Origin of the sequence: Microcoleus sp. T3_A4 (assembly GCF_036700465.1) — a bacterium.
Lineage (GTDB): Bacteria > Cyanobacteriota > Cyanobacteriia > Cyanobacteriales > Microcoleaceae > Microcoleus.
The window spans coordinates 1-56657 of sequence record NZ_JAUBOY010000029.1; the positions used below are offsets into that span (position 1 = coordinate 1).

Annotated in this window: 57 protein-coding genes (1 of these 57 running past the window's edge); 24 read left to right on the forward strand and 33 right to left on the reverse strand. The window is 45.9% G+C overall.

What is annotated here, in order from left to right; translation table 11 throughout:
• Positions 1–410 (forward strand): transposase (locus QUA07_RS17230; protein WP_445305897.1); only part of this gene is annotated, 410 nt, incomplete at its 5' end.
• 182 nt (positions 411–592) lie between these two features.
• Here QUA07_RS17230 and QUA07_RS17235 read toward each other — a convergent pair.
• From QUA07_RS17235 to QUA07_RS17275, 9 genes are all read right to left on the reverse strand, one after another.
• Positions 593–1543: a F0F1 ATP synthase subunit gamma gene (locus QUA07_RS17235; protein WP_006631110.1), complete on the reverse strand. Its 951-nt coding sequence runs from the start codon at positions 1541–1543 to the stop codon at positions 593–595.
• 131 nt (positions 1544–1674) lie between these two features.
• Positions 1675–3192 (reverse strand): F0F1 ATP synthase subunit alpha, encoded by a 1518-nt coding sequence (gene atpA / locus QUA07_RS17240; protein WP_333162173.1) that lies wholly within the window; start codon positions 3190–3192, stop codon positions 1675–1677.
• 118 nt (positions 3193–3310) lie between these two features.
• Entirely contained in the window at positions 3311–3856 is a 546-nt protein-coding gene (gene atpH, locus QUA07_RS17245; protein ID WP_333327144.1) for an ATP synthase F1 subunit delta, read from the reverse strand.
• Between the two features lie 3 nt (positions 3857–3859).
• Positions 3860–4387: a F0F1 ATP synthase subunit B gene (locus tag QUA07_RS17250; RefSeq protein ID WP_190740265.1), complete on the reverse strand. Its 528-nt coding sequence runs from the start codon at positions 4385–4387 to the stop codon at positions 3860–3862.
• Between the two features lie 87 nt (positions 4388–4474).
• Positions 4475–4960 carry a F0F1 ATP synthase subunit B' gene (locus QUA07_RS17255; RefSeq protein ID WP_006631106.1) on the reverse strand — a complete coding sequence of 162 codons (486 nt, stop codon included), beginning with the start codon at positions 4958–4960 and terminating at the stop codon, positions 4475–4477.
• 97 nt (positions 4961–5057) lie between these two features.
• On the reverse strand, positions 5058–5303 hold the full coding sequence (gene atpE / locus QUA07_RS17260; RefSeq protein ID WP_006631105.1) for an ATP synthase F0 subunit C: 246 nt from the start codon (positions 5301–5303) through the stop codon (positions 5058–5060).
• 128 nt (positions 5304–5431) lie between these two features.
• Positions 5432–6190 (reverse strand): F0F1 ATP synthase subunit A, encoded by a 759-nt coding sequence (gene atpB, locus QUA07_RS17265; RefSeq protein WP_333071398.1) that lies wholly within the window; start codon positions 6188–6190, stop codon positions 5432–5434.
• Positions 6191–6245: 55 nt separating this feature from the next.
• On the reverse strand, positions 6246–6707 hold the full coding sequence (locus QUA07_RS17270; RefSeq protein WP_006631103.1) for an ATP synthase subunit I: 462 nt from the start codon (positions 6705–6707) through the stop codon (positions 6246–6248).
• A 329-nt stretch (positions 6708–7036) separates the two neighbouring features.
• The gene (locus QUA07_RS17275; protein ID WP_333327147.1) at positions 7037–7486 is read right to left on the reverse strand and encodes a nitrate reductase associated protein; all 450 of its coding nucleotides are present in this window, start codon (positions 7484–7486) and stop codon (positions 7037–7039) included.
• Between the two features lie 186 nt (positions 7487–7672).
• Between QUA07_RS17275 and moaA the strand changes: the two genes are divergently transcribed.
• The 3 genes from moaA (at position 7673) to QUA07_RS17290 (ending at position 9394) form a co-directional block, all read left to right on the forward strand.
• Positions 7673–8662 (forward strand): GTP 3',8-cyclase MoaA, encoded by a 990-nt coding sequence (gene moaA, locus QUA07_RS17280; protein ID WP_333327149.1) that lies wholly within the window; start codon positions 7673–7675, stop codon positions 8660–8662.
• Positions 8663–8750: 88 nt separating this feature from the next.
• On the forward strand, positions 8751–9101 hold the full coding sequence (locus QUA07_RS17285; protein ID WP_333327151.1) for a type II toxin-antitoxin system RelE/ParE family toxin: 351 nt from the start codon (positions 8751–8753) through the stop codon (positions 9099–9101).
• Positions 9098–9394: an XRE family transcriptional regulator gene (locus QUA07_RS17290; RefSeq protein WP_333327153.1), complete on the forward strand. Its 297-nt coding sequence runs from the start codon at positions 9098–9100 to the stop codon at positions 9392–9394. The genes QUA07_RS17285 and QUA07_RS17290 overlap by 4 nt, the downstream gene beginning before the upstream one ends.
• Before the next feature lie 26 nt (positions 9395–9420).
• Here the strand turns inward: QUA07_RS17290 and QUA07_RS17295 are convergent, their stop codons facing one another.
• Positions 9421–10020 carry a Uma2 family endonuclease gene (locus QUA07_RS17295; protein WP_333327155.1) on the reverse strand — a complete coding sequence of 200 codons (600 nt, stop codon included), beginning with the start codon at positions 10018–10020 and terminating at the stop codon, positions 9421–9423.
• A gap of 66 nt (positions 10021–10086) precedes the next feature.
• Here QUA07_RS17295 and QUA07_RS17300 point away from each other — a divergent pair, with 66 nt between their 5' ends.
• Both QUA07_RS17300 and QUA07_RS17305 read left to right on the forward strand, forming a co-directional pair.
• Complete coding sequence (locus tag QUA07_RS17300; protein WP_333327156.1) at positions 10087–10272, forward strand: hypothetical protein; 186 nt, start codon at positions 10087–10089, stop codon at positions 10270–10272.
• A 69-nt stretch (positions 10273–10341) separates the two neighbouring features.
• The gene (locus QUA07_RS17305) at positions 10342–11766 is read left to right on the forward strand and encodes a hypothetical protein (protein ID WP_333327158.1); all 1425 of its coding nucleotides are present in this window, start codon (positions 10342–10344) and stop codon (positions 11764–11766) included.
• Between the two features lie 138 nt (positions 11767–11904).
• On the opposite strand, the gene QUA07_RS17310 is transcribed toward QUA07_RS17305, so the two are convergent.
• The 3 genes from QUA07_RS17310 to QUA07_RS17320 all read right to left on the reverse strand — a co-directional run bounded on the left by QUA07_RS17310 (position 11905) and on the right by QUA07_RS17320 (position 13387).
• Positions 11905–12480, reverse strand: a complete 576-nt coding sequence (locus QUA07_RS17310) for a hypothetical protein (protein WP_333327160.1) — start codon at positions 12478–12480, stop codon at positions 11905–11907.
• Between the two features lie 391 nt (positions 12481–12871).
• Positions 12872–13117 carry a hypothetical protein gene (locus tag QUA07_RS17315; RefSeq protein WP_333327162.1) on the reverse strand — a complete coding sequence of 82 codons (246 nt, stop codon included), beginning with the start codon at positions 13115–13117 and terminating at the stop codon, positions 12872–12874.
• A gap of 138 nt (positions 13118–13255) precedes the next feature.
• Positions 13256–13387, reverse strand: a complete 132-nt coding sequence (locus QUA07_RS17320) for a hypothetical protein (protein ID WP_333170347.1) — start codon at positions 13385–13387, stop codon at positions 13256–13258.
• Between the two features lie 240 nt (positions 13388–13627).
• Between QUA07_RS17320 and QUA07_RS17325 the strand changes: the two genes are divergently transcribed.
• Positions 13628–13909: a hypothetical protein gene (locus QUA07_RS17325; RefSeq protein ID WP_333327165.1), complete on the forward strand. Its 282-nt coding sequence runs from the start codon at positions 13628–13630 to the stop codon at positions 13907–13909.
• A gap of 206 nt (positions 13910–14115) precedes the next feature.
• Here QUA07_RS17325 and QUA07_RS17330 read toward each other — a convergent pair whose 3' ends face one another.
• Positions 14116–15300, reverse strand: a complete 1185-nt coding sequence (locus tag QUA07_RS17330) for a class I SAM-dependent methyltransferase (RefSeq protein WP_333327167.1) — start codon at positions 15298–15300, stop codon at positions 14116–14118.
• A 60-nt stretch (positions 15301–15360) separates the two neighbouring features.
• Complete coding sequence (locus QUA07_RS17335; RefSeq protein WP_333327168.1) at positions 15361–15516, reverse strand: hypothetical protein; 156 nt, start codon at positions 15514–15516, stop codon at positions 15361–15363.
• 467 nt (positions 15517–15983) lie between these two features.
• Here QUA07_RS17335 and QUA07_RS17340 point away from each other — a divergent pair, with 467 nt between their 5' ends.
• The 4 genes from QUA07_RS17340 to QUA07_RS17355 all read left to right on the forward strand — a co-directional run bounded on the left by QUA07_RS17340 (position 15984) and on the right by QUA07_RS17355 (position 22725).
• Positions 15984–18755, forward strand: a complete 2772-nt coding sequence (locus tag QUA07_RS17340; protein WP_333327170.1) for a phycobilisome rod-core linker polypeptide — start codon at positions 15984–15986, stop codon at positions 18753–18755.
• 913 nt (positions 18756–19668) lie between these two features.
• Complete coding sequence (locus QUA07_RS17345; protein WP_333327172.1) at positions 19669–21033, forward strand: P-loop NTPase fold protein; 1365 nt, start codon at positions 19669–19671, stop codon at positions 21031–21033.
• 175 nt (positions 21034–21208) lie between these two features.
• Positions 21209–22186, forward strand: a complete 978-nt coding sequence (locus QUA07_RS17350; RefSeq protein ID WP_333327174.1) for a shikimate dehydrogenase — start codon at positions 21209–21211, stop codon at positions 22184–22186.
• Between the two features lie 107 nt (positions 22187–22293).
• Positions 22294–22725, forward strand: coding sequence for a hypothetical protein (locus QUA07_RS17355; RefSeq protein ID WP_333083661.1), 432 nt, complete (start codon positions 22294–22296; stop codon positions 22723–22725).
• Between the two features lie 259 nt (positions 22726–22984).
• On the opposite strand, the gene QUA07_RS17360 is transcribed toward QUA07_RS17355, so the two are convergent.
• The 3 genes from QUA07_RS17360 to QUA07_RS17370 form a co-directional block, all read right to left on the reverse strand.
• Positions 22985–23272: a YggT family protein gene (locus tag QUA07_RS17360; RefSeq protein WP_333042371.1), complete on the reverse strand. Its 288-nt coding sequence runs from the start codon at positions 23270–23272 to the stop codon at positions 22985–22987.
• Positions 23273–23503: 231 nt separating this feature from the next.
• Entirely contained in the window at positions 23504–23827 is a 324-nt protein-coding gene (locus QUA07_RS17365) for a hypothetical protein (RefSeq protein WP_333042370.1), read from the reverse strand.
• Positions 23828–24028: 201 nt separating this feature from the next.
• Positions 24029–24403, reverse strand: a complete 375-nt coding sequence (locus QUA07_RS17370) for a YkgJ family cysteine cluster protein (RefSeq protein WP_333042368.1) — start codon at positions 24401–24403, stop codon at positions 24029–24031.
• 350 nt (positions 24404–24753) lie between these two features.
• Between QUA07_RS17370 and psb30 the strand changes: the two genes are divergently transcribed.
• A complete protein-coding gene (gene psb30, locus QUA07_RS17375; RefSeq protein WP_333054512.1) occupies positions 24754–24894 on the forward strand; it encodes a photosystem II reaction center protein Ycf12/Psb30 in 141 nt (46 codons plus the stop codon).
• A gap of 121 nt (positions 24895–25015) precedes the next feature.
• Here the strand turns inward: psb30 and recJ are convergent, their stop codons facing one another.
• Positions 25016–27097, reverse strand: coding sequence for a single-stranded-DNA-specific exonuclease RecJ (gene recJ, locus QUA07_RS17380; protein WP_333327178.1), 2082 nt, complete (start codon positions 27095–27097; stop codon positions 25016–25018).
• A gap of 356 nt (positions 27098–27453) precedes the next feature.
• Here recJ and QUA07_RS17385 point away from each other — a divergent pair, with 356 nt between their 5' ends.
• Complete coding sequence (locus QUA07_RS17385; RefSeq protein ID WP_333327180.1) at positions 27454–28359, forward strand: bestrophin family ion channel; 906 nt, start codon at positions 27454–27456, stop codon at positions 28357–28359.
• A 66-nt stretch (positions 28360–28425) separates the two neighbouring features.
• On the opposite strand, the gene lnt is transcribed toward QUA07_RS17385, so the two are convergent.
• From lnt to QUA07_RS17400, 3 genes are all read right to left on the reverse strand, one after another.
• The gene (gene lnt, locus QUA07_RS17390) at positions 28426–30180 is read right to left on the reverse strand and encodes an apolipoprotein N-acyltransferase (RefSeq protein ID WP_445305898.1); all 1755 of its coding nucleotides are present in this window, start codon (positions 30178–30180) and stop codon (positions 28426–28428) included.
• Between the two features lie 188 nt (positions 30181–30368).
• On the reverse strand, positions 30369–31451 hold the full coding sequence (gene psbA / locus QUA07_RS17395) for a photosystem II q(b) protein (RefSeq protein WP_333327182.1): 1083 nt from the start codon (positions 31449–31451) through the stop codon (positions 30369–30371).
• Between the two features lie 545 nt (positions 31452–31996).
• The gene (locus QUA07_RS17400; protein ID WP_333071428.1) at positions 31997–32344 is read right to left on the reverse strand and encodes a histidine triad nucleotide-binding protein; all 348 of its coding nucleotides are present in this window, start codon (positions 32342–32344) and stop codon (positions 31997–31999) included.
• 206 nt (positions 32345–32550) lie between these two features.
• On the opposite strand from QUA07_RS17400, the gene QUA07_RS17405 reads away from it, so the two are divergent.
• From QUA07_RS17405 to QUA07_RS17415, 3 genes are all read left to right on the forward strand, one after another.
• Positions 32551–34080, forward strand: a complete 1530-nt coding sequence (locus QUA07_RS17405; RefSeq protein ID WP_333327184.1) for a YifB family Mg chelatase-like AAA ATPase — start codon at positions 32551–32553, stop codon at positions 34078–34080.
• 206 nt (positions 34081–34286) lie between these two features.
• The gene (locus QUA07_RS17410) at positions 34287–34433 is read left to right on the forward strand and encodes a hypothetical protein (RefSeq protein WP_333327186.1); all 147 of its coding nucleotides are present in this window, start codon (positions 34287–34289) and stop codon (positions 34431–34433) included.
• 452 nt (positions 34434–34885) lie between these two features.
• Positions 34886–36271: a hypothetical protein gene (locus tag QUA07_RS17415; protein WP_333327188.1), complete on the forward strand. Its 1386-nt coding sequence runs from the start codon at positions 34886–34888 to the stop codon at positions 36269–36271.
• A gap of 430 nt (positions 36272–36701) precedes the next feature.
• On the opposite strand, the gene QUA07_RS17420 is transcribed toward QUA07_RS17415, so the two are convergent.
• Together QUA07_RS17420 and QUA07_RS17425 are read right to left on the reverse strand one after the other, a co-directional pair.
• Positions 36702–37538 (reverse strand): hypothetical protein, encoded by an 837-nt coding sequence (locus QUA07_RS17420; RefSeq protein WP_333327190.1) that lies wholly within the window; start codon positions 37536–37538, stop codon positions 36702–36704.
• A 590-nt stretch (positions 37539–38128) separates the two neighbouring features.
• Positions 38129–38527 carry a DUF4342 domain-containing protein gene (locus QUA07_RS17425; protein WP_015175606.1) on the reverse strand — a complete coding sequence of 133 codons (399 nt, stop codon included), beginning with the start codon at positions 38525–38527 and terminating at the stop codon, positions 38129–38131.
• A gap of 398 nt (positions 38528–38925) precedes the next feature.
• On the opposite strand from QUA07_RS17425, the gene QUA07_RS17430 reads away from it, so the two are divergent.
• Positions 38926–39051, forward strand: a complete 126-nt coding sequence (locus QUA07_RS17430) for a hypothetical protein (RefSeq protein ID WP_333169341.1) — start codon at positions 38926–38928, stop codon at positions 39049–39051.
• 164 nt (positions 39052–39215) lie between these two features.
• Here QUA07_RS17430 and QUA07_RS17435 read toward each other — a convergent pair whose 3' ends face one another.
• Positions 39216–39401 (reverse strand): hypothetical protein, encoded by a 186-nt coding sequence (locus QUA07_RS17435; RefSeq protein ID WP_333327192.1) that lies wholly within the window; start codon positions 39399–39401, stop codon positions 39216–39218.
• A 555-nt stretch (positions 39402–39956) separates the two neighbouring features.
• On the opposite strand from QUA07_RS17435, the gene QUA07_RS17440 reads away from it, so the two are divergent.
• A complete protein-coding gene (locus tag QUA07_RS17440) occupies positions 39957–41441 on the forward strand; it encodes an ATP-binding protein (protein ID WP_333327194.1) in 1485 nt (494 codons plus the stop codon).
• 307 nt (positions 41442–41748) lie between these two features.
• Here QUA07_RS17440 and QUA07_RS17445 read toward each other — a convergent pair whose 3' ends face one another.
• From QUA07_RS17445 to QUA07_RS17460, 4 genes are all read right to left on the reverse strand, one after another.
• Positions 41749–42129: a hypothetical protein gene (locus QUA07_RS17445; protein ID WP_333327196.1), complete on the reverse strand. Its 381-nt coding sequence runs from the start codon at positions 42127–42129 to the stop codon at positions 41749–41751.
• A gap of 116 nt (positions 42130–42245) precedes the next feature.
• Positions 42246–43214, reverse strand: a complete 969-nt coding sequence (gene secF / locus QUA07_RS17450) for a protein translocase subunit SecF (protein ID WP_333327198.1) — start codon at positions 43212–43214, stop codon at positions 42246–42248.
• Between the two features lie 195 nt (positions 43215–43409).
• Positions 43410–44807 (reverse strand): protein translocase subunit SecD, encoded by a 1398-nt coding sequence (secD, locus tag QUA07_RS17455; RefSeq protein WP_333327200.1) that lies wholly within the window; start codon positions 44805–44807, stop codon positions 43410–43412.
• Between the two features lie 151 nt (positions 44808–44958).
• Positions 44959–45942: an alpha-ketoacid dehydrogenase subunit beta gene (locus tag QUA07_RS17460; protein WP_333327202.1), complete on the reverse strand. Its 984-nt coding sequence runs from the start codon at positions 45940–45942 to the stop codon at positions 44959–44961.
• Positions 45943–46136: 194 nt separating this feature from the next.
• Between QUA07_RS17460 and QUA07_RS17465 the strand changes: the two genes are divergently transcribed.
• Entirely contained in the window at positions 46137–46709 is a 573-nt protein-coding gene (locus tag QUA07_RS17465; RefSeq protein WP_333327204.1) for a Uma2 family endonuclease, read from the forward strand.
• 102 nt (positions 46710–46811) lie between these two features.
• Here the strand turns inward: QUA07_RS17465 and QUA07_RS17470 are convergent, their stop codons facing one another.
• Positions 46812–48185: an NACHT domain-containing protein gene (locus tag QUA07_RS17470; RefSeq protein ID WP_333327206.1), complete on the reverse strand. Its 1374-nt coding sequence runs from the start codon at positions 48183–48185 to the stop codon at positions 46812–46814.
• Positions 48186–48430: 245 nt separating this feature from the next.
• Here QUA07_RS17470 and QUA07_RS17475 point away from each other — a divergent pair, with 245 nt between their 5' ends.
• Positions 48431–49270 (forward strand): SH3 domain-containing protein, encoded by an 840-nt coding sequence (locus QUA07_RS17475; RefSeq protein ID WP_333327209.1) that lies wholly within the window; start codon positions 48431–48433, stop codon positions 49268–49270.
• 73 nt (positions 49271–49343) lie between these two features.
• On the opposite strand, the gene QUA07_RS17480 is transcribed toward QUA07_RS17475, so the two are convergent.
• Positions 49344–50069 carry a M15 family metallopeptidase gene (locus QUA07_RS17480; protein WP_333327211.1) on the reverse strand — a complete coding sequence of 242 codons (726 nt, stop codon included), beginning with the start codon at positions 50067–50069 and terminating at the stop codon, positions 49344–49346.
• A 300-nt stretch (positions 50070–50369) separates the two neighbouring features.
• Positions 50370–51665, reverse strand: a complete 1296-nt coding sequence (purB, locus tag QUA07_RS17485) for an adenylosuccinate lyase (RefSeq protein WP_333327296.1) — start codon at positions 51663–51665, stop codon at positions 50370–50372.
• 148 nt (positions 51666–51813) lie between these two features.
• Between purB and QUA07_RS17490 the strand changes: the two genes are divergently transcribed.
• Positions 51814–52062 (forward strand): helix-turn-helix transcriptional regulator, encoded by a 249-nt coding sequence (locus QUA07_RS17490; protein ID WP_333295673.1) that lies wholly within the window; start codon positions 51814–51816, stop codon positions 52060–52062.
• Positions 52059–52790 carry a restriction endonuclease gene (locus tag QUA07_RS17495; RefSeq protein ID WP_333327213.1) on the forward strand — a complete coding sequence of 244 codons (732 nt, stop codon included), beginning with the start codon at positions 52059–52061 and terminating at the stop codon, positions 52788–52790. Before QUA07_RS17490 ends, QUA07_RS17495 begins: the two co-directional genes overlap by 4 nt.
• Here QUA07_RS17495 and QUA07_RS17500 read toward each other — a convergent pair.
• The gene (locus QUA07_RS17500; RefSeq protein WP_333327215.1) at positions 52753–53946 is read right to left on the reverse strand and encodes a DNA cytosine methyltransferase; all 1194 of its coding nucleotides are present in this window, start codon (positions 53944–53946) and stop codon (positions 52753–52755) included. The two genes, QUA07_RS17495 and QUA07_RS17500, sit on opposite strands and share 38 nt — an antisense overlap.
• 350 nt (positions 53947–54296) lie before the next feature.
• Here QUA07_RS17500 and QUA07_RS17505 point away from each other — a divergent pair, with 350 nt between their 5' ends.
• Together QUA07_RS17505 and QUA07_RS17510 are read left to right on the forward strand one after the other, a co-directional pair.
• The gene (locus QUA07_RS17505) at positions 54297–55901 is read left to right on the forward strand and encodes a metallophosphoesterase (RefSeq protein ID WP_333327217.1); all 1605 of its coding nucleotides are present in this window, start codon (positions 54297–54299) and stop codon (positions 55899–55901) included.
• A gap of 145 nt (positions 55902–56046) precedes the next feature.
• Positions 56047–56657, forward strand: the 5' portion of a protein-coding gene (locus tag QUA07_RS17510; protein ID WP_333327221.1) for a DUF3891 family protein. It continues 118 nt past the right edge of the window; the window shows 611 of its 729 coding nt (coding positions 1–611); the start codon lies at positions 56047–56049; the stop codon falls past the right edge of the window.

Sequence of the window (56657 nt, forward strand, 5' to 3'; positions counted from 1 at the left end):
GGGGCGCAAAAGTCACAGTTATCGGAGCAATTAGCTTAAAAAAAGTAGTAGGATTAATGACGCTCAACGGGTCAATGGATGGCAGAGCTTTTGAAGTCTTTATTGAACATTTTTTAGTGCCCAACTTATGGGAGGGTGCAGTAGTTGTTATGGATAATCTACCTGCTCACAAGTTGGGCACTATTGAACCATTGATACAAGCCGCTGGTGCTAGTTTACTGAACTTATCACCCTATTCTCCCGATTTCAATCCTATAGAATTATGGTGGTCCCAACTGAAAGCTTTTTTACGTCAGTTCTCACCAAGCACCACCAAGATGGTTGATATTTTGCTGGCTACTGCCCTTGATTTGGTCAATCCTAAGCACTTTAAAAACTGGTTTACAAGCTGCTGTTACTGTACTTCATAAACCTGGAATCTGCTGTAAGTCATTTAGGTATGATTTACGCTCATAAACCCGGTTTCTGCAAAAAATCTTGAGTTTGGCTTTGTTAGTACATTGTGGTCAATTGTAACAACTTTATAAATAAAAAAAAGCGCCTGAGTTCCCTCAGACGCCTACCCTAAAATCAACAAATTGTCAACCCTAACCTAACCATTCAAAGCCTCAGCACCGCCGCAAACTTCCAGGATTTCCTGAGTAATTGCTGCTTGCCGCGCCTTGTTATAAGTCAGCGTCAAACTACCAATCAAATCGCTAGCATTCTCACTAGCATTGTTCATCGCAGTCATCCGCGCCGCCAACTCGCTAGCAGCAGACTCTTGCAAAGCCCGCAGCAATTGGTTGTTCAAATACAAGGGCAAAAGAGCCTCCAGAATTTGCGCCGGATCTTGCTCGAAAATCATGTCCCTGGGCAAACTCTTCGTAGGTGAAGCAACCTTCTCGCGCGATACTTGAAACTGTCCGCCTTGCGATGTCAAGCGGAAGATTTCATCATCGGGAGTTTCCAAACCTTGGGGGTCGAGGGGCAGCAAGGTTTGAATTACCGGACGCGAACTAATTAGCGACACAAACTTGGTGTAAATTAGCTCAACTCTGTCCACAGTTCCCGACAGGAACAAAGAAAGCAATTCGTCAGCAATTTGTGCCGCTTCCGGTGCTGTGGGAATTTGTTCTAAGTTAGCGTAAGTAGCATCGATCGGCTGTTCGCGGCGCTGGAAATACTGAGTAGCTTTGCGTCCTACCAACACGTATTTGTAGTCTAAGCCTTCAGCTTTGATTTCCTTAGCGCGATTTTCGGCGTATCTGATGATGTTGCTGTTGTAGCCGCCGCACAAACCCCGATCGCCCGAAACTACCAACAGTCCCACCGATCGCACTTCGCGTTTTTTCAGCAGCGGCAAATCCAGGTTTTCAAACTGCAAGCGTTCCGCCAAACCATACAATACCTCTGCCAGTCGATCGGCAAAAGGCCGAGTAGCAGTCACCTGTTCTTGAGCGCGGCGCACCTTTGCAGCGGCCACCAAGCGCATTGCTTCTGTAATCTTTTTAGTGTTCTTGACCGACTTAATGCGATCGCGAATAGTTTTCAGATTTGCCATAACTTTCTCCTTACATCCTTGCCCGCATCTTCTTAATTAAAACCGCAGATTAACGCAGAGTAACGCAGATTAACTTCAGATTATCTACGTTAATCCGCGTTCATCTGCGGTTCAAAATTCCTACTTGTCTACTACGCAGAAACTAGAAAACTTTGCTTGTATTCAGTGATGCCTTCTTTCAGCAGCTTTTCAGCTTCATCAGTCAAGGCCTTTCCGCCTTGAACAATTTCGCCGTACTTCGGCTTGCTAGTCCGCAAATAGTCGCGCAAACCAACAGTAAACTTGGTGACTTTTTCCACAGGAATGTCATCCATATAGCCGTTAATACCGGCATAGATTACAGCCACTTGTTCGTTCATCGGCAGAGGCGAACTTTGCGGCTGTTTCAACAGTTCCCGCAAGCGCTGACCGCGCGACAATTGATTCTGAGTAGCTTTATCCAAGTCAGAAGCAAACTGAGAAAATGCTGCCAGTTCTTCAAACTGTGCCAATTCCAATTTCACCTTACCGGCTACTTTTTTCATCGCCTTAGTTTGAGCTGCCGAACCTACCCGCGATACGGAAATACCGGGGTTTACTGCCGGACGCAAACCAGCGTTAAACAAGTCAGAAGAAAGGAAGATTTGACCGTCGGTAATCGAAATTACGTTCGTCGGAATGTAAGCAGAAACGTCACCAGCTTGGGTTTCGATAATTGGCAAAGCAGTCATGCTGCCTTCGCCCAAGTCGTCGCTCAATTTAGCAGCGCGTTCTAGCAAGCGAGAGTGCAGGTAAAACACGTCTCCTGGATAAGCTTCGCGACCGGGAGGACGGCGCAGCAACAGAGACATTTGGCGGTAAGCTTGTGCTTGTTTGGAAAGGTCATCGTAAATGACCAAAGTGTGCTTGCCTTTGTACATGAAATACTCGGCTAAGCTAGCACCTGTGTAGGGAGCCAAGTATTGCAGTGTTGCGGGGTCGCTAGCGTTGGCTGCTACTACGATCGTGTAGTCCATCGCGCCCTTTTCTTGCAGGACGTTGACGATGTTAGCTACTGTAGAAGCTTTTTGACCGATCGCCACGTAAACGCAGATCACGTTTTCCGATTTTTGGTTAATAATCGTGTCGATCGCGATCGCAGTTTTACCGGTTTGTCTGTCACCGATAATCAGTTCCCGCTGTCCTCTTCCCACCGGAATCATCGCATCAATAGCGGTAATTCCTGTTTGCATGGGTTCGTAAACAGAACGGCGAGAAACAATCCCCGGTGCCGGAGATTCAATCAAGCGAGATTCAGTAGTTTTAATTTCTCCTTTGCCGTCAATCGGACGGGCCAAAGCATCAACTACCCGTCCCAACATTGCTTCACCCACGGGGACTTCCGCAATTCTGCCAGTAGCAGTAACTGCCGAACCTTCTTGAATGCCGAGGCCTTGGCCCATCAACACTGCACCCACGTTATCTTGTTCGAGGTTCAGTGCAATGCCCACGGTGCCGTCGGCAAATTCTAGCAATTCCCCAGACATGGCTTTATCCAAGCCATAAATCCGAGCAATGCCGTCGCCTACTTGCAGAACAGTACCGACGTTAGAGACTTTTACGTCTTGGTCGTACTGCTCAATTTGCTGGCGAATAATGCTGCTAATTTCGTCAGGTCTGATTGCTGCCATGTCAGTTGTTTGTTGTCAGTTGTTTGTTGTCAGTTGTCAGTGGTCAGTTATCAGTTGTTCAAAACTACCAACCGTTAACTGCTAATTAAATTAGCTAATAGTCATCAGCTATTAACTATCAGGAATTCAAGCGAATTCCCAGACGGCGCAATTGTCCCCGCAGGCTGGCATCAATTACTTGAGAGCCTACTTTGATTACCACACCGCCGATTAAATCTGCGTCTATTTTGGTTTCAATTTCTACGCTTCTAGCGCTGGTCATCGCCTGCACTTTCTCGCGAACAGTCTGCTGTTGAGCGTCTGAAAGCGGGACTGCCGATGTAACTTCAGCCAATACTGTTTGGTTGAGTTCTCGGAGCCTTGCCAAGTATTGTTTGCCAATTCCTTCTAAAAAAAGAATTCTTCCTTTGTCTACTAATAGCTTCAGAAAGCTGTGCATCAAGGGGTTCATTTCTTCACCCGCTATTTGCTGAATCACGGCTTTTTTAGCATCCGGTTTTATCAGCGGATTGGCTAAAAATTGACGCAAGTCTTCCGAACCTTCTAGCAGGCTCAGCAAGGAACGAATATCTTCGCCAAACTTGTCTGAGAGATTGTTGGACTGAGCCAGTGACATCAAGGCAGATGCGTAAGGCTGTAAGACTTCTGTGCTGACTGTACTCACGTTTTAGCCTCCCAGTAACGCAATGCTGCGATCGATTAATTGGTGTTGAGCGCTGTCGTCCAAGCTAGTTTTTAGCTGGCTTTCCACCTTTGCTAATGCCAGAGATACAACCGCCGATCGCAGTTGGGCGATCGCTCTTTCCCGCTCCGCTTCCAACTCTTGACCTGCTGTTGCTCTCATTCTTTCAACGTCTTGCGCTGCCTGAGCTAGAATTGCTTCTTTTGCTTTCTTGGCAGTTTCTTCAGCCGCGGCACGAATTCGTTCCGCTTCTGCTTGCGCTTGAGTCAATTTTTGCTGTTGCTCTGCTAGAGCTGCTGCTGCATCTTTTTGGCGTTTTTCTGCTTCTTGAATCGCCTCTTGGATGGCCGAACGCCTCTCTGTCAGGATTTTACCTACAAATCCGCGCCCGAAATAAAACAGCACTGCAATAATAATGACCAGGTTAATCAGGTTGGTTTCTAAAATATCGAAATTTAAACCGAAACCACCTTCGCCGCTAGCTTCTGTGGCTAGCAATAAAACAGTCCCCATGATACTCTTCCATAATTGCGCGTGCAGATTGGGTGAAGCGATTTTAGATTTGAGATTCCATCAAAAATCTAAAACTCTTCTGTCTCGCTATTTGGCCAGCGACTGCCCTAATAGCTTTTCGAGAATTTGGCCGCTGAGCGCGTCTACTTGTTGTTCTAGTGAGCGCATTGCTTCTTGCTTTTGCTGCTCTATTTCTTGCCCAGCCTTTTCTCGCGCGACTTGAGCTTCTTGTTGAGCCTCAGCTACTTTTGCTGCCCCAATTTTTTGGGCATCAGCTTGAGCAGCCGCAATTACTGATTGAGACTGTTTGCGAGTTTCTCCCAGTTTTTGCTCGTACTGCTGCGCTAGTTGCTGAGCTTTTGCCAAGCGTTCTTGGGCGGAGACTTGAGTGTTGCGAATGTAATCGGCGCGATCGTCAATTGACTTGCTGAGCGGCTTGTAAAAAATTACATTCAAGACTGCGACTAGAATTAAAAACTGCACCGCCATCAGAGGCAGCGTAGCATCTATATCAAACAGTCCCCCTTCCTTAGCCGCTTCTTCAACTGCTAGTAATACTGTCCAGTGCATCATGATTTTTTGACGGCTTCCATCTAATTCGCTTAATCGATTTTAGATTTGAGATTTTGGATTAGAATCGCCAAAACCTCAAATCTAAAATTTTCAATTATTATGCGAAGGGGTTGGCAAACAGCAGCACTAGGGCTACGACCAAACCGTAAATTGTGAGCGCTTCCATGAACGCCAAACTCAACAGCAAGGTGCCGCGAATTTTACCTTCTGCTTCCGGCTGACGGGCAATCCCTTCTACAGCCTGACCTGCTGCATTACCTTGACCGATGCCAGGGCCGATTGCAGCTAAACCTACTGCCAAAGCGGCGGCAATTACGGAAGCGGCAGCAACTGTTGGGTTCATGATGATTTTCCTTATCTAAAGTACAAAATTGAGAACAGAAAGTCTAGAGAATTGTCCGATTTTACGGTAGAAAGTTTAAGTTCAGAAATTATTTTTTTCCTCCCTCATGCTTCGCCGTTTATCGTTAGTTAATCGTGGTGTTCTTCGCCGTGACCGCCTTCTAGAGCTTCACCAATGTAGGCGGCGGCTAAGGTAGCAAAAATCAAAGCTTGAATTGCACTCGTAAATAGTCCCAGAACCATCACTGGCAGAGGAACAAATAAAGGCACTAGCAACACTAGCACTCCGACTACCAATTCGTCCGCAAGAATGTTGCCAAACAAACGGAAACTTAGGGACAGAGGCTTAGTGAAATCTTCTATGATTTTGAACGGCAACATGAAAGGCACCGGTTCAACATAGTGGGCGAAATACCCCAAGCCGCTTTTGCTGAGACCTGCATAAAAATATGCTAGAGAAGTCAGCAGTGCAAATGCTACCGTCGTGTTGATGTCAGCGGTAGGAGCTCCCAATTCCCCTGATGGCAGCTTAATCAGCTTCCAAGGAATTAGAGCGCCAGACCAGTTTGACACAAAGATGAACAGAAATAATGTACCAATAAACGGTACCCAAGGGCGATATTCTTTTTCCCCAATTTGGTTTTTAGCCAAGTCCCGAATAAATTCCAGCGCATACTCCATAAAATTTTGCATTCCGCTGGGAATTCGCTGGATTTTGCGGGTTCCTAAAATCGAAACTACGACTAAAACAGCAATTACAAACCACGAGGTTAGAAAAACCTGCCCGTGCACTTTCAGATTGCCGAGTTGCCAGTACAACTGCTGGCCAACTTCCAATTCGGCGAGGGGGAAACGATTAAAGGTGTTTAGAACGTCAAGCATTGCCATTCAACGGGCTTCCCCATACAAATCGATGAGTTGAGTTTTGCTCTTCTTGCCTGACCTACCTGTAGTCTAGTGCTAATGCACTTCGGATCACGTAAACCAACAGCGCAGCTTTGTAAGTCAGAAATCCCAAAAATATCGGTAAAATCTGTAGCTGATTCCACTGTGTTCCTACTATCATCACCGCTAAAAACACACCCAGCCTTGTCTTGCTGATGCGCTGATTTTGGCTGCCGATTCGTTCAACGTCTCTAGCCAACATCTTTAAGTAAACCACACCTGTGCTCGCCCCAAGCAAATAATTCAGGGCAATATTGAGGGAGTAAAAAATCCAAACGGAGATAAAAATAATCGCCGTAAAAGCAAGGGTGTACGCCAACAACTCTTGTTGGAGGCGATAAAAGTCTTGCATGGGATTGCTAGTCTCGGACGAGGCTGTCGAAACTGTCGAGACTGTGCCAGCTTGAGGAATATCCTCGTTTGCTGCTGCGGGTTCGGTGGGTGTGTTTTGCGTGTTCACGAAGCTCAGAAACTAATGCAGGTAGCAGGCGAGTGCTTTGCAAACTCAGAAAAATCATACCACGCTGCGGTAACAATACTTAAAATAAAATTAATCATATTTTCGGAATTTGGTGTCTGGCGCTTCGGAAACCTCAAGCCGTTCAATGTCCGATCGACCTCACCCTACCTCTCCTACCGCCAGACCCCACTTTCTTACACATTGTTCTCGTGCTTCTCACTAAGTAAACCTCACTTAGTGAGTTAATACAGAGGACGATCGCCCGAATCGATGAGGTAACTCTCTGTTGTCTGCCTCTGCGCGCTACAAGAGTTAATTCAAATTCGATCTCATTCAATAACCTTAAACTCTTGAAGCGCCGGAATGAAATTTTTATTCTCGTGGCTCGATCGACTAAGCTTAATCAAAGCAAATCGCTGTAGTGGCTGCAAACTCGCCCACTGTCCCAAAGAAATTGTCACGCCGAGCTCTTGCGCTTTTGCAGAAACAGACTCCGGTACAGTTGCAGCATCCATCCACGGGGGATTTTCATCAACCGCCAAATCAGTTCCCGGTTTGCCTGTCTGTTGAATTAATACTTGGTTTAGCTTTTCTCGGTAATCAATAATTTCTGCTTTTGTCAAGCAAGGCTTCTCTACAAGGATTTGACGTTCTGCTTGGTTGAAATGATTCCAATCCTGCAACTTCAATTTAATGCCGCAAGTATCTAATTTGAGACGTACTTGCATCGGAATGCAGCGCAAAGCTTCCACAAAATCAGCTTCAAATTCAAAAAACATATATTTAGCAAGTTTATTTTAGTTGTGAATGAGATTTTTTTTATTAACCGCAGAGGGCGCAGAGGGCGCAGAGTAAGAGAGGTGGGGGAAGGTGAAAAGAAATTGATGCAGGTTTATTGCTCTCTATCAATAATTGCAGAAAATCGAGTCAGCATTTATAATTAAATAATATTACAAACTATTGACATGGATACCGTAGACTACCTTCGGATTAGCTTGATAGACCGCTGCAACTTCCGCTGTCTCTACTGTATGCCGGAAGGTAGCGAGTTGGACTATGTATTGCAGCAGCAGTTGTTAACTCACTCGGAATTGCTAACTCTGCTGCGGGAAGTTTTTATACCCGTGGGATTTACCAAGTTTCGCTTGACTGGAGGGGAACCGCTACTGCGGCCTGGGGTGGTGGAATTGGTAAGGTCGATCGCCTCAATGCCCGAAACGCGAGATTTGTCAATGACAACTAATGGTTTTTTGCTGGCGGGAATGGCGGAAAATCTCTACAATGCTGGTTTGCGCCGGATTAATATTAGTTTGGATTCCTTGGAACCGGAGACTTTTGATAAGATAATTGGTAGTCGGGGACGATCGCGATGGACGCAGGTTTGGGAGGGAATTCAAGCGGCTTATCAAGCTGGATTCGACCCGCTGAAACTGAATGTTGTAGTAATTCCCGGTGTGAATGACGGGGAAATATTGGGTTTAGCGGCGTTAACAATTAACCGGAATTGGCACGTTCGATTTATTGAGTTTATGCCGATCGGCAATGGGGATTTATTTGGCGATAAAGGTTGGGTAGCATCAGCCGAATTGCGGCAACAAATTAGCGACAAATACGGGTTAGCCGAGTCGGGAGTGCGCGGTAACGGGCCGGCGGATGTGTTTCAAATTCCGGGGGCGAAGGGTACTTTAGGATTTATTAGCCAAATGTCCGAGTGTTTTTGCGATCGCTGCAACCGGATGCGTTTGTCTGCTGACGGGTGGCTGCGGCCTTGTCTGCTGAACGAAACTGGTCAAATTGACTTAAAAACTGCTCTCCGTGGTGGGACTCCTATCCGCGAATTGCGCGATCGAGTGCGGCAGATATTGGAGATTAAACCGGAGATTAATTTCAAGCAGCGAGATTCGGGAACTACTCAGGGAAATTACAGCCGCACAATGTCTCAAATCGGCGGCTGAACTAACCGACATAGAGCGCTGAAGAAATAAAATACTTAAGGCAATACTTGAGTATAATTGTCACAGTATTCGATTCTCAACAAACTCGATGACCCTCAAGCCGATTCGGTGGGTTGGCCCTGCCCGCGAAGAAATCCAATCTCTTCCTGAAGATGCGCGAAAAGAAGCCGGTTTTTCACTTTGGACTCTCCAGCAGGGCATACAACCACCAGACTTTAAACCGATGTCGATCGTAGGTAAAGGCGTTGAAGAAATTCGGATTCGGACAGAAAATGCCTATCGGGTTTTCTATATTGCTAGATTTGAAGAAGCTATTTATGTGCTCCCTGCCTTCCAAAAGAAAACTCAGAAAACAGCCAAGAAAAATATCGAAGTTGGGCAGAAACGCTACCAAGAGTTGTTACAAAATCGTTTAAACTCAAGAGAACCGGAACAATGAGCGAAAATACTATTACCCAAGCAGTCGATAATATCTTTCTAGACCTCGGATTCTCATCTGAAGAAGCTGATAACTTACTAATCCGATCGCAACTAATTCTCGCCCTGACTCATCAGATTAAAGAGCGCGGTTGGACTCTCGATCAAACGGCTCAATATCTCCAACAGTCCAACGATCGAATCAAAGCTCTAACTCAAGGTAAAATAGGGCAGTTTTCCGTTGACAGTCTGATTGCAATGCTCAATAAAGTAGGTATGACTGTCAAAGTCGAAATTTGCCCCAAGGTAGCTTAGGTGAAAATTATGCAATTTGGCGCATTCTACAACTGAAACTCTCCTCCCAAAACTTGTCCAGCCGTTAAATTCAACTGCGGAAATGTTGGAGAAACAAGTGTTTGTTCCCCTTGAAACATCCCAACTTCGACATACTCACCCGATTCTAGTTGAAGTACGGCTACAATTTGCTCTTGAGGGTCAACAATCCAATACTCAGGGATACCCCGCGCTGCATATTGGGCTCGTTTGCTAATGTAATCGCGATCGCGCCCAACTCTACCTGGACTAACAACCTCGACAACCAACTGAGGAGGTGGCATAGTTTGGGTGATGGTTAGCCTGGTTGCTGTCAGCAAGATGTGTTCGGGGCGCAAAACCACCAAATCTGGGTAGCGGTTAGCTGCGTCGCCCTCCCGCACGATCGGAACTTGGATTTCGCAGATATGTGTTCTGATCAGCCTCAGTGGGATGAACCCGCTACTAGCCAGAGTGAATAGTAGATAGTTAGCAATGAAATTGTTGGGGCCCGATTCTGGTGGCAATCTTACTAACTCTCCATCAATTAATTCGTAGCGGTTGTCGGTGTCGTCCTCATAGGTGAGGTACTCTTCAAAGGTAAGTTTCTGTTTGTGGGCTTGTGTCATCTTTTACCTTCCAGGATTGCTATTGTTATTAAAATACTTACACATCCGAGGGAAGCGGCGGTCGCAGTGATTTTCATTGAATTAACAAGCTGGGTAGCACTGTCCGATCGACACGGGGCGATCGGCTCGACATCACGGACGGCTGGCACGTCTGGCACGACTCCAAAAATGCAGCATAGACGCGCGGTTGTGGGGTTTTGGGGTGATTGCACGTCTGGCACTGCTACGGCTGCCACAATCGCACCATTATAGATGTGTTATTATAGTGACTTGACGTTGAGGATATAAAAACTTTATAAATCAATAAGGAATAACTGTTTTATGAAAAATGCTTTTTCGATGTCCTTAAATCAAATATTTACAGCCAATAACGAAGTAATAAATTATCAATCATACGATAATTTATATTTAACTTGTTGCGTGTGTAAAGAAAGTGTATTTTTCAAGAAGGGAAGTGATTTAAATAAGTCCGGCATAATAAAATCACCACATTTCTCACATTATAAAGATAGTGGTAAAAATCCTTGTCCTGAGAGAACAGAGATTAACACCTCTTCAGCATATACTGATTCAGAGGGTAAAAAGCAAAGTTTAGAAAAGTTTCATAAGAAAATTCAAGATATCATTAACGAAGGGATAACTTATTCTGAAAGTATAACTTATCCAGAGCTTGAATATCATATAAAAAGAGGTGAACACTTGGTAAGTGAATATAATATAGATATTAACTTATGGCTAAGTAGATTTTACAAAAATAGAGAAAAAATTAAAAAATTGGCATTGACTTTTTATCATAATAAATCATCTGAAAGTCAGTGTATGTTTTTTTCAAATATAGTTCGTTATTTGTGCCTTCCTGCTAATGAACATATCTTAAAAAAAATCCTTTACTATGTATTTATTTTTAATAAAGAGATTTTCATTAAAAATGATTTAGATGAAGCTTTTTCTCACGTTCTTGAATTAATAAGTCATATTAATTTAGAAAATGAATATCGACAAGGGGAAAATTTTTTAAGGGGTTTTAATGACGATAATATCACAGAGGATCTACTACCAGAAGAAACTAACTTAGAAAGAGAAACTGTTAAGCCTAAAATGGTAACAATTCGTAGTCCTTACGACAGTTTTTTTGGCGGAAGTTATGAAACAGAAGTTTTAGAAAAAGTAGAGTTAGAGTATTATTTGTGCCGTTCTAAAGAACAAGGCAAATGGGGTCATATAGTTTACAAACCAATACCAAGAAGACCTCCCGAAAAAATCAGCATTAGTTGGCATGAAAATAAAGAGGGTGAATATTTGAATATACTCCACAATATGTCAATTGTAGCAATTTTTTATTTAACGAGAGATAGGACTATTAAATGGAAGCCTTTACCTGAGTATTTTGTAAGTCAGACTATTATCGCTCAACCTAAAAGTATTATTATTACTCCCCAAGAACATATTTTGAGTGAGAATTTATCTGAGTTTTTTAGTAAATGGCTTAATATATGGTTTTTTAAAGGCTCTTTCAATAACGATGCTCGCATATCAATTTATCCTCCACATTTTGTTAAGTTATTGTTTATTTTTAGAGCCTTTATAGGCGATGGGTTAACCGTAGAAGTGAACGTAAATCCTGAAGATATAGATAGTATTTATAAGGAATCATTACTTGAATTAGTAGGAAAGTCTAAATCGCTGAAAAAACGTTATTTGATGTCGAATTCACCTATAAAAAAATTAAAAATCAGTCATTTATAAAGAAATAAAATTGCACACCCTACTAGACTCGGATGACATAGCATAATTGCACCATAGACACGGTTTCGATAGTCGGAGTGCTTGCACGGTTAGAGTGTTAACACTTCTATGGTTAGCATAGTTATCATTACCCGCATTTTAAACAGCAACTCCACCAGTTAATTTACCAAAATGAATACAATTACCTTTAGAATCAACTCCAACAGTTACTCCCATAACATTACGAAATACTTCCGGTGGTATACCTGGTTTTCTGCTGATATTTATTGCTAAAGGGATAGGTTCAGACGGTTTATAATCAAACTCTCTACAATCTTTATTTTTACCAGGTATTATTTGTGAATTTGCTTTACCAAAGTCACTGAATAAAATATCTGCAATTATTGTAGTTTCTTCATTCAGTTCTCTGTACAGACGATCATTCAAAAACAACATAGTAGAGTATTTAAAGCGATTACCTAGCTCTTTTTCCCGACTGTCAGAAAGGTTTTGAGCCACACTAATAAATTTTTTAATATTCTGAGGATGATTAATATCTAGTTGTGCAATTTTAGCCCAATCATCTAAACATTTTTCAATTTGTACATTTGTAAGACCGTTTTGTGAATACCAAGCAGCTAGTGATTGCGAATCGCGAGGGTTACATATAGATTCCCAAGCATCCATGCCAGTAAGACAAATATGTTTTATCAAGAAATCAACTCTAATTACCATGTTTAGTCCTCTTTGGTTTGTATGTAGAAATGGTTGCTTTAAATCAGCATTTTGGATTTATACAGGTTTAAGTTTTAACTCAATCGCTAACGACTGTCAAGCAGCATCGGTCAAATTGACTGAACGAACCTTGCGGGAGACTTCTGTTCATCCTTTTTACAGACACGCATTTTTAGAGGTTTTAGTCTCTACCTCAGAAAATTACTCTTTCCTGATTTAGTAAAGTAACGTGCCTGATATTTGTTGGTCTTCTTAACTGGTTCCCAGGCTCTAGCCTGAGAACCGAGATCCAGAGGCTCTGCCTCGCTAGCGGATAAAAATAAAAATAAAAACAGGAGGCAGATGCTCATGGAATGTGTTCCCAGGCTCTAGCCTGGGAACGAGCAAACACCTACGCTTTGCGCTTCCGACGGCGAATCAGCACACTCATCACTTGCTTCGGATTAGCTGCACGTTGTACGGGACTCCAATCGCCCACTTCGGCAAATCCCAGGCGGTACAAAGTGAGTATGGTTTCCCTGACACCCGATTGCGAACCTGTCACCGTTACACACACCACATCCTGTTCCGATTCTGCTGCTGATCCGTCATTTGGCCGTGCAAATTTGTTGTCGTCAGGCAAGAATTCCTGTGACATAATTATGTTCTCCTGGTTTTAGGTTTTCTAGAAAAACCCAAAAACCCAGCCGCCCCGCTTTTCAACACATAGCAGGGCGGCTACAGAGAGTGTTATCATACTCCGTTAGCCTCCAGACTGCTGATATCAGTTTGGCGGTTATGCTGTCCATTGCTGCTCGCAACAGCTTTGGGCAGTGCAACTAGATTTTTGGGCGACACGGGCTACTTCCTCTACAAGCAAAGCAACCTCTAACTTCAAAGCGTAGCCGCAGAGGGGGGCCTGTGTCAATCCATTTGGGATTTGGGATTTGGGAAAGGTGCGTCAGCTTTGAGATTGCTTCACTACGTTCGCAATGACAGAAAATCCTAGTACGTGCATCCAGGATTAACTGGTTCCCAGGCTCTAGCCTGGGAACGAGCAATCGCCTACTTCCTAGGCTTTGCGCTAGAGTTATAATATTAAAATCAATTTAAAAAGTGCGCTTGATTTTGTTATCGTCAACCCAAAAAATTGCACTCAAGGATAACTATGCTGCACAATCTTCAGCAATCTCACCAAGAAGAGATACAGACGATTACTCAAGTTTTGGGAAAAATCACCAACCGCACGGCGGATCAGATTAAACCATTACTAGATGCGATGCTCAAACAGCTAATTGAACCTCAACAACCTCCATTTTATGAAACAGCTACCCCAACAGAATGGTCAATAGCATTTCAAGAATGGGTTGACAGTCATCGTACCCTAAATCTCCCCACTCTTTCAGATGAAGCTATTAGCAGAGAGAGCATTTATGGAGACAGAGGTTAAATATGCTTTCACCCATATCCTAACTTTTAACATTGCTGATTTCGCTCGTTATTCACAAATTACGGCTGTTAATCCTCCAACTGTAAAGCCTTGATTAATTGGGGATTTAACAGAAATTATACTCCGAGCAAAGAACAGGCAAGATGCCTGTTCCACAAAAAGCTAATTTGATTGTGGGGAGTAGGAGTTAAGCATCTTGCCCGCCCTTAGATTTTACCGGGTGTTAGCAAAATTAGCTGTTTTGATAAGATCGATCGCACTTCATCCAATCCCATCTCCACATCCGCCAAAATATCTCCCACAGTTCTGGTATTGCAACCTTGCAAAAACTCAAATTCAGCACTTGACAAATTGACCAATTGGTAATTGCAATCAAACACTTGTTGACTAGGCCAACCGTGCATACAACCACTCAACTCTGGAATGGCCGCCAAAAGTGCCTGATCGTCCGACCAATCAATTTTATTAACAGGCTTTTTGCCCAAGAAAAACTCGTAATGAGTGATTTCCGTATCCAACAATTCAATTAATCGATAAAGCTCCCTTTCCGTCAAACCCTGAGCTCTTTCTATCAATTCCGGCGCTTTCCCCAAAAGTCTTTCTAACTGCCAATATCCCGGATTTGAGAAACCGATAAATTCCAATCCCGAAGCGTCAATTAACTCGAACAAAGTCTCAATATTGTAGTCAATTTCCTGCGGGTGAACGTACATATCAGCAAAACATTCGTCTCGCTGATTTTCTCCTGCCCAACGCTGTTTTTCGTACTTGACAAGACGGTTGTTTTCTGGTAAAGAAGCAAAGATTTGACGACCGACTTTCACACCATCGGGATAGTCACCTTTTTTCGGGCCTTGGAGAAGTGCGATCGCCCTTTGCATCAGTTGAATTTCCCAGCGTCCGAGCTCAGCATACACAAAAATGTGCATCAAACCCCCCGCCGCCAACTTCGCAGCCAGCGATTGAATGCCCCGGATCGGATCGGGTAAGTGGTGCAGCACGCCCACGCAGTTGATCAAATCAAACTCGCCCTCTAACTCGGCGGCATCGTACAGGCTGAGGTGGCGAAAATCAGCTTCGCGCGCTCCCGATCGGCGACAGCGTTCTTGTGCTACCTTCAAAGCACCTTCACTCAGGTCGATCGCCGTCACCGAAGCTTCAGGATTGAGGTGAATCAGATAATCAGTGCTCGAACCAGTGCCGCAGCCAGCGTCTAAAATCCGAACATCAAGTTTTGGCGGCTTTTGGCCGGTGCAAAAATTGTAAGCATCAGGCCAACTCCAACGCCAGTTGTAGCCAGGGGGCGGTTCATCTGACAAAGGATCGGGCGGGAAAGGGAAAGTATCGTAAAGCCGCCGTACGGCAGCACTGATATCAGGCGTAGTATCCATAGGTGAGGCAATTGTGCGTGAGTTTGGGGATTGGTTGTCAGTAGCTACGGGGTAACAGCGCTACGCCATGCACTTGTGTTGCTGCGTTACTAGCAACCAAAGTGTTGCTTCGCGATAGTTGGGCAAGCCTGAAACAGAGGGATCGGGCGATCGACTAACCCCTGGTAGCCAAGCCCTGACAGCTTCTGCGTAATAAAACTTATCATTTTTTCTCATATAAGCTCTCTTAAATCTATACAATAAATCTCGACAGGCTTTTTAACAAACCAGGACTGTCAATAACCCACCGCTGAACTGTCGGGTAAAGCGGAGGCGTCTTTCAGCAGAAAGTCAAAAGCCCCGAAACAGGCAGAAGAAAATTTTTGATTTTCTTTTCCTTTAATTCAAGGCACTGGCTGCGATCGCCCAAAGGCAACTCTCCTGCCGAGTCTTTTTTTCCACGGGTATGCCGGCGGAGTGCAGCGGAGGGAGTACCCCGTGCCTGCCTTCGGATCGGACATTTCCCCGCAGGCAGAAAGATGAAACCAAAACATTTTAATCTAAGAAAGTAAGCGCGCCCGAACCTCGTGACAGGTAAAGGCAAAAAGTAAACAAAGCAAAAATACCTACTTTGACCTGCATCAGAAGGCAAGGTTAGTCTGGTTAAATGCTGCAACTATTTGGATAGGGAGCTAAGGAGTCTAATGACTGTAAAAGCAAGTGGTGGAAGCTCGGTTGCGCGTCCGCAACTATATCAAACTGTACCGGTCGCAACAATTTCGCAAGCAGAACAGCAAGACCGCTTTCTACAGCGGGGCGAACTCAGCGAACTGGCAAGTTATTTCAGTTCCGGGGCTCTTCGGATCGATATCTCTGCGACGCTGACCCAAAACTCGGAACTGATAGTATCCCGCGCAGCCAACCGGATTTTTACCGGCGGTTCCCCGCTGGCATTTTTGGAAAGACCACAAGAACCTGCGATGGCTGTAGCAGGCGCGGCTCGAGGCGGCTCGGCGAATGTCTCTGAAGGCATGAAGCTGGGAAATGTCACCTACGTAGAAAGCCGCGCTGGCGGCAACGGCGGTGGCGGCGGCGGATTCTTGGGGCTAGGAAATCTATTTTCTGGCAACGGTGGCGGCTACAGCGGCCCAATCCCAGCAGGATTTCAGCCGATCAATGTCTCGCGCTACGGCCCGGGCAACATGACCAAATCTCTGCGCGACTTGAGCTGGTTTTTGCGCTATATCACCTACGCGATCGTAGCTGGCGACCCGAACATTATTTCGGTGAACGTGCGCGGATTGCGGGAAATCATCGAAAATGCTTGCTCTTCGGCGGCCACAATTGTGGCAATGCAGGAAATGAAGGCAGCATCTTTGGGATATTTCAGAAACAATGCAGAGGCTAGTGCGATCGTCGGACAGTATTTCGACGTAGCTATTACCGAATTCAAAGCTCCCACACCTTCAGACAAGGTGCGGCAGCGCGAAAGCAACGACCAGCAAGGGCTGCAACTGCCTCAAATCTACTTCAACGCAGCCGAGCGGCGATCGAAATTCGTCATGAAAACCGGTCTGTCTTCGGCCGAAAAGCTAGAAGTAATCAAAGCAGCTTACCGCCAAGTATTCGAGCGCGACATTAGCCGCGCATACAGCCAAAGCATTTCTGACTTGGAATCCAAGGTCAAAAATGGCGAAATCTCGATGAAAGAGTTTATTCGCCGCCTTGGTAAATCTCCTCTGTACCGCCAGCAATTCTACGAGCCGTTTGTCAACAGCCGTGCTGTAGAATTGGCCGCCCGCCACTTCCTAGGCCGCGGTTTGAGCTCGCGGGAGGAATTTAGCAAGTATTTTGCGATCGTCAGCAAAGGCGGCCTGCCAGCCCTTGTAGACGCGATGGTCTATTCCCAGGAATATTCCGATTACTTCGGCGAAGAAACAGTGCCTTACCTACGCGGTTTGGGCCAAGAAGCTCAGGAGTGTCGCAACTGGGGCCCGCAAATTGATTTGTTCAATTTCAGCGCTCCGTTCCGCAAGGTTCCTCAGTTCATCACCTTGTTTGCCGGCTACAACCAGCCTCTGCCAGACCAGCACGTTTACGGTGTTGGTAATGACCCCTTAGAAATTCAGTTCGGCGCGATTTTCCCGAAAGAAACTCGCAACCCCAAGAGCCGTCCGGCTCCCTTCGGCAAAGACACTCGCCGTATCCTGATCCGTCAAGGTGCGGGGATTGACAATCAGTTGAGCAATCCGGCGGCTCGCGGTGCTGCTCCTGGTTCTCTGGGCCCCAAGGTCTTTAAATTAGACCAGTTACCGAGCAACTATGTTGCTTCCAAGAAAACTGCCCGCGGTGTCTCCAGCAGCTACAGCAATGCTTCCAGTGTCAAATATACCGAAAGTTCCACCCAAGCTGTGATTCGGGCAGCTTACCTGCAAGTGTTCGGTCGCGACGTGTTCGACGGCCAGCGCCAAAAGGTGGCGGAAATTAAGCTGGAAAACGGCGAGATTCCGATGCGCGAGTTTATTCGGATGTTGGCGAAGTCGGACGTGTTCCGCAATATGTACTGGAGCAAGCTCTACGTTTGTAAGGCGATCGAGTACATTCACCGCCGACTCCTGGGACGCCCTACCTACGGCCGTCAGGAAATGAACACTTACTTTGACATTTGCGCCAAGAAGGGTTTCTACGCGCTGGTCGATAGCATTCTGGACAGCACGGAGTACAACGAAGCTTTTGGGGAAGATACAGTGCCCTACGAGCGCTATGTAACTCCCGGTGGTTTGTCGATGCGGACGATGCGATCGGGTTCCGTCGCTGAGCAAAATGTCCAAGCTAAGACGCCCGAAACTCCTCGGTTTATCGAACTCGGCACTGCGCTCGATCGGGGCGATTTCGAGTTACAAAATAGCCTCGCTCAAGGTGTCAGCAAGCGGCGCGAACAAACTAAGGTGTTCAAGCTGACGACTACTTCGGACAAAGTAGCTTTGAAAACTTTAATTCAAGCTACTTACCGTCAAATTTTTGAGCGCGACATCAACCCGTATGTTGTGAAGAATGAATTCACGGCGCTGGAAAGCAAACTGGGCAACAATGAAATCAATCTCAAGGAGTTCATTGAGGCTTTGGGCTGCTCGTCGCTGTACATCAAACAGTTCTACGCACCTTATCCGAATACTAAGGTGATTGAGTTGGGAACCAAGCACTTCTTGGGCCGCGCTCCCCGCAATCAAGCGGAGATTCGGACGTACAACCAAATCTTGGCAAGTAAAGGGATTAAGGGCTTTATCAACGCGATGTTGAACAGCGTTGAATATGCCGAGGCGTTTGGCGAGGATACTGTTCCTTACCGTCGCTTCCCGACTCTGCCTGCTGCGAATTTCCCGAATACTGAAAGGCTGTACAATCTACTCACTAAGCAGAATGATGAGTTGGTGGTTCCAAGCTTTGAGCCAGTAGCTGCTACTGACAGAAGCTAGATTGATTTGAGGTTTGAGATATTAAATTAACATTAATTTAACATCTCAAATTAATTGAAGGGCTGGTGTAATTGCCAGCCTTTTTTTTGTATAATTGGGGGATTTTTAACCGCAGATAAAGAGGATATAAAAGTCTTATTTTAGTTGGGATAAAGACTTTTTTAAATAACCGCAGAGGACGCAAAAATCTCAGAGTTAGGGAAGAGAGAGTGTGCTAAGAAAGCCATTTTCTACTACAATAAGAGATTTAGTAAGGAGAAATATAGGAAGAAACCTGGTTTCTGAAGAAAGCGTGGGGAAGTCTTAGTTTCATTAAACTGGTACGATTCTAGCATCCGTTTTGGGGCAAGATCCAATCTGCCGAATCGGTGCAGCTAACAGTGTTAAATCTGCCACGGGATTGGCTGAAGCAATTAGATTTTAGGTTTGAGATTTGAGCCTATGTTGACTTGATAACCGCATCGGGCCGGATGCAAGTTCCCGCCCTTTATATATTCGGTTAACCGTACTCAAATACCCACTTTGACGCGAGAACATTACCGCCCACTCTTCGTCGTTGATTTCATTCAATATACAAAATTGTGGCACAGACAGAGCGATTGCTTAGTTATCGGGTATTAGTGATTTCCCTTCATTCTGTGTAGGCAAAAATTAGGTATAATTGGTGAGTGCGTATGATGATAAAAGTTTAAAAAAAGAATAGCCAGGGAGGGAAGAACTCAACCCTGAGAGTGATGAGTCATTACCATCTAAAATCTACAATCTCAAATTTAAAATCTAAAATTTTATGAGCTAAATCAAGATATTGACCGCAAAATAAAACAGCAGAATAAACGGGCCACTTGTGCTGATTATTACCATAGCAAAACGAATAAGGTATTAGGGCATAATGTTGTGAAAGATGGAACAGGGTATGGAACTAAATTTACAGAAATTTTATAGCGCCTGCAATCCCAGCTACACCCTGGCAGTAGCAAATCAACAAGACCGACAATACTATATCGATTTCTCTTCAGTGCGGGGCGGCACAATCGTAGAACAATTGGAGCGCACCATCAGCCGTCTGTCCCCCGATGCACCTACCTGTCAATTATTCACCGGTCACATCGGCTCTGGTAAATCAACAGAATTGCTGCGGCTGCAAGCTCAATTGCAGCAACAAGGATTTCATGTTGTTTATTTTGAGTCGAGTAAAGACTTAGACATGGCAGATGTAGATATCACTGACATTTTGTTGAGCGTTGCTCGTCAGGTGAGCGAAAGCATCGAGAAAATGAAAATTAAGCTGCAACCGACGGGTTTTAAAGCTTTGCTCAAAGGGATTGCTGATGTTTTTCAAACTCAAATAGACTTGAGCGCGGAAGCTAATGTTCCGGGTTTTGGGGAAATAAATGCCAGCACGGAGGGAGAATTTTCTCTGGCGTTGGGAATTGGCAAAATTACTGCTAAGGCGAAAGATGCTCCGAATCTGCGATCGGAGTTGAGGCAATATTTGGAGCCGCGAACTAACGTAATTTTAGATGCGCTGAATAAGGAGTTGCTGGAGCCGGCTAATCAAGAACTCAAACGCCAAGGGAAACAAGGACTTGTAGTAATTATCGACAATCTCGATCGCATACACCTGTGCGCGAAACCGACGGGGCGGCTTCAGCCGGAATACCTGTTTGTCGATCGCGGCGAACAGTTGGCAAGACTAAATTGCCACGTCGTGTATACAATTCCCTTGGTGCTGATTTTCTCTAACGATTTGGGCCAATTGACCAATCGATTTGGGGTAGATCCGAAGGTTTTGCCGATGGTGCCGGTGCAGTTGAGCGACGGTTCTGAGTGCTCTGAGGGTGTGGAATTGCTGCGACAGATGGTTCTGGCGCGGGCCTTTCCAACGGTGCATCCTTCGCAGCGCTATGCTTTGGTAGGCAAAGTGTTCGACTCTGCGGAAACTCTCGATCGCCTGTGTCGAGTCAGCGGCGGTCATGTCCGCAATTTGCTGCAACTGCTGTATAGCTGTCTGCAGAAACAAGACCCTCCTCTGTCGCGGGAAACTTTGGAAAATGTGATCGTCCAGCGCCGCCACCAGCTTACTTTGGCGATCGAACCCGATGAGTGGAAATTGCTGCGCCAAGTATCCGCTACCAAAACTGTGAACGGGGAAACTAAATACCAAATATTGCTGCGGAGTCTCTGGGTGTTTGAATACCGTTACGGCGAGGATTACTGGTTTGATGTCAATCCGATTTTGGCTGATGCCAAAGAGTTTCGGCAAACAGTTGAGAGTTGAGAGTTGACAGTTAACAGTTGACGGTTTACAGTCACTCGGCGAGGAAAATCGCTTTTGAACCCACGAAGTTCACTGCTAGCCGACGAAAGAATAAGGGCCCAACTGTAGCAGGATCTGGTATGAAATAACAAAACTAAACCGTTAACAGTCAACTCTCAACACTCAACTAACAAAAATGATTAAAGGCACTACTAAACTGCTGGGAGTAATTGGCCATCCTGTCGAACATTCTCTGTCGCCGGCAATGCACAATGCTGCTATTTCCCACTTGGGAGTCGATTTTGTTTACTTGCCGTTTCCGGTAAAACCAGGGGATTTAAAAGCTGCTCTTGCAGGATTTGCGGCGATCGGCGTTCGCGGATTTAGCATCACGATTCCGCACAAACAAGCAATCTTACCGCTACTGTCGGAAGTTTCCCCGATCGCCCGATCGATCGGCGCAGTCAATACCGTATACCTGACTGACAAAGGTTGGTGCGGCACAAATACTGACGTTGAAGGCTTTCTCGCGCCGCTGCACACCCCCCCAACCCCCCCTTACCAAGGGGGGGCTAAAGACGCGATTTCTCCGTTAGAAAGGGGCAATACGGCTCTTGAATCCTGTCCCCCCCCTTACCAAGGGGGGGCTAGGGGGGGTTCCGATTGGAGTCAGAAAGTAGCGGTAATTTTGGGGAATGGCGGGGCGGCGAGAGCTGTTGTGGCTGGATGCGCTCAATTGGGATGTGCAGAGATTCACGTTGTCGGCCGCAGCGAACAAAATTTAGCGGAATTTCAGCAGAGTTGGGTCAATTCTCCGATGCCCGTGCATAATTTGCAGGTGCATACTTGGGATAATTTGTCAAGGTTAATCTCGCAGGCAGATTTGCTGGTGAACACGACGCCTGTGGGGATGTATCCGCAGCGGGAAAAGTCGCCGGTTGCGGCTGGTGCGCTCGATCGAATTTCAGCAGGTGCGATCGTCTATGATTTAATTTACAACCCGAACCCTACCCAGTTTCTCAAAGATGCGAAGCTTCGGGGAGCGCGAGCTATTGACGGACTCGAAATGCTAGTTCAACAAGGAGCAGCCGCCTTAAAAATTTGGCTGGATAAAGAATCCGTCCCAGTTGATGTGATGCGCCAAGCCTTGCGACAGCATTTAGGTCTAGATTAATGCCATTTCTTAAAAAAGTAGCTGTAGTTTTCAGAATTCCTATAAGTAGGAATTTGAGGCTGAATTCGCGCTAAGCTGAGAATTAAAATATACTTGCCCCGCCATTTATGAAATTTCGAGCTATCAGCCTTTTTTTTGCTACTTGCCTAATCGGAATTTTTAGTTTGGTATACACTCCACCTGCTTGGGCTCTGACGCAGATTAAACTTTCCGACCTTTCTTATCGCGAATGTCCTGCCGAAATGGGAGAAGGAACAGTCACCAGTGGCAGTTCTATGGAAGCTACCTGCTTTTTGATTACTGGGAAAGCTGAAAATAGCACCGGCAAACCAGTTGTCAATGCCGATATTTTCGGCCGCATTTATGATGCTGACGACAATCCGGTGATGCAAAACCGGACTCGCTTGGGTTCTATAGAAGAAGTTCCTCCCGGAGTTAGCGATTTTCAGCTCAGAATTTCGGTTGCCGCCAATCAACGAACACCTTTGAAGCTCAAGCAATTTAAAGCTACAGGTTTTACTGGCGTGGTTCGCCGCTAACGAAACTCTTTGAGAGTTTAGATTGCTGATTTGAGATTCTGGGTTGGCTGCCCGTGAAACCGCGAGGCAGTTTTGGATTGTAGATTTTAGATTTGAGATTGTTGAGTGGCTGGCAATTTCTCATTTCTCATGTACGATGAACTCCCCAGCTTTTCAACCGGGGAGTTCATCTAAAAATCTCAAATCTAAAATTTAGTTGCCTGCAGCTACGTCTGCCAAACAATTTACGCTCGATGCTTAAAAACTTAAGCTTTTCAAACTACAAGGATGTTTGCAAGCTGGTCAAAAGATTGATCAAGAATTCCGAGCCGAACTGAAGTACAAAAAAAGCAATCAGTGGCGAAAAGTCAATCCCTCCCAAGGGGGGGATAATCGATCGGAATAGATTCAGGTAAGGATCTGTTAACTGACTCAAAATCGAAAACGGGGGGTCGTACCAATTGATATTCGGGAACCAGCTTAATAGCACCCGAAAAATCATTAGGGCTACATAGATTTGCAGAAATGTGGACAGCGTGGTTGCCAAAAGGCCTATGGAATAACTCATATATTCTCGTTGAAGTTTGAGTAAAGTTTACAGACACTTTAACTTAAAGTTTAGCATAGGTAGGGGAGAGGGGGAGCATGAGGCTGTTTACGGGCGGGCTAGAAGAGTAACGGCCCACAATAAAATTCACTCTTGGCTTCACAGGCCTGAAAGGCCTGTGAAGCGAGAATGGTGCAAGATGTCAGTAGCGCGCATTGATCTGCCCGACTAATCTAAAATCTTAAAAAGGAGTTAGGAGTCTTGAGGGATCGAACCCTCGCTGCCCGGCGCCGGCGCGTTGCCGTTTACGTCGCCGAGTTGCAGCCGCACGTCATCTATTGCCTGATTAAGCTGGGCAATTTTATCTTCTAAACTCAGCCTTGCTACTTCCATGCTGTCGGCTTCGAGTTGGCTGGCTTTCCTCTGGCGGATTTTTCTGGTTTTTGCGTCTGAAGGTTCATTCAGCAAAGCTTCAGCAGCGCGCCGCGACAGCACCGCACCCAAAACTGCACCCACCAAGCCGCCAACGGCAGCTCCGGCAATAAATCCCCCTGTAAAACCCTCTCGATTACTCATAGCTCAACTCAACTGCGCGATATTTCCTTGATTTGTTTATTTTGACACTCTACCGGTGAGAAACTGGGAGATTGTTAGTGGTGAGGTAGTAGGCGTTGCCCCATTTGAGGAGGATGGTTGTGGGGTGTCCCGCCTGCTGTGAAAATACACGCCTTCGGGATCAGGGGCCCATCCCCCAAAAAAATCAAAATTATCCCGCAATTATGAAACACCGTCAGGTAAGGCGAGAATTCCGACTTCAGAGTTAAAGCGGATCATTTCCAAAGATCGATCGCCATAAAGATCTTCAATGTGCTCCAAGCAGCACTCGATCGCGAAATCGTTCAATTGGGCCGGCTCAACGCCGTACATTTCCTGAAACACCTCTGAGTCTACCCGACAAAAGCGCGGTCGATCGGCGTAAATTCCGCATTCTCGCGTAGCTCTGTCAAAATTGATACACCAACCGTCCTCTCCGACTAAGCTCAAATAGAGCGCTAATTCGTCTTCAGATAAATACTCGTCTAAGTCTGGGCGCTCTGTTGGGTCGAGGTAACAACAAGCACCGCACTGCTTTACGCAACGCCAAGTAGCCATAGTTTGATTTTAGATTTTAGATTTTAGATTTTAGATTTTAGATTCGGAGCATTATGTGGAAAATGCCAAACTTTAGGAGATTGGGGCTCTTAAAGTATATCAATTGCCAGCGCCGGAGACGGAGATTCCGAAGGGGCGGTTCGATTTTAGATTTTAGATTTTAGATTGGGGGCACTTTCCGGGAAGGGGCATCAAGTCTCTGGTTTCCTGTGACTGGGAGGTCGATCGTAGTTTACATTTTGTTGAATTTTGTAAAGTTCCTTAAAAAATATGGTCGATCGCCCGGTAAAATCAGAAGCGGATTTTCTAATTCAACAATCTAGACTTAATCACTACAGTCAGGAGGACAAATGGACTTTATAACCGATCTTTTCAGTGGTATGGGTGGTGTAGACTACCAACTCATTGTTCAGGTAGCTTTACTCGCCGCCGTCGTGCTTTCTGGCCCGATCGTGATTTTTCTCTTGGCTGCTAAAGGCGGCGACCTGTAATTATAGCACGCTCCGGGGCGATCGAGAGTTGGGAGTTTTGAGTTTTAAATGATGCAAAATTCACAAGGCTCGATCGCCAAATTTCCCTGCTGCACGAGATTTCTGATCAAATACCGAGTTATCAAATACCGAGGGCGTGTTTAGCAGTTTGAATCAAATTCTCAAAAAAAGGTAGAGATACATCGACTTCTCTAGCATCTTTGCGGGAGTTGCCTAACAAACCGATGTTTTGTCCGGGTGCAACAGCCAAAACTTGCCCTTGAGAGTTGCGAATTCTCAATTCCTCGATCGAGCCTGCAGGAGATAGACTGCAAGAATAAGTGCGATCGCAATAATCAAACTCCACTTTTCCGAACTTCGGTGGCCTGGAAGTAGCAGCATTTGCCGGTAGCCGAACGCCCAACAATTCTAATTCAACCGATGTCTTGCCATTAAAACTATTTTCCCGCAATCGGTAAGCAATATCAACCCGCCGAGGCAAAGGAAAATATTCCCCCCAACGCCAAGCAATCGCCTTCACACTAGCCGATACATTTCCATCTTGAGTTGCAGTTAGTTTAACGTGGCCTCCTTTACCCACAATTTTCTGTTCTGTTATGCAAACATTAGGCGTCCAAAATACAGGAGCCTTATTTTCAATCCCGCAAGGTTCCAGAGCATCAATTTGTCGGTAAAGGTCAAGATTAATGTCACCTAAATCCGCTTGCACGTCAACTGAAACCAGCGGTTTTAGGTGTTCCGGCTGCAAGCATTGATTGGCAAAAATTGACAGTTGATTGCGGAATTGTTCGAGATTATCAGCCGGCATCGAAAAACCGCCCGCCGCTTTGTGTCCGCCAAATTTAGTTAATAAATCGGCGCAAAAATTCAGCCCGTCAAATACATTAAACTCAGGAATTCCCCTCGCCGAACCCCTGATAATTTTATGGGCAACCGCCCCTACAGCCTCATCCTCAAAAGTACCAATAAACACAGGTACGCCGTAGCGTTCCACTAACCGAGAAGCCACAATCCCGATCACCCCGTGGTGCCAACCGGGTTGCACGACAACTAAAACTCGTTCTTGCTGCAAGTCGAGATCACTTTCCTCGCACCAAGCGATGGCTTCCTGCTCAATTTCCTGGCACAACTCCTGCCGGCGCTGATTAATTTGTTCGCACTGCATCGCGTTTTTGAGAGCCAATTCGCGATCGTCCGTAGTCAGCAACTCTATCACAATTTGAGGGTCAGCCAGCCGCCCCACAGCATTAATCCGGGGCCCAAGCCTAAAACCAATATCTTCAGGCTTTAACGTATTGCTAGCTTGGCTTTTTGAATTCAGAAGAGGCAAACTTTCCGCACTTCCCGGCTGCACTCCAGCCACCTGAATCAAAGCCTGAATACCCGCCAATTGCGAGTGAGGCAACAGCCGCAAACCCCGCTTCACCCAGCGCCGATTAACGCCAGTCAAAGGCGCTAAATCCGCAATAGTTCCCAACGTAAATAACTCCAGCAAGGGATTCACCAACCCCCCAACTTTTTTCATATCCTGAGCCAAAGTAATAGCCAAAACATAAGCAACGCCTACGCCAGCCAAACCGCGATATGGCGAAGATTCAGCGATTAATTTCGGGTTGAGAATAGCATCAGCCGGCGGCAGTTTTGGGGGTAAATCGTGGTGGTCTGTAATAATAACTTTGACACCGAGTTCTCGCGCTCTGGCAACCGGGCCGTAGGCTGCAATTCCGTTGTCAACCGTGAGAATGAGAGCGACACCTTCCGAGTGAAATTCTTCTACAATGCGATCGTTAATCCCATAACCTTCTCGCATCCGGCTGGGAATAGCATAATCCACATTCGCCCCCAGCAGCCTCAGAGCGCGTAACAACAAAGCCGTGCTCGTCATCCCGTCAGCATCGTAGTCTCCACAAATCGCAATTTTTTGCCCTCCCGAAATCGCCTCCCGCAACAATTTGACACTCGCCGCCAAATCGGGAAACTCATCGGTTGGCGCGGGCAAAACCAGAGATTCCGGTTCGATAAACCCTTGCACTTCTTTCAGAGAATCGATGCCCCGGTTAATCAGTACCTGTGCCAGCAAGGGCGACAAACCGATTTCAGTGGCAAACTGTTCGGCTTGCTGTGTTTGAGGCGAATAAATTTGCCACCGTTGGTTTGGCAATCGGTGAAAATGCGGGGGTACAGATGTCGGTAGCTCTTGCACGGAAGCTGAGGTTTAAATATACATAGTTAATCTTACCTAATTAAGTGCATCCATCCATCAATTTTAGATTTTAGATTTTAGATTGATGAGTTTTTTGGGTAAAATCCAAAGGTTGTTTGTAGGAAAGCTTTTTTCGGAAGCTCTCACCGCACCCAAATAGGGATACAAGCCCCTGACAGCAGTCGTGGAGACCAAAAAATTTTAGACCAAAGTTCAAACGCCTCAGATTTATCTGTGGAGTCAATCTAAAATCTCGAATCTCAAATCGACTGGTGGGAGCCGAAGAAATAAGTGTAGCAGGCAGTTGTGCCGCCCGTGCTAGGACGGGGCTAATTTAATTTAATGAGGAGACTTGCATGAGTGTCGATCGACCACCTTGGTTTAAAATTGCATTACAGGTTCGGGGGTCTGTCATTCCCTCAATTTTGCCCCGCGTTTTGCTGTGTGGCGGCTTTGGAGTTCTTATTTCCCTGCTGCACTTTTTAAAGTGGCCGGTTTCCTTACCAATTTTGTCTAGTATTGTACCCAGTATTGTCCTGGGTCTACTGTTAGTTTTTCGGACAAATACAGCCTACGAAAGATTTTGGGACGGTCGAAAAATGTGGGGAACTTTAGTCAACAACGTCCGCAATTTGGCGCGCCAAATCTGGGTAGCAATCGAGGAAAAAGACCTGCAGGATATCGTAATCAAAAAGTCAGTCCTGCGCCTCTTACCTGCCTTTGCAGTAGCCCTGAAACTGCACTTGCGCCAAGAATTAGTAAATTCAGAATTGGAGCATTTGATGTCCCCATCGCAGTACCAAAAGCTCAAGTCGATGAACAATCCGCCCCTAGAGATTGCCTTTTGGATTGAGGATTACTTGCACGAACAGTACGAGGGCAATTGCGTTGATGTCTATCAGCTAACTGGTATGAAGGAGTTAATCAACTCTATGATAGATGTATTAGGTGGCTGCGAGCGAATTTTAAAGACCCCTATCCCTTTGGCTTACGCGATTCACTTGAAACAACTATTGTTGCTTTACTGTTTGGCACTGCCCTTTCAAATGGTAAACGATGTGAATTGGGGAACTGGCCCTGTTGTGGCTTTAATTAGTTTTACTTTGTTCGGGATTGAAGAAATCGGCATTGAAATAGAAAATCCCTTTGGACACGATGCCAATGATTTGCCTTTAGACAATATTTGTGCTGCCATGCAGCGCAATATCGACGATTTAATTTCTTTATCTCCTAGCGTTCACGAACACGTGAAAGATAAGTAGAGTCATTCGATTTTAGATTTTAGATTTTAGATTGGTACATAAAATCTAAAATCTAAAAGCTTCGGATTAATTTTTTTTAACAATAAACAGCATTAACCCAGCCCATACTAACAATACAGGCGTCAGCCAATCTCCCCACCGCACGTACAAAGTCCGAGTTCGCCGCCGATAAATAGTAACATCTCGGACTTCATAAGTATTAATTCCCGACTTCCAAATTGTCTCACCGTGAGGATTAACAAAAGCAGAGTAACCTGTATTAGTTGCGATAACTGCCCATCTATCCGTCTCAATTGCCCGCATCACATCTAAAGCGTGATGTTGAGCTAACATCGGCGCTTTGTAATGGGCATTGTTGGAAGCGGTAATCATAAATTCGCCTCCCATCGCCGCCTGATATCGGAAGATTTCAGCAAAGGCTGAATCGTAACAAATTCCGACAATGGCGCGGCCAAACGGCGTATCAAACAATTGTTTAGAATTACCGGGTACTAAATGAGCATCTAAGGGAGAAAGACGATTAATAATCCCGCCTAAGATTTCGTAAAAAGGGATATATTCGCCTAAAGGTACGAGCTTTAGTTTATCGTAGCGGCCGACAATTTCTCCAGTGTGATCGATCGCCAATAAGCTGTTAGTGATACTATTGTCTTGCTGGGCGAAGCCTCCCACCCAAGCCACAACGCCGCGTTCGAGAATAGCTTGGTAAAAAGAAAGAGTAGAACGCTGATACTCGTTTGTCCAGATAAAAGGCAAAGCTGTCTCTGGAATTAACACAGCATCGACTTTTCTGTCTGCTAACTGTTTGTATCCAGTGGTGTAACCTTCCAAAGCGCGCTGCCAACCCCCTGAATCAAACTTAATCTCGTTAGGAATATTGCCTTGAATAATGCCAATTTTTAAAGCGGTTGCAGCTTCTTCATTCAAAGGGCGGTTGTACAAACTCCAGCCTGCAATATGCAAAATTAAACACAAACTTACAGGCAAAATATAAGCAATCCAATTCTGCCTTCTGCCTTCTGCCTTCTGCCTTCTGCCTTCAATAAAAGCTTCGGCGATTAAGCCATTTACTGCTACAATAGCGGCTGTTACTGCGCTGGGTCCGGAGAGTTGACCGAGGTGCAATATTGCTAAATTGTGGGGGCTTTGCGTGTAAGATAGTGATGTCCACCACAGCGAACCTGTACTCCAAATACTTTCTAAGGCACACCACAAAGCTGTGCCAATTAAAACGCGAGTTAATGCTGAAACTTGAGCTTTACCCCCCCCAGCCCCCCTTTGTAAAGGGGGGGAGTTAAGAATAATAAGATCGGAGCTACCGCCCCCAGCCCCCCCTTGTAAAGGCGGGGAGTTAAGAAGAACAATAGGATTTTTGCCTGGTAAAGTGAGGGAGTTGAGAATTACAAATAGCCACGCCCAAACGGAGACTAATGCGGCTCCCCACAGGGTGATGAAGGCCCAGCAAAAAAGTGCGATCGCCAAACTCGGCCACCAAGGAACTCCCAACCAAGTCATCGGGTGAATTCCCATAATCCAAGATAAAGCTAATCCGTGATAGCCAATTCCCCAGAGTGAAGGAAGAAGGAAGAAGGAAGAAGGAAGAAGGAAGAATTTGTGTTTTTGTTGTTCTATTTTTGGCTTTTGATAACTGGCAACCAAAACCCACAGGGGAGCTAATGCTACCCAAGCCAATAGCCAAGCATTTACTGGTGCGGTTGTCAATGCCATCAAAATGCCGCTAAAAAATGCGATCGCCCAGGCTAATGTTTTGGATTTATGAACCACGAGTTTTTCAAATTTGTGCCTGTTAAATATCGCCACTTTGATGATTGCCAAAAATAATAATTCTTAATCAATATATCAGATCGATCGGGAAGTTCGGCAAGGCGCAGTGTATGAGATTTAACGGATCTAACGAATTTAACAGAAGGAAATCTCTCAAATTCTAGTTGCCAAAACAAAAAGCGCCCCTATTTCTAGGAGCGCTTTTTGTTAATCAAAAGCTAAATTTAGCCGTTGATGGAAGGAGCAACCAAAGCTACGGGAGTTGTTTCACCGGCGGCCAAGTCGAGGGGGAAGTTGTGAGCGTTGCGCTCGTGCATTACTTCCATACCCAGGTTAGCGCGGTTGATGACATCAGCCCAAGTGTTGATGACGCGACCTTGAGAGTCGATAATCGATTGGTTGAAGTTGAAACCGTTCAAGTTGAAAGCCATCGTGGAGATACCCAAAGCGGTAAACCAGATACCGACAACTGGCCATGCACCTAACAAGAAGTGCAAAGAACGGCTGTTGTTAAAGCTAGCGTATTGGAAAATCAAACGACCGAAGTAGCCGTGGGCTGCCACGATGTTGTAGGTTTCTTCTTCTTGACCGAATTTGTAACCGTAGTTCAAAGATTCAGTTTCGGTTGTTTCGCGAACCAAAGAAGATGTTACCAATGAACCGTGCATGGCGGAGAACAGAGCACCGCCGAAGACACCAGCTACTCCCAACATATGGAAGGGGTGCATCAGGATGTTGTGCTCAGCTTGGAACACGATCATGAAGTTGAATGTGCCGGAGATACCCAAGGGCATACCGTCAGAAAAGCTGCCTTGTCCGATCGGGTAAATCAAGAATACTGCGGTTGCTGCTGCAACTGGTGCAGAGTAAGCGACGCAGATCCAAGGACGCATACCTAAGCGGTAGGACAGTTCCCATTCACGACCCATGTAGCAGAAAATGCCAATCAGGAAGTGAAATACTACCAATTGGTAGGGGCCGCCGTTGTACAACCATTCATCGAGGGAAGCTGCTTCCCAGATGGGATAGAAGTGAAGCCCGATCGCATTCGATGAAGGAACAACAGCACCAGTAATGATGTTGTTGCCGTACATCAAGGAACCTGCAACTGGTTCGCGGATGCCGTCGATGTCCACTGGAGGAGCAGCGATGAAGGCGATGATGTAGCAGATGGTGGCGCTGAGCAAGGTGGGAATCATCAAGACGCCGAACCAACCGATGTAAATCCGGTTTTCAGTGCTTGTGACCCATTCACAAAAGCGTTCCCAAACGTTGCCGCTTTCGCGACGCTGTACGGTTGTTGTCATTTGGTTTATGATGGCTTAATTGAATTTTCAAAGTTCGTTGTGGGGATGCCCCACGCTTATATTAGTAACACCATTCACTAAAGTTTGCCAAGGGATTTCTGCTGACAATTTAAACATTTTACAAACTTTTACAAAAACTGGATTATTGGTAAATATTTGTAGTTTTTTACAAAGCAATATTACCCACATAACAGGTTAAATATAGCGACCTGAAGAACTGCATCTATTAGCTGTAGATGGGTTCAGCAGTTTTAGCAAGTTATTTTTGTTCAGGTCGATTCTCTTTCTGTTTAAATATCTCTTAATTACGTCTGGGGTAGAGAATTTTTAATATTTATTCACATATACCCTGTGGATTCTGCGAGGGAAAATTTTTATCTGGAGAATAGTGAAAACCGGGTTTCTAGTGCGGGCTGCCTTCTCAATAATCTCCAATCAACCGGGTTTATTGACGAAAAAAGAAACCCGGTTTCTGAGGCGCTTGGCAATAGAAATCAACCGGGTTTCTGAGGATGAGTCCGCAAGTTCGGGGTAAAAATTAGGATTTAGCCTGGGGGCCAGTTCATCTGCCGACCGCCGAGAATGTGAAGGTGCAGGTGGTCTACAGTTTGGCCGCCGTCGCTGCCGCTATTAATGACGACGCGATAGCCGTTGCTAAGTCCGAGTTGTTCTGCTACCCGCTTGACAGTCAGCAGCAAGTGCCCCATGAGAGCATGATCTTCTGACTCGGCATCGGCTAATTTGGCAATAGGCTGTTTGGGAATGACGAGGATGTGGACGGGTGCTTGCGGATGGATATCTCGGAACGCGAGGGCCAAGTCGTCTTCATAAACGATGTCTGCGGGAATCTCTTTGCGGATGATTTTGCTGAAAAGCGTTTCTTGAGTTGTCATGGGTGTTAACGAAGTTCGGCAACGGATTGTGTAACGGATGTAACGGATGTCGGGAAGAGGGAAGAGGGAAGACTCAGCAGGAGAGAGGGAAGAGGAGAAAAAGAAGAGGCAAGGAAAAGTTTTTCTTGCCTCTCCCGATATTCATTAGTCATTGTTAATCATAATAGATGATGAATCAAGGACAGGCAAATTAAGGATAAAGAAAAATGCTTGCTAGGGTTTGGAGTGCATCGATCGTTGGAATTGACGCGGTAAAGGTGGGTGTTGAGGCTGATGTGTCAGGGGGGCTACCGAAAATTGTGGTTGTGGGATTGCCCGATTCTGCGGTGCAAGAAGCTAAAGAAAGGGTTAAGGCTACGCTAAAAAATTCGGGATATGGTTTTCCGATGCGGAGTATTGTGATTAATTTGACACCGGCAGATTTGCGGAAGGAAGGGCCGAGTTTTGATTTGCCGATCGCCATTGGCATTTTAGCAGCATCGGAACAAGTCAGCGCTGAACTTTTGGGAGATTATTTGTTTTTAGGGGAACTTTCTTTAGATGGGAGTTTGCGGCCTGTGGCTGGGGTTTTGCCGATCGCCGCTGCTGCTCAAAAAATGGGTATTTCAGGATTAGTTGTACCGGCTGGTAACGCGCAGGAAGCGGCTTTGGTGCACGGAATATCTGTTTATGGTTTTGAGAATATTTTTGCAGTTACTGATTTTTTGAACAATCCTCAAGTTTATTCGCCTGTAGAAGTAAACGGTCGAGAAGAGTTAGCAAAAACGCGGTTTCCGGGTCTAGATTTAAAGGATGTAAAGGGGCAAATTCACGCGCGGCGGGCTTTGGAAATTGCGGCGGCGGGGGGACACAATTTAATTTTTGTGGGGCCGCCAGGGAGCGGTAAGACGATGTTGGCGAGGCGTTTGCCGGGTATTTTGCCGCCGCTGACTTTTGATGAAGCTTTGGATGTAACTCAGATTCATTCGGTGGCGGGGTTGTTGAAGGATAAGGGAAGCTTGGTGGGCGATCGACCTTTTCGCAGTCCTCACCATTCAGCATCCGGCCCTTCTTTGGTAGGTGGCGGCAGTTTCCCGCGTCCGGGTGAAATTTCTTTAGCACATCGCGGCATTCTTTTTCTGGATGAATTAACTGAGTTTAAAAGAGATGTTTTGGAGTTTTTGCGACAACCGCTGGAAGATGGTTATGTGACGATTTCTCGAACTAGACAATCGGTGATGTTTCCGGCTCAATTCACTTTAGTTGCAAGTACGAATCCTTGCGCTTGCGGTTATTACGGGGATTCTATTCAACAGTGTACTTGTTCGCCGCAAAAGAGGGAGCAATATTGGGCAAAACTGTCGGGGCCTTTGATGGATCGGATCGATTTACAAGTGGCGGTTAATCGTTTGAAACCCGAGGAAATTACGCGACAGCCGACGGGGGAAGAGTCGGAACCGGTGCGGGTGAGGGTGCAGCGGGCGCGAGAACTCGCAACTCGCCGTTTTCAGTCGGAATCTAGTTTGCGCTGTAATGCGGAAATGCAAAGCAGCCATATTAACCAATGGTGTCAGTTGGATGATGCTTCTCGGAATTTATTGGAGATGGCGATTCGGAAGTTGGGGCTTTCAGCGAGGGCTAGCGATCGCATTTTGAAGGTTGCTAGAACTATTGCTGATTTGTCGGGGGATGAAAGCTTGAAAACGAATCATGTGGCGGAGGCGGTGCAGTATCGGACGATCGATCGAATGCAGTAAACAGCGGCTCAAAAGACACAATCCCCCGATCCCCGACTTCTTAAAAAAGTTGGGGATCTAACAGTTGATTCGGCGATTTAAATTGCTTCTAAACATACGAAGTCGCAGCAGAGGGGGACGAAGGGATTAAGGGGGTATTGAAGCTCGATTGATGTTGTCCAAGTATTTAATTGAGCAACTGAAACGCCCCAATATTCCCATGTTTATTGTCTGATTTTTTGGTGCATGGTGTCAGGATAACTTGTGACAGTTGTGTAAGTTCTGTTAGTGTTAGATTGGGGATGCGACAGCAAACCAAGGCAGCAGTTAAAGTGGCGATCGAGGAAGCTTTAGGCCAACTGCCCGAAGGCTAATCAACTCAAGTGTATCAGCGCAAATATCAAGAGGTTTATCAGCAAGTCTAGGAATCTTATTCTGAGGCCGGACGCAGTATTTATACCACCGCAGTTTGATGCTGGTGTCAAGGACACCCACCCACAGCTTTTGTCAAAAATCCCTCATAATTTCATCAAAAATTCATCAAGTTTTTACCCACTTTTTATCATTTTTACTGTAATTTATGATACCGATCGCCCAAGTTGCCCGAATCTCCACAACGGCCGAATTTTTAATATTTAATTTCCCGCTCTCGCTTTCCCTCGCTCTCCCTCGCTCTTCCTCCCTCTTTCTCTTTCCTTCGCCCCCTCTCCCTGTTTCACCATAAAATTTGAAATTTTTGAGTGACGAATTATGGCACGATCGCAGCGCGTTTTGATACCATTCAATCAAGCGCAAGACAATCAGGGAATGCACTGGAGGTGTGTAAATGGAGCTTTTGGCAGAACAAAAACGGTGCTTGGATTGCTTGGTAAGCTCGATCGAGCAATTGGGAGGCAGAGTAGACATTCCAAAGCTGGAGCAGATAGCTGAGCTAATTATTCAAACGATGAGAGGGCCTTGGCGCTACTTTCACACGTCGGAACACATTTTTGAGGTCGGGGGGTCAGTCGATCCGATCGAGGTGCTGGCTGCGCTGTTTCACGACCTCGTGTACGTGCAAGTCGATCAGGGCGTTAGTTTCAATATTAGCAGTGCCCTTTGTCCTTTTGTCAAAGAGGTGCGATCGCAGTTAGTTATTAGAGATGAAACCGAACTGCCCGACGATGCCATGTATCAGCTAGTGGCCTCAGTATTTGGGTTTATTCCCGGCAAGACTCTCTCTCCGTTTGGCGGCCAAAACGAATTTTTGAGTGCCGTTATTGCTGCCAAATCTTTGGAGCCTTTTTTGCCAGCTAGTACGATCGCTGAGATAACAGCTTGCATCGAAGCTACTATTCCTTTTCGTCCGGTTGCGCCCAGCGGTTTGAGCGCGATCGAACTTTTGCACGAGCGTTTGGTAAGTATAAATGGCGATTTTAACTTGGGATGGAACCCTGCAGAAATTGTAGAACTTGTCAAGCGTGCTGTCAGGTTAGCAAATAGAGATGTCGAGAATTTTGCCTCTCGAAATTCCTCTAATTTCTTAGACAATACCTGGAATTTGATGCCAGAAACCAACCACGAATTGACAAATGTTAATTCCTATACTGTTGCCGGATATCGCAGGTCTCTGCAAAAAATGGAAGGATTTTTGAACTTCCTCAAACCCGAACTGGTTTTCCAGCAGTTTATGCAAGAGCCCGACGATGAAACCTACGCTAACCTGGTTGCCCGAACTCGCAAAAATATCGAAGTTGCTAAACTTTATCTGGGGGTAAAGCTAATTACTATCGCCATTTTAGAAGCTCTTTCCTACCGTTTGGGCCGCGATATTCCGCTTTCAACTATGATGGGAGAATTGCGTACACCAGGATTTAAAACCTCGGTTTTGGAGGATTACTTGCCCAACAGACAGAGCGCCTACCCCTTAGACAGTCAGTTGCAAAGAGAAGTGTTAGACCTGCTAGAAATAGGACGCAATCAAGAATCGCGCTATGATATTAAAAACTCCCCCGTTTCTACGTTTATTATCAAATCTATCGGCTTTGCTGAAACAGAAAACTTTTTGAAGAAAGCTCAAGAGTTTTTTGCAGATCCTACTTCCTCGGAAGAGTTTCTCTCTTACTGCGCTCCTGATGTCATCGAGACCATCTCCTCCGGCGTGATGAAACTCTTTGATAGCAGAAAGACGGCTTTAGGGAAAGTTAAATTAGTTCACCAAACAGTTTCTTAGGATAGGTTGGCATAATCTTAAAACGTTTTCCATCGCATAAACCAGGTTTCTTGATCTCAGCCACAATGTCCGGTTAGTCTGAGATGTTGCACCATTCTCAATAACGGGATATGGGGCCCGTTCCACAAAGAATGAGTTTTCTTGTGGGGAGTAGGGGTTGGGTAGGAGAACCCGCAAAAAAAAAGATTATTAAGAATGGTGCAATATCTCAGTTTAAACCCTAAAAAAGTCCTCTTTAACTGAGATATTGCACTATTCTGAATTAGCCTTTTATGAACAGGCTTTCCCCCCTGTTCCACAAGAAAATCTACTCTTTGTGGAACAGGCCGGAAAGCCTGTTCTTGAGAATGGTGCCAGATATCAGCTTTAAAGGACTTTAGCTATGAGTCAGGGGTTTGAACCCCTGGCGGACTAATTCGCCATCAAATTTTTATTGCGGTGAACCAGCCGTACCCTCTGCGCCGGAGTTGCTATCAGGTACCGCCGTATCTCTAGGATTAGAATCGCTCTGGCTTTCGGTATTAGTTTCGCCGCCGGTACCTGCTCCAGAAGCACCATCATCTTGAGTTGGAGATGGAGTAGCTGAACTCTCAGGTGCTGGAGTTGGTGGAGTGGAATCTGGCTCCGTCTGCGAATTCGGAACCGTAGTATTGGTATTATTTGACGGCGAAGATGGAGACGGCGCTGCTTGTTGAGCGGGTGCATCTTGCTGCTGTGAATTTGGAATTGTAATATTGATATTGGGAGCCGGACTTGGTTGAGAAGTCGGAGTTGCGTTTTGAGCTGGACTTGGTTGAGGAGCAGGCGTAGCCTTTTGAACTGGAGATGGTTGAACCGGAACAACCCTTTCAATGATCGTTTTTTCTCTCTCTATAGTCCGAGTCGGAGCTGGTGTTGCTGAAGGCTGATTCGCTTTCGGTACAACAATCACAGGAGCAGCGGTAGGAGTAGGAGCCTCCTCACCCCGATTGAAGTAATATACACTGCCGAGAACTAAGCCTACCAAAGAAGCAAGAAGAATTCCTAACAGTAACCCGCGACCAGCATTCTCGTTATCGCGGACTTCTTGGACTCCAAGTTGGCGGTGGTTTTCCGCCATTTCACCCTGTACATAACCTTGATGATGAGCTGCTTCTTTAGAAGCCTTCGCAGTTGTACTCGGAACATTTGTAGTGGTTCGCGTTGTACTGACGTGACCGTTAGTTGCATCGGTGTGAACTTCTTCATGAATTTCACGGCTCGAACTATTTTCTTCGTTAGGTTTCATAATTATCTTCGCCACAACTATTCAAAAAATATTTGTCTGTAGGAGATGCTCTGGTTGGAAAACTTGAGCTAAGCTGTTGAGCATTTAAATCACTTATTTTGATTTACTGTCAAGATTCAGGTGTAAGCGTTGGGTGTTGGGTTCATGAGTTTAAATGCTTAACAGCTTTTAGCTTAGGGAGTTTAGAGAACTTTTGGTTTTTCCTTCATATGTATCCAATGTAACTCGTTAAGGTATTAACCAGGCTCTACCCTTAGAGTGATTCCCAAGTCCCCAAAGGCATAGAATTAGCCATACTTCAACAAAGAATATCGGCTAAATGAGTTATTTATAATGCTTACTGTGCAAGCAGATAGCAATCATTGCAGGAGTCGTAAAAAAAATTACGACTCCTGCAATGATTGCTATATTTATAAAGCCAGTTTGTGCTTGAAATGTGTTTAAGTCCGGTTAGATAACCACAATTAAGTTTTTAGTAATAAAGACAAGTTTTTTCTCATCTATCAAGAGAGGATAGTCGTACTCACTACCAAGAAGCTTGATTACGGGAAATTAACCGGACAGGAGCCTTACTAACAACTGAATTTTTTTTATTCTGTTCTTTCAATGATGATGGTCATGTGAGCGACTAATGCACCTATCGCTCCCACTGCTGCAATGACTGGAAATAAGGCGGCACCAATCACTCCACCGACTACTCCCACTGTCAGAGGAACTTCTACCAAGATCCGCCCCTCTTCATTTTTGATAATTATGCGTCGGATATTTCCTTCGTGAATCAGTTCTTTAACTTTAGCAACCAAATCGTCGCCGTTAATTTTCACCTCCTCGACGCTAACTTTTTGCTGAGTATAAGCAGGGGTTTCTAAAGGAGTCGTTTCAAAATTAACCTCAGTAACTTTTTGGGCAGAAACTTTTTCAGATACAGGTATTGATTCGAGTTCTCTTGTCCCGACAGGTTCTTGTTCGCGATCTGTAGGTGTGTCCATTTTTTGTTCTCCTTTTAGGTAAAAGTATTTTTGTATAGAATTATATTTAAATATAACACGCAACTTTTTTTGAATCAATCATTCTTTTGGGTGATCTTGGTGCTGCTGTCGTGATTTTATGAAGGTATGATGATGAAAATTCTCTCACTCTCTCGCTTCTGGGCTTATCCCATCTGTCCCTCTCTCCTTGTGCAGTTTAGTTAACTGTCTGCTTCTGGTCCTCGCGTCGCCCCACCCTTGAAAAACCTCCAATTCAGATAGCCAAAGGATGAGAGCGACTTTCACACTCTCACAGACTCAGACTCAACAGGTGTACCGGTTGAAATAGTGACATTGTACTGAAAGTACGATCGTGCCGCCGTGTATACAATTACCACCTCTAATTCGGGAAACCGCACATGGAAACCGTCGCTTACTTTCCTCAAATGTCATTTCAATTTAGCTCAGTGCGATCGCCCAACCAAACCCCACCCCCGGAGGTTCCTCAAATCAACATCTTAGAGTTTCTAATGAGAATTGCCTAAAATCAAGGGGGAGGAGAAGTAATAATGATCGAAAGATTATCGCAACCAAACCAACTTCCTCAAAGTGAAGTGGAGGTTGGAGAAAAGTCGGGTAAGATACAATTATTTCCTTCTGCTTCCTCTTGATTCTCCGTCTCGGATTTTCCAGCGAGAGAATTTAAATATCAAGTTGGCAGCCAGACGGTACTTTTCTGCAAATTTTTAAGGAACATCAAGCGGATGTGTGGAGCATGAGTTTTAGTTGCGATCGCACAACTTAAGCATCTGCCGGGAAAAATTTCGTCGGTGAAGCTTTGGAGCATCGATGCGGCTAAACTATAAGCTGCCCAACTTGACAAATTGCTCGCCATCGGCTGTCCCTGGCTCGGAGACAACCTACAATACAATCCCCAGGTTGAGTGCGATCGGCAATTTGTGCAAAAAACTGACAATTGAGATTTATTAGCAATTGCCGGAAACCTGTTTTGCCTGAATTTTAAAATCGCGCGATCGGCAGCCGATTTGTCGCTATTCTTGTCTTATTGTAATATAATTTTACGCAAGGGGTAATACGAAATGTACTGCCACAGGTCGCAGATGTTTATCCATCTGAACCAAATTAATGTCATCAAACATTAAAAATAGTTATGACTGTTATATTCGGATTAGTAAAATCTTGGATATATAAAATTTACTACATAGTCAGGTTTCAAAGGGGTGTCTGCTGTTAAATCAATCTAACCTGCAATATCGTTTCGGGGGACACCAGCACGATTTAAGGAAAAAAAATCCTGCTGAATTAACTGGATTCGAGGGAGCAGAGAGAAGTTGATGACTAAGCTATAAAAAGAGTTGAAAAAACCTTCTCAATAGTAGGCAAGACTCCAGCAGCCAACCGCAACTGCCAATTACCAAAGGAGGGAGCAGTGTATGAAACTGACGGGTTGAGTCCCCTAAAATCGCCGCTTGGTTTGCGATCGACTCTACAGGAATTAACCCTGTACGACTTTCTCTTAGAATCTGAGTGTCCGGGGGCCGAAGTTGCTAAAATTTTTCAAGCAAACCCTTTAGTTCCCGGCATCATCATCACTCAGCAAGGAAAGTTTATCGGGATGATTTCGCGGCGGCGTTATTTTGAACACATGAGCCGCCCCTACAGCTTGGAGTTATTTTCTCAACAGCCTTTGTTCATACTCTACCGCTTTACTAAAACTGATATGTTGGTTCTCGATCGCGAAACCTCAATTATGACGGCAGTGCGGCAGTCTTTGGAGCGATCGGCCGAACTAATCCACGAACCAATTGTAGTACAAGTAGAACCAGAAAGTTACAAACTTTTAGACGTACACCAACTGCTTCTTTCTCAGTTGCAAATTCACGAGTTATCAACCGTGGCGATGCGCGAGTCGCAAGCACAATTGAGACATCAAGCCCAACAGCTCGAACTTGCCCTGCTGGAACTTCAGCGCACTCAAACTCAACTAATTCAAACAGAAAAAATGTCTTCTTTGGGGCAGTTAGTAGCAGGAGTAGCTCACGAAATCAACAATCCGATCGGCTTTATTTATAGCAATTTGCACCACGCTAAAGAGTACACGCAATGTTTAATGCGGATGCTCGACATCTACCGACAGCACTGTCCCGAACCCATCGCAGCAATTGAAGCGGAAGCAGAAAAAATCGAACTCGATTATTTGCTAGAAGACTTGCCTAAAGTCTTAAATTCTATGCAGCAAGGTGCAGAAAGAGTGCGCGACATCGTTTTGTCGCTGCGGAATTTTTGCAGATTAGACGAAGCTGAAATGAAGCAGGTCAACATTCACGACGGTATCAACAACACGATTATGCTTTTGCAAAGCCAGCTTAAAGGGAAACCGGGGCAGGAGGCGATCGAAATTCACAAAGAATACAGCGACTTGCCGCTGGTGCAGTGCTATCCCGGACAGCTCAATCAGGTATTTATGAATATTTTACTTAATGCAATTTACGCTCTGGTTGAGTCTAATAAACACGAAAATGTTGATAAAAAAAACGCGAAAAAGTCGCAATCCGGCGAAGAAAAGCAGTCTTGTACAAAAACTCAATTATCACTTTCTCAGTCTACCCGCCTCGTTCCTACGATTCGGATTCGCACCGAGTTAATTGAGAAAAAAAAGGTACTAATTAAAATTTATGACAACGGCCCTGGGATGACAGAAGATGTTCGGAAGCGGTTGTTTGACCCTTTCTTTACTACTAAGCCGGTCGGCCAAGGAACGGGTTTGGGACTGTCGATTAGCTATGAAATTGTTGTCAACCAACACCGCGGCGCATTGAAGTGCTTTTCGGAACCAGGAAAAGGAGCAGAATTTGCGATCGAAATTCCGCTTCAACAGTCTTCCCTAGCACAGATTTTGCCTCGCTTTGCGTGATATAGCAGAAGGAAGTTCGGCAACGGATTCGCTCGACGGATGTAACGGATTTAACTGAGATATTGTACGATTCTTCAGAACAGGCTTTCCGGCCTGTTCCACAAGAAAATTCACTCTTTGTGGAACAGGCCGGAAAGCCTGTTCATAAAAAGCTTATTGAGAAGGGTGCAAGATTTCAGATGTAACGGATGTAACGGATGTCAGGAAGAAGGAAGAAGCAATAAAAGTTAGGGACTCGGCCGTTGAAACCGCTTAAGAGTCAAACTTTCGTCCCTTTTGCTTGAGACTAAAGAATAAAGCCAGTCAGCTACCGCGAATTTTTGCAAACCCACTTCCACAAAGGATGACTCGGCCCCTGTTGGCGAATGCGGCGAACTTGTTGTTCCAAACCCTGTTTTTCCCGCTGGGGCAATCCTCGGACTATATTGCGACTTTGCCAAGTTAGCACTGCTAAAGTCATTCCCAAGCACAAACCCAAACCGAGAGTGGGCCAGCGATGAAAAGATAAACCGTAGCGCACCGCCGCCCAAGTGAAGTGTTCTAACCACAAAGCTATTTCGCGGCGCAAACCCCAAATGCTCAAAGAACCGACGCTAATCCACAGCAATATCACAGTTAACCAGCGGCCGTAAACTGTTAGTTTGTGAAGCCTTTGGACTTCAATTTGAAAAGTTGGGTCAGTAGTCATTTGTTATTTGTTATTGGTCATTTGTCATTGGTTATTGGTTATTGATGATTTATTATTAGTCAGTCAACAGTTAACCGTCAACAGTTAACCGTTAACAGTTAACCGTCAACAGTCAATTAAACTTCCTCTGACTGGTTGATTCCTTCTGCGGGGACGGGGATGGAGTGGCCGGTGCGGCTGCGCCACCAAGCTAGTAGCGTACTGGCAACGAAAATACTCGAATACGAACCAGCAATAAAACCGACAATCAAAGCTAAAGCAAAGTATTTGAGGGTTTCGCCACCAAACAAAAAGATTGAAAACAATGTCAGCAGCGTGGTAAACGTTGTGTTAATTGACCTTCCCAGCGTCTGCATGACAGCATCATCGACAATTTGATCGATCGACTGTCCCGGATTTAGCTTGATTACTTCGCGCACGCGATCGTAAATTACCACTGTATCGTTAACAGAAAAACCGATAAGTGTCAAGAGGGCGACCACAAATAAACTGTCAACTTCCACTCCTTGAACTAAACCCAAAAATGAGAAAACACCAAGCGTGACCAACACGTCGTGAAACACAGCCACAAAAGCAAAAAAGGCATAATCCAACTGAAATCGGAATGTCAGATAAGCAGTAATTCCAGCAAAAGAAAGCAACAAAGCCAGCAAACCCGAAGTAAACAACTGTTTGCCGAGGGTAGGCCCAACCGTATCAATTTGAGTAGATTGAGGAGCAAAAGCGCCTATCTTTTCGCTCAAAGCTGTTTGCAAATTAGTCCGCTGTTCGACATCCAAAGTTTTTGTTCGCAGCGACAAACCCTGCTGTTCTTGGCCGATAACTTGAATGCTGCTGCCAGCTAAACCTTGGGTATCCAGGACTTGGCGGACAGCAGCAAGATCGATGGGTTTACAATTTTCCGGTTTCGTGCAGTCGAGTTCAAATTGCAGCCGAGTGCCGCCGATAAAATCTAAACTGGGGCGCAGTGGTGCGCGGATGTCGGGACGAGTCCAAGAAATCGCCATCGACACTATACCTGCGAGGATTATAGCGGCGGAAATACTCCACCAGAGCGATCGATATTTGATTACACTGAATTTCATAATTTGAAGGAAGAGGGAAGAAGGAAGAGGGAAGAAGGAAGAGGGAAGAAGGAAGAGGGAAGAAGGAAGAGGGAAGAAGGAAGAGGGAAGAAAAACTTCTCCATGTAGGGTGGGCAATGCGTACCTTACCGAGTGCGTACCTTACGTAGTCTGTTAACAGTCAACAGTCAACAGTCAACAGTCAACAGTCAACAGTTAACTATTAGCAGTTTTCGACAAACCGGGACAGAACAACTGAGGTTTCCGCAATGCTGGAAAGCTTAATACTACGAACAGCAGAGTGCGGCTGCAAGTGAGCGCAGTAAACATACTCACTAATACTCCCAATGCCAGAGTTACAGCAAACCCTTTAACTAAACCAGCGCCCAACCAGAACAAAGCAGCACAAGCAATAACTGTTGTGACGTTACCGTCTAAAATGCTGGAAAAAGCGCGGTAAAAACCCGATTCGACCGATCGATAAAGTGATTTCCCTGCCCGCAACTCTTCCCGCGTACGCTCAAAAATCAGCACGTTAGCATCCACGGCCATCCCGATGCTGAGCACAAAACCAGCTATTCCCGGCAGCGTTAATGTCACTCCCAAAAGCACGAAAGCTGCCCAAGTTAACAGAGCATAAATTAACAGCGCAATATTGGCAATTACGCCGGGGAGCCGATAGTAGGCAACCATGAAAATCAAGACTAAAACTAAGCCGCCGATACCTGCGTTAATACTGCTTTGAATGCTGTCTCTACCCAAGCTAGCGCCGATCGTGCGGTTTTCTACAATTTCGACCGGCACGGGCAAAGCGCCACCCCGCAATTGCACTGCTAAATCGTTGGCTTCTTGCGTTGTAAAGTTGCCTTGAATTACGGCACTCCCACCAGTAATTCCTGTTTGGGCAAATTCAACGCCGACGACTGGAGAACTGATCATTCTTTCGTCTAGGAAAATACCGATACTCCGTCCGGTGCCTGCTAAATTTTTAGTGAGTTGGGCAAAGAGTTCGCCTCCTTTGGTATCGAAAACAAGAGCAACGTTCCAGTTGTTCCCAGAGGCCAAGGGTTGAGGTTGAGCGTCTTTGAGGTTTTCGCCGCCGAGGCCGCTGCTTTTGAAGAGTTTGGCGATCGCCTCATTGCTTCTTTTCAAAGCAGCCTGATTTTCTTTAATAGTCGCCTCATTCGGGCTAATTTTCAATTCTGCTTGTTTGACCAGCAATTCCTGCTGCAACTGCCTTTCAATGCCTAATTGTGCTTCTGTTCCGGGCAGTTGTTCCAGAAATTCTAGCTTTGCCGTGCCGCCCAAAACTCGTTCTGCTTGCTGTGGGTCATTTACTCCGGGCAACTGCACGAGAATTTGGTCTTCTCCTACTGTTTGGACTAATGCTTCGGAAACACCCAAACCGTTGACGCGGTTTTCGACAATTCGCCGCACTGCTTCTAACATTCCCTGGTCAATTTTGGGAATTGTGGGGGTAGTTTTTACTTGAATTGTGAGTTGCGACCCTCCTTGCAAGTCTAATCCCAGCCGCGTCGGAATTGTTACTATTACAGTAATAGCGGCGATGATTAAAACAAAAATTAGGGCTAATAGGGAACGTTGTTTTTGCATATTTAATTATTAGTCATTGGTCAGTTGGCAGTTGTCAGTTGGCAGTTGGCGGTTGGCAGATTTTAGTCATCAGTCATCAGTCATCAGTCAACAGTCATCAGTCAACAGTCAACAGTCAACAGTCAACCAATGACTACTGACTAATCACTATTTATACTCGCAAAGCTACCATTTTTTGGACGGCTTCGACAATTTGAGTGGGCTGGACAATGGTCAGTCTTTCCAAATTGCCGTTGTAAGGTGTGGGAATATCTTGTGAAGACAGGCGCAAAACCGGTGCGTCGAGTTCGTCAAAAAATCGATCGCTAATCGAAGCAATGAGTTCGGCACCAATGCCTCCTGTTTTCATGCACTCCTCTACAATGATTACTTTGTGAGTTTTGCGAATGGATTCGCCAATTGTCTCCATGTCCAGGGGTTTGAGAGAAATTAGGTCGATTACTTCTGGATCGTAACCTTCTTTTACCAGGGCGGGCACGGCTTGCATGACGTGGTGCCGCATCCGGGAATAAGTCACGATTGTGACATCTTTGCCCGATCGCACAATTTCTGCTTTGTCCAGCGGCACTAAATATTCTGTTTCTGGCAAATTTTCTTTGAGGTTGTAAAGAAGAACGTGCTCGAAAAACAGAACGGGGTTATCGTCGCGGATGGCTGATTTTAAGAGTCCTTTGGCGTTGTAGGGAGTCGAACAGGCGACTATTTTCAAACCCGGTACAGCTTGGAAATATGCTTCTAACCGCTGGGAGTGTTCCGCGCCGAGTTGCCGGCCCACGCCGCCAGGCCCACGAATTACCATCGGCATTTTGAAGTTGCCGCCGGATGTGTAGCGCAGCATTCCGGCATTATTGGAAATTTGGTTGAAGGCCAGCAGCAAAAAGCCCATGTTCATGCCTTCGATGACCGGCCGGAGTCCCGTCATTGCTGCGCCTACTGCTAGGCCTGTAAAGCTATTTTCGGCGATCGGGGTGTCGAGCACTCTAAGTTCGCCGTATTTGTTGTAGAGGTCTTTGGTGACTTTGTAGGAACCGCCGTATTGACCTACGTCTTCGCCGAGTACGAATACGGCGGAGTCGCGGGCCATTTCTTCGTCTAACGCCTCGCGGAGGGCGTTGAACAATAAGGTTTCTGCCATAGGAGGTTAAGCAATGATTGCAGGAGGGTCAGACTAGAATATTAACCTTTTGGGGGTGTCGATCTAGGAGTCGATCGCAAATTTGACAGTTAAAACCTGAGACTTGGCCAATCTTTATCATAACATTTGTATTATGTCAACGAATATTTAAGTTAAAATAATACTAACTTGCCTGCCCACAGCAGAGGAATATTATGCTCCAGACAAAAACTCAACTCACTCTGGAAGAGTTTCTCTCTCTTCCCGAAGGAGAAGGCGATATTACCTACGAACTTATTGACGAGCAAGCAGTACCGAAAATGTCACCTAAAAAATTTCATTCTCGCCTCACCAGAAGCCTAATAAAACTCCTAGAACAGTGGGGTGAGGAACGGGGAGAAATTGGTGTAGAATGGGCGGTAAAATTAACCCGCCACGGGCGAGACTGGGTGCCAGTACCCGATCTTTTATATGTTTCTTACCAACGCTTATCTCCTGACTGGAATCAAGATGAAGCCTGTCCTGTAGTCCCTGAATTAGTCATAGAAATTATTTCCCCAGAACAAACTTTCGGTCAGTTAGCTGCTAAAGCGAGAGATTATTTAGATGCTAAGCTATTGCGGGTTTGGGTAGTAGATAGCAAGGCGAGAAGCATTACAGTTTTTTACCCCGATGCACCACCGCAGACTTATATGGGAGATACGCTATTAATAGATACACTTTTTGATGGATTAGAATTTACAGCGCAACAGCTATTTCAGATGGCAAAAATACCGCCAAACTTTTAACTAATAGGCTTATTGCATAAATGTTTTATTGTCAAAAAAGCGCAGATTAACGCAGATTAACGCAGATGATTTTAAGAGGGAGGGCGAGTTTTCTTATCTTGTCTAATGACTAATTTCAGCAAAATGTTTTTGCAATAAATCGTGAATAAATCGATAGCGCCGATCGCCCGTTTTTTGCAGTAGCAGGCGATCGGTCGCAGCATCGAGAAAACGCCTATAATCCCAAGGAATGTAGCCGTTCGACCACAGCACCAGGCGCAATATCAAACTTTCAATCCCCGGAATTCCCGGCAAAAAAGCACTAATTACCGCAGCAACAGCACCCGTAATTAATCCCCAAATTGACCCGGAGACTAGGCTGGCAATTAATCCTAAAATCACCCAAATCAGCCCGCCAACCAGCTTAACTCCAAACTGATACTTGCGCCGTTCATCGGCTGTGTGCAGCCAGCTAGACGGTATGCGATCGAGGTAAAATTCTTGAATTCCTTGCTGTTCCATCCTTCTGGCCAACCATCCTAGCCAGTGGCGAATTTGTTCCGGCCGCAGTTCTTTACCTCTGGGATACTGTTTGACTTGCCCGGTCATTTGGTGGCGAATATAGGCAGTTAACAGATATTTGCGCTGTTCTTCTGGAGAAGTTATGCGCTTCCAAGCTTCGATTAAAATATCGTCGTAAGCCAGAGCCATCATGCTCAAAAGCAAGGGAACTTTTGCCAATTTCAACAACTCCGGCTCGTGTTCAATGCTGTACCAAAGTTCGCGGCTTCTGGCTTCTAGCAGATAATTTTGAATTTGAGTTTCTCTTAAAGGTTTCAACAAAACTGCTGCTTGCAGGCGAAATCTAGTTTCGCAGTTTTTGTAAGCTTCAAAACTGCTGCAAGCTACTAAATGTTTGGGTTTAAATTCGCTTTCCACAAACTGATTGATTGCTTGAATGCAGCTATTTTGGCGGTGGGTTTCTACTTCGTCCAAGCCGTCGAGGAGAGGCAGCAATTGTTGTTCGGTCAGCCATTTTTTGCCGACAGCAGGAGAGATGCCGTATTTGAACTGAAGTTGAGCAATTAACCAATCGGCGATCGCCCCAGATTCTGCTTTCCACGATCCGAGTTCAAACAGCACTGGTACAGGCAAACTAGCATCTTTTTGGGCGCGGGAAATTAACACGCGAGCTAATTCTAGCAGCGTCGTAGTTTTGCCTGCACCCGTGGCTCCCAAAATTACCAATTTGCCGCCGGCGCGATCGAACACTTTAGCCATGCTTGCTTTGGGAGGAAGCCGAAAACTCGGACGGTTGCCCGCTTTCACTTCCACATCCCAACAGCGGTTAACACCCGTTGGCGACGAGTCTTGACTGAGGTTAGCCAGTACAGCGGCGTGCAAAGACTGCGCGAGCCCTGCTTGGACTTCCTGCTTCACCTTCTCCAACAATCGATCGCGAGGCGGTTGTAATCTTAGAGGAATCAATTTTGACATTTTATGTACCTCGCGCTGAACGCTTACCTTCGCAAATTGGCGCGCAAATAACCCAGAGCAAGATTACCATCAGTATAGGCGTCCAGTATATATTTACTCAAATTATTGCGACAATTATGGCTCTGAAATTTTATCTAAAAATCCTGACCCTGTGGGCAGCACTAGGTATTTCCACTGTAAATTAACTGGCGATCGCCCCAACTCCCAAACAAAAATTATTAGTACAGATACAGAGAGGGTTTTTTATGTCATTTACGAAGGCTCAAATCATCACAGTAAGCTTAGCAGGAGTGGCAACAGCGGTGGGAGTGGCTGTTGCAACTATACAGTCGGGTGCGATGAAACAATCCGATCTTCCCCTTGCAGAATCCCCGGCATCCACCAGAAACGAGATTGCAGGGCCGACGAACAACCCTGAATCTCGGCAACCAGAACCTCTGCAAGCACAAACCCCGGCTGCAGAATCTCCGAAATCCCCACGCCAACCGGCAAAAACCCCGGCTGTTCAATCCTCGCTAGTTGCAGGAGTCCCTCCACGAAAAGTTGAGCCAGTAGTTGTCACACCCCCAGATTCGGGTTGCAAAATCAGTATGGCTGTAGTCAGCGATCCGAATCCACCGCTAAATGTGCGATCTATCCCGCAAGTAAGGGGCAGCAACGTAGTAGGAAAACTTAAAAATAATACCTTTGTTTCAGTTGCCGAAGAACAAAACGGTTGGCTGCGAATTACCGATCCGCCCGGTTGGATTGCCAAAAACCGCACCGAAAGCAGTTGTTCTAATGTCACCCAGCAGATTAATTTTCTGCCGGGAGGAGATGAGGCGATTGTTAAAGGGCGAATTATCGGCGGCGGCAGCCACTCTTACCGGATTCGCGCCCGAAAAGGTCAAACAATGACTGTTACGAATCGCCAAGAAGTTTTCCCGCAAATTATAACTCCTCGTGGCAAACTTTTAGCTGGAGATCCTTATCAAGGCAATGAAACAGAGTGGACTGGAAAAGTCCCAGTAACAGGCAATTACACATTACAATTAGACTCTAATTTCCGGGGATACGAATACGAATTTTCGGTTAAATTGCGCTAATTTACTTGACATCTGTGGGAACAGGCACTGCCCTGCCCCTACCCGGATCTGCGACTTTTAATCAATAGTATAATTAAGGAATCGTTCCCAGCGAGATATCAAGAATCGCAAATTTCTGCCAATCTTCCGAATCAAAGTGCCACCATTCAGTTGTGATACCGATAAATCCGTGTTTTTTCATCGCATCCTTAAGTAATTGACGATTTTTCCGAGATTCCGCGCTGCCGCCTTGATAATCTCCATGAGCTTTTTCGGTAAAATCATCGTAAGGTGTAGGCATTTCTAATTCTTTGCCAGTGCGATCGACTAAAGTCAAATCAATAGCAGCGCCGCGATTGTGCCGCGAACCTCTAGCAGGATTAGCAACATAGCGCGGATCGGGCCAAGCTTGCCACATTTGCTTAGTCACAGAGAAAGGCCTGTAGCAATCGTAAACTTTCAAACCCAATCCAATTTTTTCCAAATCTGTTTGAACTAGCCCTAACTGTTGAGCAACAGAACTTCTCAAGGCGCATTTCGATATAGGGTAAAGTTTTCGTTTCAAGAAATTGTTAGTAGTGGCGTATCGGATATCGAGGCGAATGTTGGGATTTACGGTGCGGATGTCAACCAGTCGTGCCGAAGGGGGAAGTTGACTCATGAAAATACTTTCAGGTACTACTGAGTTTGGTTCGGCTTGGGTAATTTGCACTTGTGGCGGCTCCTGGGCGCGAATCGACGTTGTATAATTCAGTGTGGTTGTAGATAGTAATATTAGAGCGAATACAAGTAGATATTTTGTAAATCGGTTTAATTTCATAGCTCTGTTAAGTGGATATTTAATAGAGTTTTTACATTTCAGATCTTGGGGAATTTTCGCGCTTTTCGTGTTGTCTGCTAGCCCGCCAGACCGACAGGGGTTGAAACCCCTGTCTCATAGCTAAAGTCCTCTGAAGAGGACTGAAATATTTCTCTAAAACTTTTATTTTATGAGTCTTTCAGTCGGTTTTAACCGACTTTAGCTATGAGACGGGGGTTTAAACCCCCGGCGGACTGTGGGACAAGCGCGAGAACGCTCGCTCTCTTTTCTCTCTGAGTCATTTTTAATTGTTAATTGTCCTCAAATTCCCAAGCGCTGATACACTAAATCTAAGTGCCTCAATTGATACTGCGGATCGAAACAATCATCAATTTCTTTGGTCGTCATCTTAGCTGTTACCCGATCGTCCTTAGCAATTAAATTGTAGAAATTGCCGCCCGGTTTGTTCCAAGCTTCGTGAGCACAAGATTGCACAATTTTGTATGCGTCTTCGCGACTCGTGCCTTTTTCTACTAAGGCTAACATCACGCGCTGGCTGAAAATGACTCCGCCGTAAAGGTTCATGTTTCGCTTCATGTTTTCGGGATAGACTAGCAGGTGTTTTACTAAGTCTGTGGTTTCTACTAACATGAAGTGAGTTACTGTAGAACTGTCGGGCAAAATCATCCGTTCTACGGAACTGTGAGAGATGTCTCGTTCGTGCCAAAGTGCAACGTTTTCTAAGGCTGCGACGGCGTTGGCGCGGACGATTCTCGCCATTCCTGTGAGTCTTTCCGATCGAATCGGGTTGCGTTTGTGGGGCATGGCGGATGAGCCTTTTTGCCCTTTGGAAAAGAATTCTTCGACTTCGAGAACGTCGGTGCGTTGCAGGTTGCGGATTTCTACTGCAAAACGCTCGATCGATGCTGCTAACAGTGCTAAGGTTTGGACGTATTCGGCGTGTCGATCGCGCGAAATGACTTGAGTCGATGCGGTATCCGGTTCGAGTCCGAGGTTTTGACAGGCGATCGCTTCAATTCGCGGGTCAATATTAGCATAGGTTCCGACTGCGCCGGAGATTTTGCCGACTGCAATCGACGATCGCAAATGCACCAATCTTTCACGACTGCGAAAGACTTCTGCCAGCCATCCTGCTAGTTTAAAGCCAAAGGTGATGGGTTCGGCGTGAATTCCGTGCGATCGGCCAACCATGACGGTATTGCGATGCTGTTGAGCCTGATAGCGAATAGCTTGACTCAATTCTTCGACACGTTCTAACAAGATATTGACGCTGGCGACTAATTGCAGCGCCAAAGCAGTATCGAGCACATCGGAACTGGTTAAACCGAGGTGGATGTAGCGTCCGGCATCGCCTACATATTCGTTGACATTTGTCAAGAAGGCGATCATGTCGTGGCGGACTTCGGCTTCAATTTCGAGGACTCGTTTGGGGTCAAAATTAGCCTTAGCTTTGATTTCTTCGACTGCGGCGGCGGGGATGTAGCCGAGTTCGGCTTGAGCTTCGCAGACAGCGATTTCTACTTGCAGCCAGCTTTTGAGTTTGGCAGTTTCAGTCCAGATGTTGCCCATTTCGGGCAAAGTGTAGCGCTCTATCACGGTGGGAGTTGGGGAATGCGATCGTCCTATTGTACCTCTGCGAGGCCTCCGTCTTGAGTCGGGATGGGGAATTTCGGGCGATCGAACTTTCCAGATATGTGACACATCGTCCGTAGACTGATAGTCCGCAGAGACTGAAAATTGGCAGATGAGTCGATCGAAACAGAAGATTCTGCGTGCTTTAGGTCATCTGGTAAAGCAACGCAGGACAGCCTTGGGAATTTCGCAAGAGGAGCTTGGAATGCGGGCTAATTTAGACCGCACCTATATATCTGGAGTCGAACGCGGAGTCAGAAATCCGTCCATCACTGCAATTGCAAGTCTAGCTAGCGGCTTGGGCACAACAGTTTCCAATCTTCTCGAAAATCTAGAAATAGAAGCGGAAAATATAGAGTGAGCAATCAAGATTTAGCAGGAACAATTAAAGCTCAATTAAAACAAGACTCAACTCAATTCAGAGTCTTTAATCTCCTCTCAGACCAAAAATGGCACTGTCGGGAGTGCGAAGGCAAACAGATAGCCTCAGCTCAATATGCTGGCGGTGGCGGAATTCAGGGATTGCAGCGCGGAACAAGGAAGCGCCCCGGTCTGGTTATTGTAACAGAAAAGAGATACTGTCAAACTTGTCAGGCAACACGTTTGGGCGATTTGTGGACAGGAGAAATTAAATCAGCAAATTCTGCTGCTAACATACCCGCTTCTCTGGTAAAAAAAATTCTCGAAGTTTACTTTTATACAGATGTAATCGAACAGAGAAAACGAGCAGCTCATGAGTTAGTAATTGACCATAGATTCCCAATGGAGCGTTGGGGAGATAATGAGCCACCACACCTGGCATCTATGAGCGAATCTGAAATCAAGGCAAAGTTTCAGTTGCTCAAAAAAGATGCTTCAGGCAATCACAATCTTCTAAAATCTCGAAGTTGCGAACGCTGCATCAAAACAGGGAAAAGAGGCACACCTTTCGGAATCAAGTTTTGGTATGAAAGAGGCGAAGACTGGCTTTCCATACATCAGCGCGGCGCTGAGGCTGAGGAAGGCTGCACAGGATGTGGCTGGTATGATTTTGAAACTTGGAGAAATGCTCTCAATCAAAAACTAGCTGAATCTGTTCGAGAGGTTTAACAGTAACTAAGCTAGGTTTGTTAAGTGCAATATCAGCCAAATATGGAATAAGTGCAAAGCCGATACACTCTGCTAAACGGGGCGGCACGGCATTTCCAATTTGCCACATAGCCTTTTTCATTGAACCTTCAAAAATAAAGGAATCCGGGAAAGTTTGCAATCTAGCCATTTCACGAGCTGAAATAACGCGGTTGAGATAAGGATGAATATGAGTGCCGCCGTGATTTTCTTTAACAGTCATACTCGGTTTTCCCGGATACTGTCGCTTGAAAGCATCGGCGTAGCTTTCATACAAAGAACCGCCTGGTGGAACTTGAGCAAGTCTTTCCATGTACTCAACAGAATGACGAGTCCATTCGTGGTTAATTTCCGGTAGGCGAGTATACTCTGGTAAATCATCAATTGCTGACTCAATCGCTTTGTATTGTTCGGGTAACAATTGCGGCTTCGGATAGGGATTTGGCATCCCGAATCTATTGGCAATAAAAATGGCTCGCGGGCGGATTTGCGGGACTCCATAGGCGGCTGATTCCAGAACAGCAACGGACATATGGGGATAGCCAATTTCCTGAAAAGCCTCGCAAATGGCTTGCTTAACAGCTCCTTTTTGTATAGTCAATATTCCGGGTACGTTTTCCATGACAACATACCAAGGACGTATTTCAGAGACAACGCGGACAAACTCTCTAAATAAGCGATTTCGAGGGTCGTTGGGGTCGCGTTTTCCTGCAACTGAGAAGCCTTGACACGGCGGCCCGCCTACAACAACATGAACTTCTGGCGAACCAATTTCAGCGAGCAACTTTTGGGGATTTAAGTTTTTTATATCGTCGCACAAGTGATGGCAATCGGGAAAGTTTTTTGTATGAGTTGCCGAGGCGATCGCATTAATTTCAACACTTGCTACTGGTCGAAAACCTGCTTGCAATAAACCTTGGGTCATGCCGCCCGCACCGCAAAAAAGATCTACAAATGTATAGTCTGATTTTGGGAGTGACTGAGATTCAATATCAATGAATATCTTGTAGGGGTCGCAGTCATTTGCTTCTAGTTCGCGTTGGATGCGTTCGTAACGCCCTAATTTTGCTTTCTTCTGCTTTTTGGCAGGAATTAATTCTTCCTCGTTTGAGAACAAAGACAGTTGTATTGCTTCCATTTTATATTTGTTTACTGCGTTCTATCTGATGTTGCCCACTTGGGGCAGGGTGTAGGACTCGATCGCCCTTGGAGTCGGAGAGTGCGATCGTCTCACATATTGCACCATTCTCGCTTAACAGGCCCGACGACCTGTTCCACGAGTGAATTTTCTTGTGGGGTGGGCCCCAGAACCCGCCCATCAAAGGCTTATTGAGAATGGTGCAATATGTCAGTTGTCAGGCAGTATTCTCCTAAAAACCCGGTTTCTGAGTACCCGCGCCTCGATTTTCAGCTTTTAGAGAGATGTAAAAACTCGCCCGATCGCTACACAATTAACTAGGAACTCAGCAATTTTGGAGAAGAGGTGAATTGAAATTCGTTTCCGACCCGCAAATAAAAGTCAAAATCCGCAAAATGAACGAGCGGGTGCGGTGGCAAGAACAGTCGATCGTCGATCGGGGAATCGACCAAACTCGGATGGTTTTGGAATCTCCAACCACCGACTCTCCAGAGTTTTCGTTTTTAGTCGTAGGCGACAGCGGCACGGGCAATCACCGCGGCCACAATCCCCAGCGGCAGATTGCCGAACAAATGCTCTCGGAGCGCGAAACCTGCCGTTTCGTCCTCCACACCGGCGATGTAGTTTATCTCGTAGGTTCCAGCGAATATTACTTGCAAAACTTTATTCGCCCCTACCGAGAATTTATAGTCGGGGGGGAGGAGCCATCTCGGATTGCTTACGATCGCATGGTGTTTAACTTTCCGTTTTTGCCCGTACCGGGAAACCACGACTATTACGACTTGCCCATAGTCTACGGCATTCTGTCGGCGACAGCTTTGCCGCTGCGCCGGCTGTTGGGTTCCAAGTTGGATCTCGATGTCGGCTGGCACGGTTCCGATCGCGGAAATACCTACGCCAAAGCCTTTCTCGACTACCTCAAAGCTCACAAAATGCCGGGAGAGCTCGATCGCCACCTAGACGCCCACTACACCGCCAGCACCAGCACAGGCCGCTGCATCCGCTACCAACCCGGACGCTTTACCCGCTTACCCAACCGCTACTACACCTTCCGCAGCGGCGGCATCGACTTCTTCGCCCTCGACTCCAACACCTTCAACGAGCCCTTACCGATCCCGAAAACCAAACAGGGCGACATTCGCCGCCAGAATTTGGAACTAGATCGCCAGAGATTGGAGCAAGAAAAATCGGCAATGCTCGAAATGTGCGATCGGCTCAACCCCGAAATTCCCGAGGAAGCCGAACAGCTAGACGACTTGGGCGCCAAGTTAGAGCAAGTTGACGAAATGTTGATGGATATTGACAAACAACTGTCGCCCCACCAAACAGCCGCCACGGACGTTGAACAGCTCGAATGGCTGAAAAAAAGGCTGATTAACTCTTGGCGCGATTCCGAGGTGCGGGGGCGGGTAATTTACCTGCACCATCCCCCCTACGTGACTGAGGCGACAAAGTGGAATCAAGCTCAAACTTTGGCGGTTCGGTTGCGATTGCGCGAGGTGCTCGACGGGGTGGCCGATGCTGTTGGGGATGTGGCGCGGGGTCGTCCGCTAGTAGATTTGGTGCTGACTGGCCACGCTCACTGTTTGGAATACCTGCGGACTGGGAATACCGGACACGGCGACTCTGGGATTAATTGGATTATCTGCGGGGGAAGCGGCCACAGTCTCCGCCGCCAGCGCCCGGAAGGGCCTATGTTGCAGGAACCATTGAGTCCAGAAGCCGATCGCTTGGCGCGTGACGGCGGGCGATCGCAAAAAGCCGATCGGCGGATAGCGGAATCTTTGCTATTTGTCGGCCGCAGCGGTCAAGGTTCCCACAAACGCCGTCCTTATTCGTGTTTGCGGATTGATGTTCTCGACGGGTGTCCCCCCAAGTTCCGCATCCGACCTATGGTTGTCGAACGATTTGAGGGGAAATGGCAGGAGATCTCGATCGAACCTTTTGTGATTTAACTTTCGTTTTTCTGTAAGTCTTGATCGCCCTTAAAAAGGTGGACTTTGACCGATTCCGGTTCCCCCTTTTTTAAGGCTAGGGGGGATCGAGAGCGGAATGCTCGCACAAAATACTTGTATCAATTTAATTCAGGAGAAAAATTCAATGATTGCTAACTTAACCGCAACGGGCTGGGAAATTATTTACCACCGCGCCCATGCTTTGCTCGCCGCCCAACTTGGCGGACAGTGGAAGCGCTCGAAATCTCCGCTTCGCTTGTACGAAACCATAGCGGCTATTTCGCATCACGATGATTTGGAGAAAGAGTGGGAAGAAAATATTTTAACTGAAGCGGGCGCGCCCTTTGATTTTACCTTGCAGACGGAAACTTCTCTGCCGAAAATTAAAGCCATGACCGAGAATTCCCTATATCGCGGTAGGTGGGTAGCAATGCTGATTTCTATGCACATGAGCTATCTCAATGAAGGAAAGCGGGGAGAGTCGAAGGAACTCGACGAATTTTTGGACGAACAACTGGAAAATCAAAAAAAATGGCAAAAAGAGTTGAATATTTCTGAGGAAGATGCTAAGGCAGCTTATGCTTTTTTCCAGTGGTGCGATCGGCTATCATTAATTCTTTGCAGCCGCGAGTTACCCGCCGGAGAGCGAGCTTTAGAAATTAGTGTCGGCCCGGACGGTAAGCGCTACGATATTGTACAGCACAGCAACGAACTCGTGACTGTAACTCCTTGGCCTTTTGAAGAAGATAAGTTTAC

Excerpts from the sequence above, each read along its gene's own strand:
- QUA07_RS17500 (WP_333327215.1), bottom strand. The coding sequence starts at position 53,946 with ATGGAAGCAATACAACTGTCTTTGTTCTCAAACGAGGAAGAATTAATT.
- QUA07_RS17335 (WP_333327168.1), bottom strand. The coding sequence starts at position 15,516 with ATGAGAAAAAATGATAAGTTTTATTACGCAGAAGCTGTCAGGGCTTGG.
- QUA07_RS17330 (WP_333327167.1), bottom strand. The coding sequence starts at position 15,300 with ATGGATACTACGCCTGATATCAGTGCTGCCGTACGGCGGCTTTACGAT.
- QUA07_RS17345 (WP_333327172.1), top strand. The coding sequence starts at position 19,669 with ATGGAACTAAATTTACAGAAATTTTATAGCGCCTGCAATCCCAGCTAC.
- QUA07_RS17435 (WP_333327192.1), bottom strand. The coding sequence starts at position 39,401 with ATGGCGAGCAATTTGTCAAGTTGGGCAGCTTATAGTTTAGCCGCATCG.
- QUA07_RS17420 (WP_333327190.1), bottom strand. The coding sequence starts at position 37,538 with ATGAAACCTAACGAAGAAAATAGTTCGAGCCGTGAAATTCATGAAGAA.
- QUA07_RS17255 (WP_006631106.1), bottom strand. The coding sequence starts at position 4,960 with ATGATGCACTGGACAGTATTACTAGCAGTTGAAGAAGCGGCTAAGGAA.
- QUA07_RS17470 (WP_333327206.1), bottom strand. The coding sequence starts at position 48,185 with ATGTCAAAATTGATTCCTCTAAGATTACAACCGCCTCGCGATCGATTG.
- moaA (WP_333327149.1), top strand. The coding sequence starts at position 7,673 with ATGGATACCGTAGACTACCTTCGGATTAGCTTGATAGACCGCTGCAAC.
- psb30 (WP_333054512.1), top strand. The coding sequence starts at position 24,754 with ATGGACTTTATAACCGATCTTTTCAGTGGTATGGGTGGTGTAGACTAC.
- atpE (WP_006631105.1), bottom strand. The coding sequence starts at position 5,303 with ATGAACCCAACAGTTGCTGCCGCTTCCGTAATTGCCGCCGCTTTGGCA.
- QUA07_RS17370 (WP_333042368.1), bottom strand. The coding sequence starts at position 24,403 with ATGGCTACTTGGCGTTGCGTAAAGCAGTGCGGTGCTTGTTGTTACCTC.
- QUA07_RS17360 (WP_333042371.1), bottom strand. The coding sequence starts at position 23,272 with ATGAGTTATTCCATAGGCCTTTTGGCAACCACGCTGTCCACATTTCTG.
- QUA07_RS17305 (WP_333327158.1), top strand. The coding sequence starts at position 10,342 with ATGAAAAATGCTTTTTCGATGTCCTTAAATCAAATATTTACAGCCAAT.
- atpA (WP_333162173.1), bottom strand. The coding sequence starts at position 3,192 with ATGGCAGCAATCAGACCTGACGAAATTAGCAGCATTATTCGCCAGCAA.
- QUA07_RS17340 (WP_333327170.1), top strand. The coding sequence starts at position 15,984 with ATGACTGTAAAAGCAAGTGGTGGAAGCTCGGTTGCGCGTCCGCAACTA.
- QUA07_RS17355 (WP_333083661.1), top strand. The coding sequence starts at position 22,294 with ATGAAATTTCGAGCTATCAGCCTTTTTTTTGCTACTTGCCTAATCGGA.
- QUA07_RS17430 (WP_333169341.1), top strand. The coding sequence starts at position 38,926 with ATGGAAACCGTCGCTTACTTTCCTCAAATGTCATTTCAATTTAGCTCA.
- QUA07_RS17325 (WP_333327165.1), top strand. The coding sequence starts at position 13,628 with ATGCTGCACAATCTTCAGCAATCTCACCAAGAAGAGATACAGACGATT.
- QUA07_RS17475 (WP_333327209.1), top strand. The coding sequence starts at position 48,431 with ATGTCATTTACGAAGGCTCAAATCATCACAGTAAGCTTAGCAGGAGTG.
- QUA07_RS17295 (WP_333327155.1), bottom strand. The coding sequence starts at position 10,020 with ATGACACAAGCCCACAAACAGAAACTTACCTTTGAAGAGTACCTCACC.
- QUA07_RS17415 (WP_333327188.1), top strand. The coding sequence starts at position 34,886 with ATGGAGCTTTTGGCAGAACAAAAACGGTGCTTGGATTGCTTGGTAAGC.
- secF (WP_333327198.1), bottom strand. The coding sequence starts at position 43,214 with ATGAAATTCAGTGTAATCAAATATCGATCGCTCTGGTGGAGTATTTCC.
- QUA07_RS17365 (WP_333042370.1), bottom strand. The coding sequence starts at position 23,827 with ATGAGTAATCGAGAGGGTTTTACAGGGGGATTTATTGCCGGAGCTGCC.
- QUA07_RS17480 (WP_333327211.1), bottom strand. The coding sequence starts at position 50,069 with ATGAAATTAAACCGATTTACAAAATATCTACTTGTATTCGCTCTAATA.
- QUA07_RS17235 (WP_006631110.1), bottom strand. The coding sequence starts at position 1,543 with ATGGCAAATCTGAAAACTATTCGCGATCGCATTAAGTCGGTCAAGAAC.
- QUA07_RS17385 (WP_333327180.1), top strand. The coding sequence starts at position 27,454 with ATGAGTGTCGATCGACCACCTTGGTTTAAAATTGCATTACAGGTTCGG.
- atpB (WP_333071398.1), bottom strand. The coding sequence starts at position 6,190 with ATGGCAATGCTTGACGTTCTAAACACCTTTAATCGTTTCCCCCTCGCC.
- QUA07_RS17490 (WP_333295673.1), top strand. The coding sequence starts at position 51,814 with ATGAGTCGATCGAAACAGAAGATTCTGCGTGCTTTAGGTCATCTGGTA.
- QUA07_RS17310 (WP_333327160.1), bottom strand. The coding sequence starts at position 12,480 with ATGGTAATTAGAGTTGATTTCTTGATAAAACATATTTGTCTTACTGGC.
- QUA07_RS17400 (WP_333071428.1), bottom strand. The coding sequence starts at position 32,344 with ATGACAACTCAAGAAACGCTTTTCAGCAAAATCATCCGCAAAGAGATT.
- QUA07_RS17290 (WP_333327153.1), top strand. The coding sequence starts at position 9,098 with ATGAGCGAAAATACTATTACCCAAGCAGTCGATAATATCTTTCTAGAC.
- psbA (WP_333327182.1), bottom strand. The coding sequence starts at position 31,451 with ATGACAACAACCGTACAGCGTCGCGAAAGCGGCAACGTTTGGGAACGC.
- QUA07_RS17350 (WP_333327174.1), top strand. The coding sequence starts at position 21,209 with ATGATTAAAGGCACTACTAAACTGCTGGGAGTAATTGGCCATCCTGTC.
- QUA07_RS17275 (WP_333327147.1), bottom strand. The coding sequence starts at position 7,486 with ATGTTTTTTGAATTTGAAGCTGATTTTGTGGAAGCTTTGCGCTGCATT.
- QUA07_RS17250 (WP_190740265.1), bottom strand. The coding sequence starts at position 4,387 with ATGGGGACTGTTTTATTGCTAGCCACAGAAGCTAGCGGCGAAGGTGGT.
- QUA07_RS17405 (WP_333327184.1), top strand. The coding sequence starts at position 32,551 with ATGCTTGCTAGGGTTTGGAGTGCATCGATCGTTGGAATTGACGCGGTA.
- QUA07_RS17315 (WP_333327162.1), bottom strand. The coding sequence starts at position 13,117 with ATGTCACAGGAATTCTTGCCTGACGACAACAAATTTGCACGGCCAAAT.
- QUA07_RS17465 (WP_333327204.1), top strand. The coding sequence starts at position 46,137 with ATGCTCCAGACAAAAACTCAACTCACTCTGGAAGAGTTTCTCTCTCTT.
- QUA07_RS17445 (WP_333327196.1), bottom strand. The coding sequence starts at position 42,129 with ATGACTACTGACCCAACTTTTCAAATTGAAGTCCAAAGGCTTCACAAA.
- QUA07_RS17425 (WP_015175606.1), bottom strand. The coding sequence starts at position 38,527 with ATGGACACACCTACAGATCGCGAACAAGAACCTGTCGGGACAAGAGAA.
- secD (WP_333327200.1), bottom strand. The coding sequence starts at position 44,807 with ATGCAAAAACAACGTTCCCTATTAGCCCTAATTTTTGTTTTAATCATC.
- QUA07_RS17285 (WP_333327151.1), top strand. The coding sequence starts at position 8,751 with ATGACCCTCAAGCCGATTCGGTGGGTTGGCCCTGCCCGCGAAGAAATC.
- QUA07_RS17460 (WP_333327202.1), bottom strand. The coding sequence starts at position 45,942 with ATGGCAGAAACCTTATTGTTCAACGCCCTCCGCGAGGCGTTAGACGAA.